Consider the following 55,960-nt stretch of genomic DNA (forward strand, 5'->3'; position numbering starts at 1 on the left):
ACCGGTCATTCAGATGTCAAGACCTGGTAAGGTTCTTCGCGTTGCTTCGAATTAAACCACATACTCCACTGCTTGTGCGGGTCCCCGTCAATTCCTTTGAGTTTCAGTCTTGCGACCGTACTCCCCAGGCGGAATGCTTAATGTGTTTACTTCGGCACCAAGGGTATCGAAACCCCTAACACCTAGCATTCATCGTTTACGGCGTGGACTACCAGGGTATCTAATCCTGTTTGCTCCCCACGCTTTCGCGCCTCAGCGTCAGTTACAGCCCAGAGAGTCGCCTTCGCCACTGGTGTTCCTCCACATCTCTACGCATTTCACCGCTACACGTGGAATTCCACTCTCCTCTTCTGCACTCAAGCTACCCAGTTTCCAATGCGACCCAAGGTTGAGCCTTGGAATTAAACACCAGACTTAAATAGCCGCCTGCGCGCGCTTTACGCCCAATAATTCCGGACAACGCTTGCCCCCTACGTATTACCGCGGCTGCTGGCACGTAGTTAGCCGGGGCTTTCTTCTCAGGTACCGTCACTCCGTTAGCAGTTACTCTAACGGACGTTCTTCCCTGGCAACAGAGCTTTACGATCCGAAAACCTTCATCACTCACGCGGCGTTGCTCCGTCAGACTTTCGTCCATTGCGGAAGATTCCCTACTGCTGCCTCCCGTAGGAGTCTGGGCCGTGTCTCAGTCCCAGTGTGGCCGTTCACCCTCTCAGGTCGGCTACGCATCGTCGCCTTGGTGAGCCGTTACCCCACCAACTAGCTAATGCGCCGCAGGCCCATCCGTAAGTGACAGATTGCTCCGTCTTTCATTATCTCCTCATGCGAGAATATAAATTATCCGGTATTAGCTAACGTTTCCGCTAGTTATCCCAGTCTTACAGGCAGGTTGCCTACGTGTTACTCACCCGTCCGCCGCTAACTCTCAAGAGAGCAAGCTCTCCATCAAGTCCGCTCGACTTGCATGTATTAGGCACGCCGCCAGCGTTCGTCCTGAGCCAGGATCAAACTCTCCAATAAAGTTGTTACTCATTGAAAAGAGCGATTAGCTCATTTTGAATCTGACTTATTTCTTAGATTTCACTTGACGTGAAACCCGCTCACTCGTTGTTCAGTTTTCAAAGATCAACTTCACTTTGGTGCATCGCTGCGTTTCAGCGGCGACTTTTATAATATAACATGTTGTCTCGAGTTTTGCAAGAGTTTTTTCAACTTTTTTTATCAAGTTTTGAACTCTACTGCATCCTGCGAGCTTATCCCGCAAAAATCGGAACGTTTCATAATTTATCATACTACAGATACTAAAGTCAAATCCAATTTTATCCTATTGTTTAACCCGTGGAAAACGTGAATTTCTAGCATACTTGGAGAGTTCTTTGGAAGGGGCAAATCTGGCGTACATCCGGAACACGGTTTTATATCTTTTGGCGATCGCATCACGTATATCCTGATCCAGACGCTGATCGCTCATATCAAGCAACATCTCATCCAATTCTTTGCGTAACACATAATCAAGCTCCTTGCATTCCTTATCATTAAACATCATACCTAACATAACTACAGCTCCTCTATCTACTCAGTTTATCTATGTAACCTGCCAATCCCGGACCATGCATAACGGGTCTTTGCTTACGGTCGCTTTCTGACCGCTTTACTGTTATGCACAGTTTTCGGGAAAATTATGACAGAGTCCACTAACGAACTAAGTAAAAAGTGAGCGTGCTCTCGATAACCGCTGCAACCAGAAGCAGGATTACCGTCCAGAACGCAGCTCTGACGAGCGATATGAGAAAATCACTCCAGACGATCGTCCTCTCGCCACGATCCCGCGCACCCAGTTCACCAATCCCCTTCAATACGAAATAACCGAATTGTATCCCGAAAGCGGCGGCAATAATGATTGCCGGAATCTCGATAATGCCGTGAGGCAGCAGCCCTTTCACAATAAGATCAAACATATCCGCTCCTTTCTGGGCCTGTACTGTTACTAGAAATCCAAGGACCAGACCATTCATTAACAGGAACACTGCCGGGAATACGCCGAACAGGGCGCCTAGAAAGATAACCCCCAAACTTTTTACCGAATTATTCAAAAAGATAAATTTAAAAAAACTCAGCTCCGGGGTAGCCGTCTGGGATAATTGTTCACTATAGCTGCGCAATACTTCAATATCGTCCATAACGAGATTAGCGATCCGGTCCGACTCGATAGCTCCCATCAAGATGCCAACCGCAAAGAAAGCAATCGCCACAATTAACGACCTCTTATATTTCAGTAAGTCACGGATAAATAAACGAAATGACAGCATGTATAACTCCTCCTACATTATTCTCTAATTTAATCTCTCTTCATAGAATCTCGGACAAGAAAGGGTCATAAACCCGAAAGGTACAGGCATATAGTTGTACAAATGAGCCAAAATTCAATTCTGATAACGAGAGGGGCTAAAAAAAGCATGAACAATTTCTTCTATGTCCTTAACGGGAAGAAAATCAAAAGGTTTTTCTTTGTTTTTGCCGCGGCCCTGTTTGCAGCAGGTATCGTCTATGTGGAGCAGAGCCATATCACTGTATTCTCCGAGGAGAGCAGCCCCGCCGCCATTTACAGCGTGCCTACGGAGAAGAAAGTGATCGCCCTGACCTTCGATATCAGTTGGGGAGACAAACGGGCCGAACCGATTCTGAAAGTTCTCCAAGATAAAAATGTTCAGAAGGCTACCTTCTTCGTCTCTTCCCTATGGGGAAAGAGCCATCCGGATATCCTGAAGACCATCCAGGAGCAAGGTTATGAAATTGGCAGCCATGGACATAAGCATGACAATTACAGCGAGCTTAGCGACGAAGAAATATCCAAGCAGATTTCTACAGCCCACTCTATTTTAACCGAAATGACCGGAAAAGCACCAAATCTGATCCGGCTTCCCAATGGCGATTTTGATAAGCGCGTGTTAGCTATCGCTGACGGACTTGGATATAAAGTCATCCAATGGGACACAGATTCACAGGATTGGCAAAATAAAGGCGTCGATAAAATTGTCAATCGCGTCGTCAACAAGGCTCACCCGGGAGATATCGTGCTCCTGCATGCCAGTGATTCAGCAAAACAGACGCATGAAGCCCTACCGATCATTATCGATCAACTCCGGCAAAAAGGATATGACTTTGTCACAGTAACCGATCTGCTGCAGGAAGCAAATCTCAAGGGTAATGAAGTCCGAGATCAAGCATGGCTTCGGAGACAAATCGATATCGCTGCCGGAATGTAACTCCCCATTAAAAAAAGGACCTCAACTTCGCCTCAGGCGGATTTGACGGTCCTTGATTTATTTTCAGAAAATTATGTATTTACATGGAGATTGGTTGTACTTGCTTTTGGTTTTACAAGGCGGTGCAGAATCAAAATCTGATAAGCATTACAAGCGATCAACGTCCCCGCAACCCAGACGGTCGCCTGATCCACCCCAATCTTCAGCACGCCGATCGTCTCCACAATCGTAATCGCTGTCATAAAGAATATAGTCGGAATCCAGGCTGAATCATTCGTCATCTTGGCCTTGAAATAAGCGACCCCGCACGCGATAACCAGGATAATGATCCCCAGAATCAGATCGGAGAAGGAATCCTTGTGACCGCCTACAAAAATACGCAGGAACATCAATTCAAACAGAGCCAATGCCGTTAATACAAGTTGGACATACAGCCAGGCTCTACGGGAGAAAACACCGGTGCCCATATAATTCACCATCATATACGCGAAAAATCCCATCTGGGAGTATACGCTCACCATAACCCCCGCCAAGAGCAGCATCCCGAGGTACAACAAATAATCAGCGGCACCATTCAGTTCCATCGTATTTGTCGTGTTCGTCAACTGCAGCACCAGGCCTATCACTAGCGATCCGGCGGCTCCAACCGCCAGGGTCGTCCAGAACAAATGCAGCCATCTTTTTAAATTCACAAAAGCCACCTCCCACTACCGAAATATTTTACCAATGATGTCAGAAAAACACCATCGTTTTTACTCGGATAATTCTTTTTTTAATCCACATACTACAAGTGCATGTTCAAAAAGTAATAAGGAGGCTGGAACCATGAGGTGGGTGGCTAGTTACCGCTCGTTATTATGCATAATACTTACTCTTACGCTGACCGCATGCGGCTCTGATCAAGGCTCATCGCAATCATCCCAAGGCGGATATAAAGATACAAAATCGATGGTGCTCGACATTCTTAAGACGGATGATGGAAAAAAGGCGATCTATGAAGCATTGAGCTCACCACCGAGTGATTCGGGAAGCTCCAGCTCATCCTCCGACTCGGGCTCTGGTTCCGATTCCGGGTCAGGTTCCGGCAGCTCTGAAGAACAAGGCGGCAGCGCAAGCGGATCCAGTGGGTCTAGCGGCAGCGGCGGCGGATCAGGCAGTGGAAACTACAAGATCAAAATGCTCCTTCCATCCCATACCTCCCAAGAGGTAAAAATGGCTGTAAAGGATACTATAACCTCGCCCGAGTATAAAAAGGAAATTGAAAAAATCATGACCGATCCTCAGTTTGCTGGTGATTTCGCCAAAGCGATTAGCGCTCAGAACAAGCAGCTTCATCTGGATCTGATCAAAGATCCGATGTATCAGAAGTCGATGACCGATATGTTGAAATCGCCGGAGATTATGCAGATGTTCCTGGATTTAACCAAAACCTCTGATTATCGCAAGCAAACGATGACGGTCATGCAGGAGGCCATGCAGAGCCCTATATTCAAAATGCAAGTCATGGAACTGCTGAAGACCGTCGTTCAGGAGCAGCTTATTCCTAAAGTCGAGAAATCCGGCCAATCAGGTCAAGAACAAGGTGGACAAAGCGGTAGTGGCGAAAAGAAACAGAGCGGTAGCGGCGGCGATAGCGGTTCAGACAGCGGCTCTGGTGAAGAAGGTTAAATGAAGTGTAGCAAGCCTCGAGCCTATTTACAGTAAGTAGATAAAAAAGACTGAACCGTAACGGTTCAGTCTTTGTGGACTTTCTGCTCAATCGCAGCTGCGATCTCATCATAGATACGGCCAATCGGCGAATCTGCCTTATAGACCGATGGGGAGAAATCCGGCTCAGACGGATGGTTGTCTGGAATTCCGAGCGGAATTTGGGCCAGCAGATCCGTATGGAGCGTCTCCGCTAACCTCGCACCGCCCCCGCGGCCGAAGATATAATCCTTCTTATCGCAGTCCGGGCATACATAATAAGCCATATTCTCGACCACACCCAGCACTTCATGCTCAGTCTTCAACGCCATAGCCCCTGCCCGAGCCGCGACAAAGGCAGCTGTGGCATGAGGCGTCGTAACGATAATTTCACGGCTCTGCGGAATCATCTGATGGACGTCTAGCGCTACATCTCCAGTGCCTGGCGGCAGATCAAGCAACATATAATCAAGCTCACCCCAATTGACATCGGCAAAAAACTGACGCAGCATCTTCCCCAGCATCGGGCCCCGCCAAATCACCGGCGTATTCTCCTGGATGAAGAAGCCCATCGACATCACTTTGACACCGAATCTTTCGACGGGCTGGATTGCGCCATCCTCAATAACGGGCGTTGTTTCAATTCCCATCATATCCGGGACACTGAATCCATATATATCAGCATCGATCAGTCCGACCTTCTTGCCGAGGCGCGCAAGAGCGCTCGCCAGGTTGACAGTAACTGTGGATTTCCCTACCCCGCCTTTACCGCTGGCAATAGCGATGAATTGAACACCCGATCTAGGATCGAGGATAGGCAGGCTCTCCAGCCCGGCCCCGTGTCCTCTTGGAGCCTGTTCGGCTTCTGCCTCACCTGTGGTGGCAGCTTGTCCAGCTTCTTGACGCTCCATCTCAGAAGGCTCGCGGAATCGTAAATGAACATTGTCGACTCCGGCTTCCTTCAGACGGAAACGGATCTCTTCACCCAGCTTATTGCGGGTATTTTCATCCTGCTTCAAGGAGATTACCGTCAGAGAGACCTTATCCTCTTTGATCATCATATTGCGTATCCAACGCAAATCGATCAAGCTTCGGCCCAGTACGGGCTCCGCTATGGGTCTTAGCACTGCTTCAAGCTGTTCCTTCGTTAACACAGACAACACCCCGGATCTATTAGTAATCAAATAATTTAGCAATATTATGATATTAATTATATCATTTCCTGGTGTTTTCTGCTTTGATTCCGCTTTCTTTTTTAGAAATATATTTCATGATTCCTTGATAGACTGAAGCTGCTACCTTCCGCTGGTATTTCTCATCCCCAAGCAGCCTCGCTTCCTCCGGATTCGATAAGAAACCGACCTCCACAAGTACCGCAGGAATTTTAAGCTCCTCCAATAGATACACGGATTTATCCGATTGTTTGGCCACTCTGTCCGTATTATTCAAATTTCTGCGCAGTTCATCCTGAATGAGCTCAGCCAGCGTAATGCTATCTCCATTGTTGGTCGAATAGAAGGTCTGTGCCCCACTCCATCTTGAAGAAGGTACGCTGTTCATATGAATACTGACGAACAGTTCAGCTTGTTTCTCCTCAATCAAGCGTACCCGTCGCGTCAAATCCTCGGTTTTACGCTTCTTATATCCTTTGGTGTCTGGACTGGCCAGATCGCGATCATCCTCTCTGGTCATATAGACCATCGCACCAGCCTGCTGCAAGTAGTCACGTAAATATAAGGTCACCGCTAGATTAATATCCTTCTCTATAATGCCTTGTTTACTTACAGCTCCACCATCAGGCCCCCCATGTCCGGCATCCAGGGCGATCGTTGTACCCGCCAGCGGCAGACTCCAATAGCTCGCCGTCTTAATAGCTGGAACTTCATATTTGGCGAATCCAAATAACAGGCCTAGCAGACCGATTCCCAGCAGCACTCTCTTGATATGGCTTAGCGATAACCAGACGCTTACTTTATCCTTGGAGTCCATAGAAAAGCCACCTCCATCCCTATAAGCGGTTATTCAAAAAGTTCCCCAGCTTCAGCCGAGCTTCTCGGTACAGAAACCCGAACTTTTTGAACTCACACTATAAATGACACTAATCATCTATATGGGACGAGGTGGACAAATATTACTGAATGATTAAATTACGACCTGATGACTCATCCCTTCAATGAGCACTCTTGCCACCTCGGGACGGGTAAACTCCGGCGGAGGACAGATTCCTTCACGCAGCAATCCTCTCACCTTCGTTCCAGATAAGGTCAGATGGTCCTCCTTGCTATGCGGACAAGTCTTGCTCGAGGCCATATTTCCGCATTTGGTACAGAAGAAGCTATGCTCAAAAAATAACGGCGTGATGCCCAGCTCCTCTGGCGTAAAATTGCTGAATATCTGCTGAGCTTCATAGGTTCCATAATAATCTCCTACACCCGCATGATCGCGGCCGACGATAAAGTGGGTACAGCCATAGTTTTTGCGTACAATCGCATGGAAAATCGCCTCCCGCGGTCCAGCATACCGCATCGCAGCCGGGAAGACGCCTAGAAATGTACGATCCTCAGGATAATAGTTCTCCAGCAGAACCAGATAGCTCTGCATTCTAACATCCGCGGGGACATCATCTGACTTCGTCTGGCCAACTAGCGGATTAAGGAATAGCCCATCCACAATCTCCATGGCGCTCTTCTGGATATATTCATGCGCCCGATGCACGGGATTCCGCGTCTGAAAGCCTACCACCGTGTTCCAGCCCTTATCTAAGAAGAACTGTCTCGTCTGCTGCGGATCAAAATAGAATTCCGGGAAGCGATCCGGCTGTGGACGATTCAGCACCTTGACTGCTCCACCGATATAGACCGGAGAGTGCTCCAGCAGCTTCTTTACGCCCGGATGCTCAGGATCCGTAGTCTTAAATACTTGTCTCGCTTCCTCCTTTAAATCAGCCTTATAGATGCTGCCAATTTCAATGATGGCATAGATAATGCCATCCTCTTCTCCAATCAAAGCAACCTGCTCATGCAAGGAGAAACCCGCCGCTTTCTCCTCTCTTACAGAGAGGGTGATCGGAATGCTCCATACGGTGCCGTCTGCTAGCCGCATATGCTTCACTACTGAGAGATAGTCTTCCTCGTTCATAAACCCGGTTAAAGGCGAAAATGCCCCTACAGCAATCAAATCCAGATCTGAGATTGTCCATGTATTAATGCGTAGCGATTTCATCTCCTGCGCTTCCTGGAGCAGGCTGTCCCGTTCTTCACCGGTGACGATGCGATGGATCAGCGTACCGCCATGCGGTAAAATTGAAGTCATCCTTCGTTCCTCCCTGATCATAGACATGATCATTTTTAGTTATTTATGCAGTCCGCACTCTGTCTTCTCTGATTCCGCCCACCGACCTGCCCGAGCATCTTCCCCAGGCATTACTGGCCGGGTACAGTGCTCACAACCGATGCTCGGATAATTCTGATCATGCAGCGGATTGTATACGAGGCCATTCGAATGAATATAGTTCCATACATCCTCACTGGTCCAATCAGCGATCGGGTTGAATTTTACAAGTCCGAATTTGACATCATACTCGATCTTCTTCGCATTCGCTCTCGTCGGCGCCTGATCGCGTCTGATTCCCGTAATCCAGGCCTCATACTTCGATAATACCCGGGTCAATGGCTCAACCTTGCGAATATTGCAGCAGGTATTAGGGTCCTTCTTCCACAGTTCTGCTCCATGCTGCCGTTCCTGGTCTGCCGGGCTAATTAACGGGGATACTCTAACGAATTGCAGATCATATCTGTTCATCAGCTTGTCTCGGGTTTCATAAGTCTCCTTGAAATGAAAATCGGTGTCCAGATAGAAGATATCTGTAGCCGGACTGACCTTCTGCAGAATGTCGACCAGCACTACATCCTCCGCGCCAAAGCTGCAGGCAAATGTAATGTTGGGAAACGTCTCGACGGCCCAGGCGATAATCTCCTGCGGTGTCGCCGATTCCAACTCTACGGCCTTCTCCTGAATCAACGCTTCTTTCTCCAGTAAATTCATGATTTGCCCCCCATGTCTTGGAATAAGTCCAACTAATCAGATTTGAATTATTATTTATAGTATAAATATTTCCAGCTAGAAGTCAATGCGTTCAACAAAAAAGGCACCCTAAGTCGGGTACCTCTTCTTCCTCTGCCTCTATGTTATGGTCTATGATGATTTAATATCTGAACGTGGAATCCGTTTGATTCGTAGTTTTATGCTGGGCTGCACTAATCATGAGCAGAATGGCCGTCACCAGATGCATAATCATGCCTACGAAGGGGATCCAGGCAACCAATGACGTGATAATTCCAACGATTGAGCCGTACTTGGATTCCTGATTATTAGCAGACAGGACTAAGGTTATAATATGTAGCACGAACATAATGAATAAAGGTATGTATGAAGTCCCAATGATGATAAGTCCACCGATAATAGGAATCCCCAGGATCAGTTCGAAAGAACCCGTCACCCATTTCATGGTCCTAGAATTAGACATTAGAAAATCTCCCTCTCTTCAAGATAATGAATACAACTTCAATATAACAGAATGGCAAACCAACATCCACCATTTTATCAATATTCAGGATTGTGAATATTATTCGAGATGTGCGTGAGTAGAAATTAAAAACAGCCTGCTTCACCGAAGTGAAACAGGCTGTAAATATACAGGTATTAACGTTTCGAGAATTGTGGCGCGCGACGAGCGGCTTTGAGACCGTATTTCTTACGTTCTTTCATCCGTGGGTCACGAGTCAGGAATCCTGCTTTTTTCAATGCAGGACGGAATTCAGGGTCAGCTTTGAGCAATGCACGGGAAATACCGTGGCGGATTGCGCCTGCTTGACCGGAGATACCACCGCCGTGAGCAATAACGATTACGTCATAGCTGCCAAGCGTTTCCGTCAAATTCAAAGGTTGTTTTACGATCAGTTTAAGAGTTTCCAAACCGAAGTACTCATTGATATCACGCTTATTAATGACAATGCGTCCTTCACCCGGTACAAGGCGAACACGAGCTACCGAATGTTTACGACGACCTGTCCCATAGTATTGTACTTGTGCCATGAAACTGTCCTCCCTTTTTATTATCCGCGAAGTTCGTAAACTTCAGGTTTTTGTGCTGCATGTGGATGCTCTGTTCCAGCGTAAGCTTTCAATCTCAGCTTCATCTTCTCGCCCATGCGAGTCTTAGGAAGCATTCCGTGTACAGCCGATTCAATGACGCGTTCAGGTTTCGTGTTCAAAAGGTCCTTAGCAACAGTCACTTTCAAACCACCTGGATGCAGGGAATGACGGTAATATTTCTTGTTATCCATCTTCTTACCAGTAAGAACAATCTTCTCAGCATTGATCACGATAACAAAGTCACCGCCGTCAACGTGAGGGGTAAAGCTTGGTTTATGTTTGCCGCGAATGAGTGCAGCAGCTTCGCTTGCCAGACGGCCCAGCGTTTTGCCTTCGGCATCAATGATGTGCCATTTGCGCTCAACTTCGGCTGGCTTCGCCATGTAGGTGGTACGCATGTAATGATCCTCCTTCATTCTCGTTCAAATGGTTCATTTATCTTCGTTCTTGTCATTTACTTATCAAGCAATTCGTAAATCACGAACTGTGTATTATCTTAATCGGGGCCGTGGGATAGCCATTAAGAAACACAACCTCTATTTTACAGGATAAAAAGGCAATGCGCAAGTATTTTTTATAATAGCCTGCTATTGCTCTGTCTCATTCCGTTCAAGCAAGTCCGTTCCCTCATCCCCGGCCTCATCGTAAAGAACTTCCCAGAGCATCAGCCCTTTACTCTCTGCGGTTGGCCCCGCTGCTGCACGGTCCTTCGCCTCCAGAATCCGCTTCATGTCCTCTGGCTTGCGCTTGCCTTCGCCAACCTGAAGCAGCGTTCCGACAATGATCCGCACCATATGCTGCAAGAAGCCGCTGCCGGTCATGAAGATATGAATGATTCCCTGCTCATGCGAACCGGAGCAACTACCCGATTGGTCCCATTCGATCCAGGCATCGTAGATCGTACGCACATGGCTGGCTTTGGTGGAATGACGGGAGGCAAAAGAGGTATAATCATGAGTCCCGATCAGGTGCTTCAGTCCCTCCCGCATGCTCTCGACATTCAGCCGACCGGGATGATGAACTTGATAACGGCGCGTGAATACATCCGGTATCCGATTCGCGTTGATCGTAAATCTGTACGTCTTCCGCTTAGCCAATCTGCGGGCATGAAAAGATAGCGGAACCTCTCGCACATCAGTAACCCGTATATCGGCGGGCAGACGCCCATTCAGCGCCATTCTCCAGCGATCCACAGGAATCTTGGAGTCCGTGTGCACATGGAAAGGCTGCTGTCTGGCATGTACTCCGGCATCTGTTCGCCCCGAACCGTGGATCTTCACGACCTCCCCTGTCAACTGCATGATCGCCGCTTCCAGATGGTCCTGAACGGTGTTACCGCCGGGCTGGGTCTGAAACCCAAAGTATTCAGTTCCATCGTAGCTGACGATCATTAACAAGTTACGCATCAAGATCCTCCCTCAGAGGTAGTTCAAAAATTCTGCTTTTAATCGCACTCCCCTTTGCACAGAAAAACTCTCCGCTAGCTAAGCCACATAAAGGCGAGCCGACAGAGAGTTTCACGTACAAATGGGTTATCCCCGGTAATTAAGCCCGGTCTACCAATTCCAAGTAAACCATAGGTGCAGAGTCACCGCGGCGTGGTCCCAATTTCAAGATACGAGTGTATCCGCCTGGACGCTCAGAGTAGCGTGGTGCCAGCTCCGCGAACAGTTTTTGGATTGCATCTTGTTCACCGTCGATCGACTCACGACGAACATAAGCTGCAACTTGACGACGAGCGTGCAGATCTCCTTGTTTTGCCTTAGTGATCAGCTTCTCAGCGATAGAACGAACTTCTTTCGCTTTCGCTTCAGTCGTTTGGATACGTTCATATAAGAACAGGTCGGTTACCAGGTCACGGAACAAAGCCTTACGAGCGCTGGAATTACGGCCCAACTTTTGGTATGCCATTTGAGTTTTCCCTCCTTCGCTAAAAACGATTCACAAGAGTCTATTCTTCCGTACGAAGCCCTAAACCGAGCTCCTCGAGCTTCTCTTGAACTTCTTCCAAAGATTTACGACCCAGGTTACGCACCTTCATCATATCTTCTTCCGTCTTCGTGGTCAGCTCTTGTACCGTATTGATACCGGCACGTTTGAGGCAGTTGTAAGAACGAACGGACAGATCAAGCTCTTCAATCGTCATTTCAAGAACTTTCTCTTTCTTGTCTTCTTCCTTCTCTACCATGATTTCAGCGTCCTTCGCTTCGTCAGTTAACCCAACGAACAGGAAGAGATGCTCGGTCAAAATTTTTGCCCCGAGACTAACCGCTTCTTCAGGTTTAATGCTGCCATCGGTCCATACTTCAAGCGTCAGCTTGTCATAGTTGGTCACTTGGCCAACACGGGTATTCTCTACAACGTAATTGACGCGAGTAATCGGGGTATAGATCGAATCGACGGGAATAACTCCGATCGGCTGATCGTCTCGTTTATTACGATCTGCTTGAACATAACCACGACCACGTCCCGCGAAAATGCGCATATGAAGTCTCGAACCCGGCTCCAGCGTTGCAATATGCAGCTCCGGATTCAGGATTTCCACATCGCTGTCCGCACGGATATCCCCTGCTGTAACTACTCCTTCACCTTCCGCATCGATCTCAAGGATTTTCTCCTCATCCGAATGGATTTTCAGTGAAAGAGCCTTCAGATTCAGTATGATTTCCGTAACGTCCTCCATTACCCCTGGGACAGTCGAGAATTCATGCAGAACACCATCGATTTGGACCGAGGTTACCGCAGCACCAGGCAGAGAAGATAGTAAAATCCGGCGAAGCGAGTTACCCAAAGTGGTGCCATAACCACGCTCGAGTGGTTCCACTACAAATTTACCATAGGTGCCTTCATCGTTAACTTCAACGGTCTCAATTTTCGGCTTTTCGATTTCTATCACGAAAGTACCCCTCCTTCAAACACTCGTTCCTACGCAAACTGTCATGTCTATTGAAGTCTTATCATGTAGTATGCCTAAACAACCATTCTTACCAAAATATGCTGTTGCTATACCACATTAGATGCAGCTTCATTATACACGACGGCGCTTTGGAGGACGGCATCCATTGTGAGGAATCGGAGTCACGTCTTTAATCATGTTAACTTCAAGGCCTGCCGCTTGCAAAGAGCGGATAGCGGCTTCACGGCCGGCTCCAGGACCTTTAACCATAACCTCGACAGTTTTCATGCCATGTTCCATAGCTGCTTTTGCAGCAGATTCAGCTGCCATTTGTGCAGCAAACGGAGTGGATTTACGGGAACCCTTAAATCCAAGACCGCCGGAGCTTGCCCATGAAATTGCGTTGCCATGTGGGTCTGTAATCGTAACAATCGTATTGTTGAAGGTGGAGCGGATATGTGCTACACCAGACTCAATATTTTTGCGATCACGACGTTTTGTACGTACGACTTTTTTTGGTTTAGCCATTGTCAGTTATCCTCCCTTCTTATTTCTTCTTGTTCGCTACAGTACGACGAGGACCCTTACGAGTACGGGCATTCGTTTTCGTACGTTGTCCGCGAACCGGCAGGCCACGACGATGACGTACACCGCGGTAGCATCCGATTTCGATCAAACGCTTAATATTTAAAGAAATTTCACGACGCAGGTCACCTTCAACTTTGACCGTCTTGTCGATCGTTTCGCGTAGTTTGCTAACCTCATCTTCCGTCAAATCACGAACACGAGTGTCCGGATTGATGCCTGTTGTGCTCAGGATTTTCTGGGAAGTCGTTTTACCGATTCCGAAAATGTAAGTTAAGGCGATCTCAACGCGTTTATCACGTGGCAAATCCACACCAGCTATACGTGCCATTTTACGCTACACCCCCTTCTTTAACCTTGTTTTTGTTTGTGTTTTGGATTTTCACAAATCACCATGACATGGCCTTTGCGACGAATGACTTTGCATTTTTCGCAAATAGGCTTTACAGAAGGTCTTACCTTCATGTTGACTACCTCCTCAAAGTTTTGCGAAGCAAAACTCTCTTCGTAAGGATTAGTTAGGTTTGCAAATATGCTCCTAACTTGAAAAACGTGAATCTGCTTTGCCCTGCAAAGCTCTCTTCACAAAGATTAACAAGTTTTACTGTCGTAAAACTTGCCTCGATAGCAGCCTGTATTCACAAGCAATTCCATCATACTAAATAAGCTAAACTTCACTCAACCTGAATATAGTACCACAAAATGAAAGTAAATGATATGGTATCTATTTACGATATGTGATACGTCCCTTGGTCAGGTCATAGGGTGATAATTGAACCACCACTTTATCTCCCGTCAGAATCCGAATAAAGTGCATCCGCAATTTACCGGACACGTGAGCGAGAATTTGATGACCATTCTCAAGCTCTACCTTAAAGGTAGCATTCGGCAACGGCTCTACCACCGTTCCTTCTACTTCAATAACATCTTCTTTGGACACATTCAGTCTCCTTTCTCTTCGGCATTAGCATTGGCGGATGCCATATATACGCTCACTGCATGACGCAGTTTACCGTTCGTCACCCTACCGCTTTCTTGCAAACTTTGAACAACCTCGCTGCTGATGATGGGCTGAAGCTCAAGATGCTGTATATTTTTACGTTTAGGCTGATCAAATTTACGTTTATCCCCATTCGCGATCCATACAAATCGGTCATCGACGATATCAATAATCACATAAATGTCGCCTGCATCTCTACCCTTCAACACTTTCACCAACTGGCCAACCTGTGGTACAGAGCGGTGCATTGCTATAACCACCTACTCATCCAGTTTAGTGAGAATCTCCATGCCATCCGCAGTGACTGCTACTGTATGCTCAAAATGAGCACAGAGTGAACCATCCACCGTGACGACCGTCCAATCATCTTCCAGCGTCCTTACGAAACGCTCACCGGCATTGACCATCGGTTCAATAGCAAGTACCATACCTGCTTTAAGCCGCGGCCCGTGGTCAGGCGTGCCGTAATTTGGAATTTGCGGCTCTTCATGCAGTTCAGTTCCTATGCCGTGACCGACATATTCACGAACGACCGAGAAACCCGCTTCTTCGATATGACGTTGGATTGCATGCGATATGGTATATAAGCGAACACCAGGCTTAACGAGGGCCAGACCAGCGTATAGAGAACCTTCTGTTACATCCAGAAGTCTCTGTGTCTCAGCGGATATTTCACCAACCGGATACGTCCAGGCTGAATCTCCATGATAGCCACGATATTCCGCACCTATATCAAGCGTAATGATGTCGCCTTCGTTCAATTTACGTTTGCCGGGAAAGCCGTGTACCAATTCATCGTTGACCGAAGCGCAAATGCTGTAAGGAAAACCGTTGTAGTCTTTAAAAGACGGCACAGCGCCTTGACTGCGTATGAACTTGTCGGCGATGTGATCGAGTTCACCCGTCGTAATTCCAGGCTCAATCGATTGCGCCATGAGCCTGTGCGTTTCCGCTACGATCCGCCCTGCTTCTCTCATAAAGCCTAGTTCCGTTTCGGATTTACAAATGATCATTACACCTGACCTCGCAGTATAGATACGATCTCCTTGGAGACCGAATCAATTTCCTGTTCTCCATCAACTTGACGAAGCAAATCTTTATCTTCATAAAACTTGAGGAGAGGTGCCGTTTTGTTGATATATTCGTCCAGCCGAGTGCCTACGCTCTCTTCGTTGTCGTCGGAGCGTTGGTACAGCTCACCGCCGCACTTATCACAAACACCTTCCTGAGCAGGAGGATTAAAGATCACATGATAAGTAGATCCGCAAGACTTACAGATACGACGTCCAGTAAGGCGCGCCATCAGCTTATCACGATCTACCTTCAGGTTAATGACATGCTCCAGTTTTCTGCCAAGACCACTCAGCAGATCTTCCAGCGCTTCCGCTTGCGAAAGGGTTCTTGGAAAACCGTCCAATAAAAAACCATTTTCGCAATCGGACTGCTGAAGGCGCTCACGAACGATGCCCACTGTAACATCATCAGGCACCAAGAGGCCTTTATCAATATACTCCTTCGCTTTCATCCCTACAGGAGTTCCCTGTTTAATCGCCAGACGAAATGCATCGCCTGTCGAAATATGAGGAATGCCGAATTCGTTAACGATAACCTCAGCTTGTGTCCCTTTACCTGCTCCAGGAGGCCCCATGAATAAAACGTTCATGTTTTTTCACTCCCTCCTAGAATCTCCTTACAAGAAACAGCATAATAGGCGCCAGGTGAGCTGAAGTACAAACTCGGCCTGGAACCTATCACCTATTTATTAATGAAGCCTTTATAATGCCGCTTAATCAATTGTCCTTCGATCGTCTTCATCGTATCCAGTGCAACACCGATTACGATCAGAATCGAAGTTCCGCCGATTTGTACGGTACGTGGCAAGCTAGCAAGCGCCCCTAAACCAACCGGTAGGATTGAAATCGCAGCGAGGAAAATAGCACCTGTCATTGTCAGACGGCTCAATACCTTGGTCAAATAAGTCTGTGTCGCCTTCCCAGGACGAATGCCTGGAATGAATCCGCCATTCTTCTTCATATTGTCCGCAAGCTGCTGCGGGTTCATCTGCACGAAAGTGTAGAAGAACGTGAATCCGATGATCATCACAACATAAAGTACCATACCTAATGCATGGTCAATAGCCAGGTTCTCGTGGATCCATTTTGCCCAAACACGAGTTGACCAGAAGCTAGAGATAATGACTGGGAATTGCAGAAGCGATACAGCGAAGATGACTGGAATAACGCCCGCTGAATTGATCTTCAACGGAATATGTGTATTCTGGCCACCGTACATCTTGTTGCCTACAACACGTTTTGCATATTGTACTGGAATCTTGCGAATCGCCTGTTGGATGTAGATAACACCAACGACGATAAGCACGCAGACCAATATAATCGCGATCGATTTCACCACATTCATGAAGGTTTGTCCTTCAACGATGAATTCGGATTGAGCAATACTCTGGATATGTGATGGAATAGCAGCGACGATCCCGGCGAAGATAATCAGCGAGATACCGTTACCGATCCCCTTATCCGTAATTTGCTCACCAAGCCACATCAAGAACGAAGTACCAGCTGTCAACACGATTGCGATGACGAGATAATCCGCAAATGTCGCATTGGGTACCATCTCAGTTCCATACAAACGGTTGAAACCAATCGAAGTTGCAAACGCCTGTATCAACGCCAGAACTACCGTGCCGTAGCGGGTAATTTGGGCCATTTTCTTCTTACCGTACTCCCCTTGCTTCGCCCATTCCGCAAACTTCGGAATGACGTCCATAGAGAGCAGTTGAACAATAATGGACGCCGTAATATACGGCATGATCCCGAGCGCAAAGATGGAGAAGTTCTTGAGAGCACCGCCCGAGAAAGTGTTCAGGAACCCGAACAACTCACTCCCCGCATTGTTTACCGTCTCAAATACTCGGGTGTCAACACCCGGAACCGGAACGAAAGATCCGATCCGATAGATGATGAAGATAAACAGTGTAAAGAGAATACGTGTGCGCAGGTCCTTTACATGCCAAATGTTCTTAATGGTTTTAAACATTAGATCACCTCGGTTTTACCGCCGGCAGCCTCAATTTTCTCTACCGCAGATTGAGAGAACTTATTAGCTTTAACCGTCAATTTGACAGTAACTTCACCGTTGCCAAGAACCTTGATGCCGCTTTTTGCGTTTTTCACGATACCTTGTTCCATCAACAGTTCAGGAGTAACCTCTGTACCCGCCGCAAAGCTGTTAAGTTCTTCGATGTTCACAATCGCATACTCTTTCCGCGTCGGATTGATAAATCCGCGTTTTGGCAAGCGACGATACAACGGGTTTTGACCGCCTTCGAAGCCCGGACGAACACCACCGCCGGAACGAGCGTTTTGACCTTTGTGACCACGCGTAGATGTTTTACCCATACCACTACCAGTACCGCGACCAACGCGTTTGCGTTCGTGACGGGAACCAGTAGCTGAGGAAAGCTCATGTAACTTCATCGTTCGTTGCACCTCCTTATTTATTGTTGGCATTAGCCCATAACGTTAACCCGCTTGATGCGGGTTAGTCAGTACTGAATGCAGTTATCGCTTCAGATTACTCCGCAATCTCTTGAACCTTAACCAGATGGCTTACTTGATTAACCATGCCGCGAATAGCAGGATTATCGTTGTGAACCACAGTTTGGTTAATTTTGCGAAGTCCCAATGTTTTCACGGTAGTACGTTGGTTCTCCGGACGTCCGATCAAACTACGCACGAGGGTAATTTGCAATTTAGCCATGAGAATTCCCTCCTTAACCGAGTAGTTCTTCGACGGATTTACCGCGTAATTTCGCAACATCTTCAGCGCGTTTCAGACGGGACAGACCCTCCAAAGTTGCGTTGACCATGTTGATGGAATTCGAAGAACCTAAAGATTTTGTAAGAATGTCGCCTACGCCTGCAAGTTCGAGAACCGCACGAACAGGACCACCAGCGATAACCCCTGTACCTTCTGAAGCTGGTTTCAATAACACGCTACCAGCGCCAAAACGTCCAGTTACCAGGTGAGGGATTGTAGTCCCTACGATCGGTACATGGATAAGATTTTTCTTCGCATCGTCGATACCTTTGCGAATCGCATCTGGAACTTCGCCAGCCTTACCGATACCAGCACCAACCCAGCCTTTGCCGTCACCGACAACAACCAGTGCACTGAAGCTAAAGCGACGTCCGCCTTTAACTACTTTAGCAACACGGTTAATGTGTACTACTCTTTCAGTCAGTTCTAAAGTGTTCGGATCTACACGCAAGTGATTAACCTCCTTTTATAAATATTTTTAGAATTCAAGACCTGTTTCACGAGCTGCTTCTGCCAATGCTTGAATCCGTCCATGATACAAGTAACCGCCGCGGTCGAATACCACAACTTTCTTGCCTTGTTCTTGGGCACGTTTAGCGATCAATTCGCCAACCTTACGTGCAGATTCAACGTTACCGCCGTTCTTGATGTCTCCGCTCAGTTCTTTATCAGCTGTCGAAGCGGATACGATCGTTACACCAGCCACATCGTCGATCAATTGAGCGTAGATATGTTTGGAAGAACGGAATACGTTCAGTCTTGGACGTTCAGCAGTACCGGTCACTTTTTTACGCACGCGCAAATGTCTTTTCAGACGCGCTTTATTCTTATCGCCTTTAGTGATCATGACTTCCATTTCACTCCCTTCGGTTTGCCTTCAAGCCATTTCACGATTATGCCGCCTGCAGGCAAGCATAATAAGAAGAAACATTATTTCTTCTTACCAGCTTTACCTTCTTTGCGAATAATACGTTCGCCTTCATACTTGATACCTTTACCTTTGTATGGTTCAGGTGCACGTACAGCACGAACTTTTGCAGCATATTCGCCTACACGTTCTTTATTGATCCCTTTAACGATGATCTTCGTGTTAGAAGGGACTTCGAATTCGATTCCTGCTTCCGGAGTAATTTCTACCGGATGGGAGTAACCCACGTTGAGTACCAGTTTCTCGCCGGATTTGCTTGCGCGGTATCCGACACCAACCAGTTCAAGGGTCTTGGTATAACCTTCAGTTACCCCGCTCACCATGTTGTTCAATACACTACGAGTTGTACCGTGCAGAGAACGATGCAATTTATTGTCAGAAGGACGTTCTACATGGATTTGGTTGTCTTCAACCGTTACCTTCATGTCCTTATGAATATCGCGAGTCAAAGTGCCTTTAGGGCCCTTTACTGTAATGACGCTATTATTAAGTGTGACATCCACACCACTAGGTACTGTAATTGGTTTGCGACCAATACGAGACATTTGCTGCACCTCCTTGTTTTGTGACGTTAATTACCAAACGTAGCAGAGTACTTCTCCGCCGGCTTTCGCTTGACGAGCTTCCTTATCGGTCATAACTCCCTTGGAAGTAGAGATAATCGCGATACCCAAGCCGCCGAGGACGCGTGGAACTTCGTTGCTCTTCGTATATACGCGAAGACCTGGTTTACTGATTCTTTTCAGGCCAGTAATTACGCGCTCGTTATTGGATCCGTATTTCAAGAAAATACGAATGATCCCTTGTTTATTATCATCGATATACTCCGCATCACGGATGAAACCTTCGCGTTTCAGGATCTCTGCGATTTGTTTCTTGATCGTGGATGCAGGCATTTCCACCGTTTCGTGACGAACTGTGTTCGCATTACGAATACGTGTAAGCATATCTGCAATTGGATCTGAAATGTTCATTCATGAAACCTCCTTCCCGTTGTTGATGGTTTACCAGCTTGCTTTCTTAACGCCAGGGATCTGGCCTTTATATGCTAATTCGCGGAAGCAAATTCTGCAAATCTTAAACTTTTGCAATACCGAGTGTGGACGACCACAACGTTCGCAGCGAGTGTAAGCCCGCACTTTGAATTTTGGCGCACGTTGTTGTTTAACTTTCATCGAAGTTTTTGCCACTGAACCTGACACCTCCTAAATATTTTCGGAGAATTTATGCCATTTATTATTTAACAAATGGCATTCCGAGTTGAGTCAACAGCTCACGGGATTCTTCATCCGTCTTAGCTGTCGTAACGATAACGATATCCATACCCCGTACTTTATCAACTTTGTCATACTCGATTTCAGGGAAGATCAGTTGTTCCTTAAGACCGAGTGTGTAGTTGCCACGTCCGTCGAACGCTTTGTTCGATACGCCATGGAAGTCACGAACGCGAGGAAGCGTTACATTGAACAATTTGTCAAGGAAATAATACATGCGTTCGCCGCGAAGAGTAACCTTCACCCCGATCGGCATGTTCTCGCGAAGTTTGAAACCAGCGATGGATTTCTTAGCGCGAGTGATAACTGGTTTTTGACCAGCGATAAGTTGCATATCATTAACTGCAGAGTCAAGCACCTTCGAGTTAGCAACTGCGTCACCAACACCCATGTTGATAACTACTTTCTCGATTTTCGGTACTTGCATCACTGTAGAATAGTTGAATTTTTGAATCAAAGCAGGTGTCACTTCGTTCAAATAGCGTTCTTTCAATCTAGCTGCCATGAATCATGGACCTCCTTTCTCAAGTTCCTGGATTAGTCGATTACTTCACCGGATTTTTTAGCTACACGAACTTTTTTGCCGTTGTCCAATACTTTGTAACCGATACGAGTTACTTTTCCGCTCTTAGGATCAACGTGCATTACGTTCGATACATGAATCGGAGCTTCCTTCTCGATAATGCCGCCTTGTGGATTCAATTGGTTCGGCTTTTGGTGCTTCTTCACCATGTTCACGCCTTCCACAAGAACGCGGTTCTCACGAGGATAAGCGGCGATGACGCGGCCTTTTTTGCCTTTGTCCTTACCGGAGATCACGATAACCGTGTCATCCTTCTTCACATGAAGCTTATTGTTGTGGGATTCCAGAATCTTTTTCAATCTAGGCATCTGTTTACACCTCCTGTTTCGCACAGCTTAACGTACCACTCGGATACGCCTTCTTTATTAGATAACTTCCGGAGCCAAGGAAACGATTTTCATGAAGTCCTTATCGCGAAGTTCGCGGGCAACTGGTCCGAAAATACGAGTACCACGTGGGCTCTTGTCTTCTTTAACAACTACCGCTGCGTTCTCGTCAAATGCGATGTAAGAACCGTCTTTACGACGAACGGAACGTTTTGTACGAACAACAACCGCTCTGACTACATCACCTTTTTTGACAACGCCGCCTGGTGTTGCTTGTTTCACAGAACAAACGATCAAATCGCCAATTTGTGCTGTGCGACGACCAGTACCACCCAGAACGCGAATGCACATCAGTTCCTTCGCGCCAGAGTTATCGGCCACATTCAAACGTGTAAATGGTTGAATCATCGTTATATCCTCCCTTCGATCGAAACTACGGTGCTATTAAATAACAATCGCCTTTTCAACAACTTCAACGAGTCTCCAGCGTTTGTCTTTAGACAACGGGCGTGTCTCAGCAATTTTAACAGTATCACCGATTTTTGCTGTGTTGTTCTCATCATGCGCTTTAAATTTCTTCGTATATTTCATACGTTTATGATAAAGGTCATGCTTCTTGTAGGTTTCTACAGCTACAACAATGGTCTTATCCATTTTGTCGCTTACGACTTTACCAATTTGCACTTTACGGGCATTACGTTCCTCGCTCATGGTTAGCCTCCTTCCTAAACTTTCGCGCTTGGTTCAGGCATGCGCAATATTAACTAATCCCAAGTTCTCTTTGACGTAATACGGTTTTAGCACGAGCTATTTCCTTACGCACATCACGGATTCGAGTCGGGTTATCAAGCTGGCCAGTAGCCAATTGAAAACGGAGGTTAAAGAGTTCTTCTTTAAATCCTGCAACTTTTTGTTCAATCTCAGCAGTGGTTAAGTTGCGAAGTTCATTAGCTTTCATTTGCTTCACCACCCAATTCTTCACGTTTCACAAACTTAGTCTTGATTGGCAGTTTGTGAGCGGCAAGACGCATAGCTTCACGAGCAACTTCCTCCGATACACCGGCAAGTTCAAACATGATCTTACCAGGCTTCACAACTGCAACCCATTTCTCTACGTTACCTTTACCGCTACCCATCCGAACTTCAAGAGGCTTTTGAGTAATCGGCTTGTCAGGGAAAATTTTAATCCATACTTTACCGCCCCGTTTGATATAACGCGTCATAGCAATACGCGCTGCTTCAATTTGACGGTTCGTAATCCAAGTTGGCTCCAGAGCTTGCAGACCGTATTCACCGAAGTTCAATTCAGTGCCGCCTTTTGCTTGACCTCTCAGACTACCGCGTTGTTGCTTGCGGTGTTTCACACGTTTTGGTACCAACATGATTAGTTGCCTCCTTCCTTAGCAGCTGGTTGTTTCTTAGCCGTAGGAAGAACCTCTCCACGATAGATCCATACTTTCACGCCAATACGTCCATAAGTCGTATGTGCTTCTGCCGTACCGTAATCGATGTCGGCGCGGAGCGTATGAAGTGGAACAGTTCCTTCACTGTAGCCCTCTGTACGAGCAATTTCAGCACCGCCGAGACGACCGCTGACTGCTGTCTTAATCCCTTTCGCTCCTGAACGCATAGTTCTTTGGATCGCTTGCTTCAAAGCACGACGGAAAGAAACACGACGTTCCAATTGTTGTGCGATGCTCTCAGCAACGAGAATTGCGTCAAGATCAGGGTGTTTGATTTCAGAAATATTGATGTGAACCTTCTTGCCACCTGCGATTTTCGTAATTTCATTACGCAGAATTTCTACTTCCGAACCACCTTTACCGATAACCATACCTGGTTTCGCAGTGTGGATCGTCACGTTCACACGATTAGCCGCTCTCTCAATTTCGATGCGAGATACTGCGGAATCTTTCAATTTATTTTTCAGGTGCTCACGAATTTTAACGTCTTCAAGCAAGAGATCACCGAAATCTTTGCCTGCATACCATTTGGATTCCCAATCACGGATAATCCCTACTCGTAATCCGACCGGATTTACCTTTTGGCCCACACGTTTTCCCTCCTTATTTTTCGGATACCACCAAAGTAATGTGGCTTGTGCGTTTGTTGATCCGGCTAGCACGTCCCATTGCACGAGGGCGGAAACGTTTCATTGTCGGACCTTGGTTTACGTAAGCTTGCGTAATAACCAATTTATTTACATCCATAGAATAGTTGTGTTCAGCATTAGCAATCGCCGAATTCAGAAGCTTCTCCACGATCGGGGATGCACCCTTTGGAGTATGGCGTAGAATTGCGATCGCATCGCCAACTTGCTTACCGCGGATCAAGTCAACTACGAGTTGAGCTTTGCGGGGAGCAATGCGAACAGATTTTACATGCGCTTTTGCTTCCATGTGTTGTTACCTCCTCTCAAACGAAGAACTTATCGATTAACGTCTCGTTTTCTTGTCGTCATCCGTATGACCTTTGTAGGTACGGGTTGGTGCAAATTCACCAAGTTTATGTCCAACCATATCCTCTGTTACGTATACAGGTACGTGTTTACGTCCGTCGTATACTCCGAAAGTATGGCCGATGAATTGTGGGAAAATCGTCGAGCGGCGTGACCAGGTCTTAATGACCACTTTCTTGCTCGATGCGTTCGCTTCTTCCACCTTTTTCAACATATATCCGTCAATGAAAGGTCCTTTTTTAAGACTACGGCTCCTTTAATATCCTCCCTTCACACTGCTTGGTTCGATCTATAGCTCACTGCCGTGAAGTGATCCGCGAGGCGCGGATTACTTCGTGCGGCCACGAACGATATACTTATCAGACGCTTTGCCTTTTTTGCGTGTTTTGTAACCAAGGGTTGGTTTGCCCCAAGGAGACAATGGCGATTTACGGCCGATCGGAGCACGACCTTCACCACCACCATGAGGGTGATCGTTAGGGTTCATAACAACACCGCGCACTTCAGGACGTTGGCCCTTCCAGCGATTGCGGCCTGCTTTACCGACCTTGATCAATTCATGGTCTGCATTACCTACAGAACCGATGGTTGCACGGCAAACTTTGAGGATTTTACGCATTTCGCCAGAAGAAAGACGAACGGTAACGTATTTATCTTCTTTACCGAGCAATTGAGCTTCTGTACCAGCAGCACGAACGAGTTGTCCGCCTTTGCCTGGTTGCAGCTCGATGTTGTGGATAACTGTACCCACTGGGATGTTCTCGAGTGGAAGAGCGTTACCGACTTTGATGTCGGAACCTACACCGGACTCGATTACGTCGCCTACTTTAAGCCCTTGTGGAGCGATAATGTAGCGTTTTTCACCGTCAGCATAGTGGATCAAAGCGATGTTAGAAGTCCGGTTCGGGTCGTACTCGATTGTAGCAACGCGGCCTGGAATTCCATCTTTGTTCCGTTTGAAGTCGATGATACGATATTTACGTTTGTGTCCACCGCCATGGTGACGCACAGTGATTTTACCTTGGTTGTTGCGGCCAGCTGTTTTGCTCAGTGGCGCAAGCAAAGATTTCTCCGGAGTATCTGTGGTGATTTCTTCGAATGTCGATACGGACATTCCACGTCTTGCCGGAGATGTCGGTTTATACTTTTTGATAGGCACTAGATTTCCCTCCTTACTTTAGACAATTTTATACCGATTCAAAAAATTCAAGCGGTTTGCTGTCCGGAGTCAAAGTCACGAACGCTTTCTTCCATTCCGGAGTATAGCCGAAATGACGTCCATAACGTTTTGGCTTGCCAGGAACACGCAGAGTATTCACATTGCTCACTTTAACTTTAAAGATCTCTTCAACCGCTTTTTTAATTTCGGTTTTGTTAGCACGAATATCAACTTCGAACACATATTTAAGTTCGTTCATGTAATCAGCAGTACGTTCTGTGATTACCGGACGCTTAATAATATCACGAGGATCCTTCATTACGCGAGCACCTCCTCTACCTTCTGAGCTGCTTCCTTCGTAATGATCAGTTTGTCGTGCGCGAGCACGTCAAGAACATTAATGCCGTCAGCTGCTACGAATTTAACACCAGGAATATTACGAGCGGAAAGTGCTACATTGTCATCATAGCTAGGAGCTACAACAAGTGCCTTGCGATCAACCTTCAGGTTGTTCAAGATCGCAGCAAATTCCTTCGTCTTAGGCGCGCTCATGCTGAGTGCATCCAATACGATGATATCCTGATCGATCACTTTAGCAGACAAAGCCGATTTGATCGCCAGACGACGAACTTTCTTCGGCAATTTGTAAGCATAGCTGCGTGGGGTCGGTCCAAATACTGTACCGCCGCCAACCCATTGTGGAGCACGGATCGAACCTTGACGGGCACGTCCTGTTCCTTTTTGTTTCCAAGGTTTACGGCCACCGCCGCGAACTTCGGAGCGTCCTTTTACTTTGTGGGTACCAAAGCGAAGGGAAGCGCGCTGCATAACAACAGCTTCATGAAGCACATGCGTGTTCGGCTCGATACCGAATACTGCATCGTTCAATTCTACTTCACCAACTTGGCTACCGCTAACATTAAAAAGTGCTACTTTTGGCATCCTTTGTTCCTCCTTTCTTCAGTCGATTATTTTTTGATCGTTTCTTTAACTTTAACGAAGCTATTTTTAGGACCTGGGATCGAACCTTTCACGAGCAGTACGTTACGTTCTGCATCAACCTTCACGACTTCAAGGTTTTGAATCGTTACAGTTTCGCTACCCATATGTCCTGGAAGGCGTTTGCCTTTAGGAACACGGTTCGCTTGGATGGAACCCATGGAACCAGGTCTACGATGGTAACGGGAGCCGTGAGCCATAGGGCCGCGACTTTGTCCCCAGCGTTTGATTACGCCTTGGAAACCTTTACCCTTCGAAATACCTGTTACGTCAACAAATTCGCCCTCAGCAAAAATATCAACCTTGACCTCCTGGCCAACTTCATATCCTGCCAAGTCAACACCGCGAATTTCGCGAACGTAGCGCTTAGGCGTTGTATTTGCCTTTTTCGCATGACCAGCTTCAGGCTTGTTTACTCTGCTTTCTTTCTTATCAGAGTAGCCGAGTTGGATCGCTTCATAGCCATCGTTCTCTACGTCTTTCTTTTGCAGAACTACGTTAGAGCTCGCTTCAATAACTGTTACAGGAATGACATTACCTTCTGGGGTAAATACTTGAGTCATCCCGAGCTTTTTCCCTAAGATACCTTTCATGTTGACACCTCTTTTCCTCTTTCGTTTCCATATAATAATGGATATTACAATTTAATCTCGATATCTACACCGGACGGCAGGTCCAAGCGCATCAAGGCATCCACAGTTTGTGGAGTCGGGTTCACAATATCGATCAAGCGTTTATGAGTACGCATTTCGAATTGTTCCCGGGAATCCTTGTACTTGTGTACCGCACGGAGAATTGTAATTACTTGCTTCTCAGTTGGAAGCGGAATCGGTCCAGATACGCCAGCACCCGAACGTTTTGCCGTTTCAACGATTTTCTCTGCGGATTGATCAAGAATTCTGTGGTCGTAAGCTTTCAAACGAATACGAATTTTTTGCTTTGCCATTTTATTCCCTCCTTCTATCGCCCAATTTGAGATCGGACATACTCCACGGAAATTTTCTAACCGCCAACCCATGGCAAAGGGGCCGGGTGTGTCAGTAACCTCCCGCTTCATCGCAACGTCACAGAACAACATTTATTATTATATAGAAAAGCCGTGCCCATTGCAAGCAAAATTTATAGGTTATTCAAAAAAGTCTGTTTTAAGCGCGAAGCGAGTCAGAAAGCTATTAAAAAGACCCGTCCCACAAGGGAACGAGTCTTTAAAAGCATAAGCTTTAATTATTTGTTGATGGATACAACAGCGCCGGATCCAACAGTACGTCCACCTTCGCGGATGGAGAAGCGAGTTCCTTCTTCAATAGCGATTGGAGCGATCAGTTGAACGGAAACTTCGATGTTGTCGCCAGGCATAACCATTTCAGTACCTTCTGGCAAGGTGATAACACCTGTTACGTCAGTTGTACGGAAATAGAATTGTGGACGGTAACCAGAGAAGAATGGTTTATGACGTCCGCCTTCATCTTTAGTCAATACGTATACTTGAGCGGAGAACTCAGTATGCGGATTAACGGAAGCTGGTTTAGCCAATACTTGACCGCGTTCGATTTCTTTACGGTCAACACCACGGAGCAATGCACCGATGTTGTCGCCTGCTTCAGCGGAATCAAGCAATTTACGGAACATTTCTACGCCAGTTACGACGGATTTCTTAGTTTCTTCTTTGATACCAACGATTTCAACTTCGTCGCCGACTTTAACAGTACCACGTTCTACACGGCCTGTAGCAACAGTACCGCGGCCAGTGATGGAGAATACGTCCTCGACTGGCATAAGGAATGGCTTGTCAACTGGACGTTCTGGAAGCGGAATGTACTCGTCGATGATTTCGAACATTTCAACGATTTTCTTAGCCCATTCGCCGTCTGGGTTCATGAGAGCTTCACGAGCGGAACCATGGATGATTGGAGTGTCATCACCAGGGAATTCATATTCGTTCAGCAAGTCACGAACTTCCATTTCAACCAATTCAAGAAGCTCTTCGTCTTCCACCATGTCGCATTTGTTCAAGAATACAACGATGTAAGGAACGCCTACGTTACGGGACAACAGGATGTGCTCGCGAGTTTGCGGCATTGGGCCGTCAGCTGCGGATACAACCAGGATTGCGCCGTCCATTTGAGCAGCACCAGTGATCATGTTTTTAACATAGTCGGCGTGCCCTGGGCAGTCAACGTGAGCATAGTGACGATTAGGAGTTTCATATTCAACGTGAGACGTGGAGATTGTGATACCGCGTTCGCGTTCTTCCGGAGCTTTGTCGATTTGGTCAAACGACATAGCAGCACCGCCATAAGTTTTGGACAATACAGTTGTGATCGCTGCAGTCAGCGTAGTTTTACCATGGTCAACGTGACCAATTGTACCGATGTTAACATGCGGTTTTGTACGTTCGTATTTAGCCTTTGCCATTTTAAACATTTCCTCCTTAAAAATAAGATTAATATGTTGGACTAACCTGGGAGCAAATCCTTGATTCAGGTCATCTACTCCCGGCTAGAAGATACAGAATTTATTCTGCACCCTTATTCTTCGATACGATCTCTTCGGAGATGTTACGAGGAACTTCTTCATAGTGAGACAATTCCATCGAGAACACGCCGCGCCCTTGCGTACCGGAACGAAGGGTTGTGGAGTATCCGAACATTTCGGAAAGAGGTACTTTAGCGCGGATGATTTGAGCGCCTGCACGTGAGTCCATACCTTCGATACGGCCACGACGTGAGTTCAGCATACCCATTACATCACCCATGTACTCTTCCGGAACGGTAACTTCAACCTTCATGATCGGCTCAAGCAGAACCGGTTGAGCTTTTTCCTTGGCAGCCTTAAGCGCCATGGAACCAGCGATCTTAAACGCCATTTCACTGGAGTCAACGTCATGGTACGAACCGTCAACGATCGTAGCCTTCACGTCCACAACAGGGAAGCCGGCAAGAACACCGTTCTTCATCGCTTCTTCAATACCTTGTTGAGCAGGAGCGATGTATTCTCTAGGTACTGAACCACCGACGATCTTGCTGTCGAATTGGTTACCTGTACCTGGTTCAAGCGGTTCGAACTCAACCCATACGTGACCGTATTGACCACGACCACCGGATTGGCGAACGAATTTACCTTCAACGCGCGCAGGAATCTTGAATGTTTCACGGTAAGCAACCTGTGGTTTACCCACATTGGTCTCTACCTTGAACTCACGGCGCATACGCTCGATGATGATATCGAGGTGAAGCTCACCCATACCAGCCAAGATCGTTTGACCTGTTTCTTCATCTGTATGAGCACGAAGAGTAGGGTCTTCCTCAGTCAATTTACCGAGGGCAACAGCCATCTTGTCTTGGTCCGCTTTTGTCTTAGGTTCTACTGCAATTTCGATAACTGGATCAGGGAAGTTCATCGATTCCAGAATTACTGGAGCCTTCTCATCACACAGTGTATCACCAGTTCCTGTGTCTTTCAAACCAACAGCTGCTGCAATGTCACCAGCGTATACTACGCTGATTTCTTTACGGCTGTTAGCATGCATTTGCAGGATCCGTCCGATACGTTCGCGTTTGTTCTTCGTTGCATTCAGTACATACGAACCGGATTGCAAAATACCGGAGTATACGCGGAAGAACGTAAGTTTACCAACGTAAGGGTCTGTCATAATCTTAAATGCAAGCGCGGAGAACGGTTCTTCATCAGAAGAGTGACGTTCAACCTCAGAACCGTCTTCCAAGTGACCTTGGATGCTCGGTACGTCGATTGGCGCAGGCAAGTAATCTACGACTGCATCAAGCATAAGCTGGATACCTTTGTTACGATAAGAGGAACCGCACACAACTGGGAAGATCTTAACTTCTACTACGCCTTTGCGAAGAGCTGCTTTCAGTTCTTCAATGGTGATTTCTTCACCTTCAAGGTATTTCATAGTCAATTCTTCATCAAGTTCTGCAACCTTCTCGACCAACTCTGCACGAAGCTCTTCAACTTGCGCAGCATATTCGGCTGGAATTTCAGTTTCCTCGATATTTTGACCTAAGTCATCTTTGTACATGTAAGCTTTTTGAGCGATCAAGTCGATAATTCCGACGAAATCATTCTCAGCACCGATAGGCAATTGGATAGCTACTGCGTTTGCTTGCAAACGCTCGCGCATATCTTTAACTACGTTAAGATAATCTGCGCCGATAATATCCATTTTATTGACATAAGCGATGCGAGGTACGCTATACTTGTCAGCCTGTCTCCATACAGTTTCAGACTGAGGCTCTACGCCTTCCTTCGCACTGAACACGCCTACTGCCCCGTCCAATACACGCAGGGAACGTTCAACTTCTACTGTGAAGTCAACGTGTCCCGGGGTATCGATGATATTTACGCGGTGACCCTTCCAAGCAGCGGTCGTAGCAGCGGACGTAATTGTGATTCCGCGCTCCTGCTCTTGGTCCATCCAGTCCATCGTTGCGGAGCCTTCATGAGTCTCCCCAATTTTATGGTTAATACCGGTATAGAACAAGATACGTTCCGTCGTGGTAGTTTTACCGGCGTCAATATGCGCCATGATCCCGATGTTACGTGTATTTTTCAAGGAGAACTCTCTTGCCATGCAATTTTTCTCCCTTCAAAATAGAAGTTTATTATTAGTTGCTGAATCCTACCAACGATAGTGTGCGAACGCTTTGTTCGCTTCAGCCATTTTATGCGTGTCTTCGCGTTTCTTAACGGAAGCACCCGTGTTGTTGGAAGCATCGATAATCTCTGCTGCCAGACGTTCTTCCATCGTCTTCTCACCGCGGTTGCGGGAGTAGTTCACGAGCCAACGTAATCCTAAGGAAGTACGTCTTTCCGGTTTAACTTCGATCGGCACTTGATAGTTTGCACCACCTACACGGCGAGCTTTAACTTCCAAGACCGGCATAATATTCTTAAGCGCTGCTTCAAACACTTCCATCGGGTCATTACCCGTACGTTCTTGAATGATGTTGAACGCATTATAAAGAATGCTTTGTGCAACGCCGCGCTTACCGTCGATCATAATGCGGTTGATCAGGCGAGTAACGAGCTTGCTGTTATACACCGGATCCGGCAATACGTCTCTTTTTGCAACTGGACCTTTGCGTGGCATAGTTATCCCCCTTTCATGATTAGTCCAAAACTCACTGTTCGAAAATATTATTTCTTAGCTTTTGGACGTTTAGCACCATACTTGGAACGAGCTTGCATCCGGTTGTTAACACCAGCGGTATCAAGCGCACCGCGCACGATGTGGTAACGTACCCCCGGAAGGTCTTTTACCCGTCCACCACGAATCAAAACAACGCTGTGTTCTTGCAGGTTGTGACCGATCCCTGGAATGTAAGCCGTCACCTCAACACGGTTCGTCAAGCGAACACGAGCATATTTACGAAGTGCGGAGTTCGGTTTCTTAGGAGTCATCGTACCTACACGAGTACAAACACCACGTTTTTGTGGGGAACTAAGATCGGTAGCTTCACGTTTAAGAGCGTTATACCCTCTTTGCAATGCTGGCGATTTAGATTTGTACACCTTGTCTTGACGTCCTTTACGGACTAATTGGTTAATTGTTGGCATGTTGTTGCCACCCCCTTCCTCGATTCTTCACATTCTTTACAAACCATTTGTTTAAGCCCACAGACCCAGGCGGTTCATAAAAGAACAAATGAAAAGTTTTTGCCATTAAGGATGCTTCCTTCAGCAAAAACATTCCTATCAAACTATGGTTTTACAACCGCAGCCATCGCCGCTCCAACCTCAATCCCGCAAGCCTTGCCGAGATTATGCATCGTGTCTACCAAAGTGACCTTGACCGCATGTTGATTGCATAATGCGATGATCTTCGATTTCAAACGTGGATCTGCATCTTCAGCTACATATACTTCCTCGGCTCGTCCAAGCTCCACGATACGCATCGTTTGCTTGGTGCCGATCTTAACATGAGCATCCTGTAGTCCTTTATCATAAGACATCTCATCGTCCTCCAAAGTACAGGGAATTCCGTACTCACGCACTACGATATATTAGCATTCTCATAACGCGATGTCAAGCAATTTCTATCAGACATAAATGGTGATCCGGACGGGAGAATCCTGCCCGGATCACAGATTTATTAAGCTTACTCTACAGATACAGTCTCCAGATTTTCTTCCGCCGTCTCACTGCCTTCCGGCTCTTCGAATTGAATATTGCGGTACTGGTTCATCCCCGTACCTGCCGGAATCAGCTTACCGATAATAACATTCTCTTTCAGGCCGAGCAGTTTATCCACTTTGCCCTTGATTGCCGCATCGGTAAGGACGCGAGTTGTCTCTTGGAAGGACGCCGCTGACAAGAAGGAGTCTGTCTCCAGCGATGCCTTGGTGATCCCGAGCAATACCGGTTTCGCCACGGCAGGCTCTTTACCGGACAGAATCGCTTCCTTGTTAGCTTTCTCATATTCATGCAGGTCGACGAAGGAGCCTGGCAAGAGGGTAGTATCACCGGAATCGACAATACGGATCTTGCGCAGCATCTGTCTAACCATAACTTCGATATGCTTATCGTTGATTTCTACGCCCTGGTTACGATATACGCGCTGTACTTCCTGCAGAATGTAGTTCTGTACGCCACGAATACCCTTGATGCGCAGAATTTCTTTCGGGTCGATCGAACCGTCGGTAAGCTCATCCCCAGCTTCAATATGCTGTCCTTCACTTACACGCAGACGAGATCCATAAGTAACCGAGTAGGTCTTAGTTTCTGCTTCACCATCAACCTCGATCTCACGACGATCCTTAGCCTCGCGAATTTCCTTCACGACGCCATCGATTTCACTGATCGTAGCTTGCCCTTTCGGATTCCGTGCTTCGAACAACTCCTGAATCCGCGGCAGACCTTGCGTAATATCGTCGCCGGCAACACCGCCGGTATGGAATGTACGCATGGTAAGCTGGGTCCCTGGTTCACCGATGGATTGAGCAGCGATAATACCGACCGCTTCCCCGATCTCAACGTGTTTACCAGTAGCCAGGTTACGACCATAGCACTTCTTACATACGCCATGACGAGCGCGGCAGCTAAGCACAGAACGAATCTGCAGCTTCGTAATACCTGCGTTCACGATCGCATTCGCCTTGTCGCTATCGATCAGCTCATTGCGATGAACGATAACTTCACCGGTCTCCGGATGCTTGATCGTCTCGAAGGAATAACGTCCTTCAATACGGTCGAACAGGTTCTCGATGATTTCCTTACCGTCCTCAATCCGGCTAACCATGATACCTTTATCAGTTCCGCAATCATCTTCACGGACGATTACGTCCTGCGCAACGTCGACCAGACGGCGTGTCAGGTAACCTGAGTCAGCGGTACGAAGTGCGGTATCGGCCAGACCTTTACGCGCACCGTGTGTGGAGATAAAGTACTCCAAGACTGTCAGACCTTCACGGAAGTTCGCTTTGATCGGCAGCTCGTAAATACGACCGGATGGTGTAGCCATCAGACCCCGCATACCACCGAGCTGGGTGATCTGCGATTTATTACCCCGTGCCTTGGAGTCCACCATGAGCATGATCGAGTTGAAGCGATCCATGGATTTCATCAAGACATCGGTAATTTGATCCTTCGCCTTCGACCAGATATCGATGACACGGTCATACCGTTCTTCATCGGTAATCAAGCCACGGCGATATTGATTGGTAATCACTTGTACTTTATCTTCAGACTCACGCATGATGTCTTGCTTCGCATCAGGCACGACAACGTCGGCAACCGCGATACTAACACCTGCACGCGTCGAATACGTAAAGCCAGTCTGCTTGATTCTATCAAGAATAACGGAGGTTTCCGTCGTCTGGTAGATCTCAAAGCAACGTCCGATAATTTCACCCAGATATTCCTTACCTACCCCGCTCATCAGCTTCTCGCCCATGATGCGTTCTTGCACATTCGCGCCTTTATCATGGATGAAGTAATGATCCGGAGTTCCTTCAAGCAGGTTGGTACGAGTCGCTTCATTAATGTACGGGAAGCTCGGTGGGAAGATTTCATTGAAGATAATCTTACCTACCGTCGTAACCAGCAATGCATTCTGCTGCTGCTCAGTGAAGGAAGTCTTGTTCAGCGCTCTGGCCGGAATCGCTACACGAGCGTGCAGGGAAGCCATGCCACGTTGATACAACGAAACTGCTTCATTCACAGAAGCCAGGAGCATACCAGTACCTTTGGCTTCCTTGTTATCCATCGTCAGATAATAGGAGCCGAGGACCATATCCTGAGAAGGTGTAACAACTGGCTTACCGTCTTTCGGGTTCAGGATGTTGCCCGAGGCAAGCATCAGAATCCGAGCTTCCGCTTGAGCCTCTGCGGACAGCGGAACGTGCACGGCCATTTGGTCACCGTCGAAGTCGGCGTTGTAAGCCGTACATACGAGCGGGTGAAGACGAATGGCGCGTCCTTCAACGAGGATCGGTTCAAAAGCCTGGATACCGAGACGGTGAAGCGTAGGAGCACGGTTCAGCAGTACCGGATGTTCCTTGATCACCTCTTCAAGCACATCCCATACTTCAGGGCTGACGCGCTCTACCTTGCGTTTTGCACTCTTTATGTTATGAGCCAGGCCCTTGTTGACCAGCTCTTTCATCACGAACGGTTTGAACAGCTCAAGCGCCATTTCCTTCGGCAAACCGCATTGATACATCTTCAGATAAGGACCTACGACGATAACGGAACGACCGGAATAGTCAACCCGTTTACCGAGCAGGTTCTGACGGAAACGACCCTGTTTACCTTTGAGCATATGGCTCAAGGATTTCAGCGGACGGTTACCCGGTCCGGTTACAGGACGGCCGCGGCGGCCATTGTCGATCAGGGCGTCGACTGCTTCCTGCAGCATGCGTTTCTCGTTCTGAACGATGATATCGGGAGCGCCGAGATCAAGCAGCCGTTTCAGACGGTTGTTACGGTTAATTACACGGCGATACAGATCGTTCAAGTCGGAAGTGGCAAAGCGGCCTCCATCGAGCTGAACCATCGGGCGAAGCTCCGGCGGAATGACCGGAAGCACATCGAGAATCATCCATTCCGGCTTGTTGCCGGAGTTGCGGAATGCTTCGATAACCTCAAGGCGTTTGATCGCCCGGTTACGACGTTGCCCTTGAGCTGTACGCAGTTCTTCCTTTAGGAAGTCCATTTCCTTATCGATATCGAGATCCTGCAGCAACTCCTTAACTGCTTCTGCACCCATGCCGGCTTGGAAACCGTAGCCGTATTTCTCACGGTAGCTGCGGTATTCCTTCTCGGACAATAGTTGCTTTTTCTCCAGCGGAGTTTCCCCTGGATCAGTAACAACATAGGATGCAAAATAAATGATCTCTTCGAGAGAGCGTGGCGACATATCGAGCGCAAGACCCATACGGCTTGGAATCCCTTTGAAATACCAAATATGGGACACCGGAGCGGCCAGTTCAATATGACCCATCCGCTCACGGCGAACCTTCGCCCTCGTTACTTCAACGCCGCAACGATCGCAGACGACGCCTTTATAACGAACTCTTTTATATTTACCGCAATGACATTCCCAGTCCTTGGTTGGGCCGAAGATCTTCTCGCAGAAGAGCCCTTCCTTCTCCGGTTTCAATGTCCGATAGTTAATCGTTTCAGGTTTTTTAACTTCTCCGCGGGACCAAGAACGAATTTTCTCTGGGGAAGCAAGCCCGATTTTCATATACTCGAAGTTGTTGACATCCAACAAGGAGCATCCCTCCTTAACAAGGTTTATCACCATTTGACGGCAAACCGTCAGAAACTCTTTATTCTACTCCGACTTCCGCGCCTTCTAGATTGAGGCTCAATTTATCCCCAGCAGCGTCATCTTCATCGTCAAGTTCCTTCATCTCGATCTCTTGCTCATCCTCGGACAGGATCTTCACATCCATACCCAAGCTTTGGAGCTCCTTGATCAAGACTTTAAACGATTCAGGTACGCCAGGTTCCGGCACGTTCTCGCCTTTGACGATGGATTCGTAGGTTTTCACCCGGCCGACCACGTCATCGGATTTGACAGTCAGGATTTCCTGCAAGGTGTAGGCAGCACCGTAAGCTTCCAGTGCCCACACTTCCATCTCCCCGAAGCGTTGTCCACCGAACTGAGCTTTACCACCGAGCGGCTGCTGCGTAACGAGCGAGTAAGGACCAGTAGAACGGGCATGGATCTTATCGTCAACCATGTGCGCCAGCTTGATCATATGCATGACACCAACGGTAACTTCACGTTCGAATTTCTCACCCGTACGTCCGTCGTACAAGATCGTCTTACCATTACGTTGCATTCCCGCTTCTTCCATCGTATCGAAGACGTCATATTCATTGGCGCCGTCAAATACAGGAGTAGCTACGTGAATACCGAGATGAAGAGCAGCCATACCGAGATGCACTTCCAGCACCTGACCGATGTTCATCCGTGAAGGAACACCAAGCGGGTTCAGTACAACCTGTACAGGCGTGCCATCCGGCATGAACGGCATATCTTCCTCAGGCAAAATACGGGCAACGACACCCTTATTACCGTGACGTCCTGCCATCTTGTCGCCTTCGGAGATCTTACGTTTCTGAGCAATATATACACGGACCAGTTGATTCACGCCTGGAGGCAGCTCATCGCCATTCTCACGAGTGAACACCTTCACGTCTACGACGATACCATCGGTACCGTGCGGAACACGAAGTGAAGTATCGCGAACTTCGCGGGCCTTCTCACCGAAGATAGCATGCAGCAAACGCTCTTCCGCCGTCAGCTCTGTTACACCCTTCGGAGTAACCTTACCGACGAGGATATCGCCTGCGCCAATCTCGGCACCGACACGGATAATACCGCGCTCATCCAAATTGCGGAGCGCTTCTTCACCGACGTTCGGAATGTCGCGTGTAATTTCTTCAGGTCCGAGCTTCGTATCACGAGCTTCAGATTCATATTCTTCAATATGGATCGAAGTGTAAACATCCTCTTTGACGAGCTTCTCGCTAAGGAGGATCGCATCCTCATAGTTGTAACCTTCCCAAGTCATGAAGGCAACGACTACGTTACGTCCCAGTGCCAATTCACCCATCTCTGTCGATGGACCATCAGCCAGGATATCGCCCTTCTTGATCACATCGCCGCGCTTAACAATCGGACGCTGATTGATGCATGTTCCTTGGTTCGAACGCATAAATTTGTGTAATTTATGTTTAACAAGGTCGCCTTTGACTTCCTTGCCATCCACCATCTCAACGCGGCGCAGCCAAATTTCATTCGCTGCAGAGCGTTCAATAATACCGTCGTATTTGGATACAATACATACACCGGAGTCCTTAGCCGACTTATGTTCCATACCAGTACCGACGAGCGGTGCCTTCGGAATCAGAAGCGGTACAGCCTGCCGCTGCATGTTGGATCCCATGAGCGCACGGTTGGAGTCATCGTTCTCCAGGAACGGAATCAGTGCCGTAGCGACAGATACAACCTGTTTAGGAGAGATGTCCATATAGTCAACCCGGTCACTTGGCATCGTCAAGATATTATCGGATTGCTTATTGTAACGAACGATAACATTATCGTCTTTGAATCTGTTATCTTCCGTAAGCTCAGCGTTTGCCTGAGCAATGATATAGTTATCTTCTTCATCCGCTGTCAGATAAGAGATCTGTTCCGTAACTTCTCCTGTCTTCGGATCTACCCAACGGTACGGAGCTTCGATGAAGCCGTACTCGTTGATACGAGCAAAGGTAGACAAGGAGTTGATCAGACCGATATTTGGACCTTCCGGGGTCTCGATCGGGCACATCCGGCCATAGTGAGAGTGGTGAACGTCACGCACTTCCATGCCGGCGCGTTCCCGTGTCAGACCGCCTGGACCGAGTGCTGACAGACGACGCTTATGCGTCAGCTCTGCGAGCGGGTTCGTCTGGTCCATAAATTGTGACAGCTGGGAGCTTCCGAAGAACTCTTTGATCGAAGCGATGACTGGACGAATGTTAATCAACGCTTGTGGCGTGATCAGATTGGCGTCCTGAATCGACATTCTCTCACGCACAACCCGTTCCATCCGGGACAACCCGATGCGGAACTGGTTCTGCAGCAATTCGCCTACTGAGCGAAGTCTGCGGTTGCCGAGGTGGTCGATATCATCGGTGCTGCCGATACCATGAAGCAGGTTCAGGAAATAGCTGATCGACGAGATAATATCCGCCGGTGTAATATGCTTCACTGATTTATCGATGTTGCGGTTAGCGATGACCTTAACCACTTTGCCATCCTCAATTGGAGAGAACACGTCGATAACTTGCAGGGGAACATCATCGGCATCAAGAACACCGTTAGCTACATGGTAATCCTTGAAGCCTACACCGTTCTCCAAATAACCGAGAATCTCGTCAAGCAAGCGACGGTCTACCATTTGACCGGCTTCAGCGATAATTTCACCTGTCGTCGTATCAATCAAGGTCTCAGCAAGACGCTGATTGAACAGACGGTTCTTGATATGCAGCTTTTTATTAATTTTGTAACGGCCTACATTGGCCAGATCATAACGTTTTGGATCGAAGAAGCGCGCCACTAACAAGCTCTTCGCATTGTCAAGCGTAGGCGGCTCGCCCGGACGAAGACGTTCGTAAATCTCGATCAAGGCCTTCTCCGTAGAGTCGGTGTTATCCTTATCGAGTGTGTTGCGAATATATTCATCGTTACCGAGCAAATCTAGAATTTCGGCGTCCGTACCAAATCCAAGCGCACGCAGCAGCACGGTCACTGGAATTTTACGAGTGCGGTCAATCCGGACATAGATAATATCCTTCGCGTCCGTCTCCAGTTCCAGCCATGCACCGCGGTTTGGAATTACCGTAGCGGTATAGGCCTTCTTACCGTTCTTATCTACTTTTGTACTGAAATAGACGCTAGGAGAGCGGACCAACTGGCTGACAATAACCCGTTCCGCACCATTAATAATGAACGTGCCAGTTTCCGTCATCAGCGGGAAATCTCCCATGAATACTTCCTGCTCTTTGACTTCGCCCGTTTCCTTATTAATGAGCCGGACTTTGACCCGAAGCGGCGCTGCATACGTAACATCGCGTTCCTTTGCATCATCTACCGTATACTTCGGTTCGCCGAGACTATAATCGATAAATTCCAGCACCAAATTACCCGTGAAATCCTGAATTGGAGAGATGTCCTGGAACATTTCCCGCAGTCCCTCTTCGAGGAACCACTCATAGGATTTCTGTTGGATTTCAATCAGGTTCGGAACTTCGAGTACCTCGTTAATTCGTGCATAACTTCGCCGAGTGCGTCGACCATATTGAACAAGATGTCCTGCCAACTTATACTCACCCCTTATGTCTACTCACTTTAAAAATCATTGCGAACCCGTGTTTGTACCCTTATAATAGGTTCATAACGGATTCATCCACAAATAAAGAAAAGCCCTTATCGAACACTTTCGAAAAAAGAGCGTCATTATCTGTGTCATCACTGTCCTAATGGCTCCGTATCAGTAGACTTGCCCAAAATGTACATAATATACGTAGAACTATGCGGTTTTATGCACGGTCTCGTAAAAAGTCCTTGACATTTCAGCAAACTAAAGACATAAAGAGCATTCTAATACTGACATTTTATAATAATAACATAATGAAAATACCAAGTCAAACTTTTTTTTGACTTTTTTATGTTTTCTATTTGATCGCCCGATATATCCGATAGCCCTTATCCTTCGTAACCTCTACGACCTCGGCGAATAAGGATTCCAGCTTCTGCTTGGCCGAAGGCGCCCCTTGCTTCTTCTGGATCACAATCCACAAAGACCCTCCTGAACGAAGGCGTTCATAAGCTCCCGCAAAAATAGCATGCACTACTTCTTTCCCAGCACGAATCGGCGGATTGGTCAGCACGACATCGAACTGTGAGCCCTCATCCAAAGCCGCGAATAAATCACTCTCTAGAATCGTGGCATTATCAATTTGGTTATTTCGAGCATTCTCCCGCGCCAGCTCTACCGCCCGACCGTTAACATCAATCATCGTAATATGGCCTTGAGCTGCCAGCTTCGCTGCCGTCAGTCCGATCGGGCCGTAGCCACAACCCACATCCAGCACTTCGGCTGCCTCTGGAATTTCCATCGCTTCAATCAAAGTACGGCTGCCGTAATCGACGCCCCCTTTGGCGAATACACCGGCATCACTAACGAAACGCAGCGTATACCCTCTCAGTTTCGCTTCCCAATTTCTACGATCATGAGCAGCGGTAGGCCGGTTGGTATAGTAATGATCAGACATATCTTAATCGTTCCTCCATAGTCTTCTTTTGGCCCGGCTCCCGACTTTTGAGTCTGGGGATCCCTTGCGATCCGGGCTTAGCGTATTCAATAGACCCACTGATTCTATAGTCTTTGAAAAAAACTACTGTAAAAATAGCCACAGAGAGCAAAGAGAGCACCAGGGTCAAAAATCCGGAGCATTCAAAAACAAACCCCCTGAATCATATTCAAGGGGTTTGCCATAGAAGAAACAATTATTTTACTTCTACAGTTGCGCCTGCTTCTTCCAATTTAGCCTTAACAGCTTCTGCGTCTTCTTTGCTTACTTTTTCTTTCAATGGTTTTGGTGCGTTGTCAACGAGTTCCTTAGCTTCTTTCAAGCCAAGACCAGTGATTTCGCGAACCACTTTGATAACGTTGATCTTGGATCCACCAGCGTTAGTCAGGATTACGTCGAATTCGCTTTGCTCAGCAGCTTCAGCGCCGCCAGCAGCGCCACCTACAACAGCTACTGGAGCTGCAGCAGTTACGCCGAATTCTTCTTCAATTGCTTTTACAAGATCGTTCAGTTCAAGAACAGTCATGCCTTTAATGGCTTCCAAGATTGCTTCTTTACTCATGATAGAACCTCCGTTTATTATATTTGAATTTTCGTTAAATGACTTTCTTCAGAAGATTAAGCGCTTGCTGCGCCTTCTTCTTTCTCTGCAACGGCTTTGACTGCCAAAGCAAAGTTGCGAACAGGTGCTTGAAGCACGCTGAGGAGCATCGAAAGGAGACCTTCGCGGGACGGAAGTTCCGCGAGCGCTTTGATTTGGTCTGCGCCAACAACACGGCCTTCAACCACGCCACCCTTCACTTTAAGCGCATCATTCTTCTTAGCGAAATCGTTAAGAATTTTTGCCGGAGCTACTGCGTCTTCTACACTGAAAGCGATGGCTGTAGGACCAGTCAACACTTCGTCCAGTTCAGTAAGCTCGGCAGCTGCTGTCGCACGGCGAACAAGCGTATTCTTAAGCACTTGGAATTCAACGCCAGCTTCGCGAAGCTGTTTGCGAAGTTCCGTAACTTGAGCAACGTTAAGTCCGCGGTAGTCAGCAACTACGGTAGTTGCGCTCTCACGCAGCTTCGAAGTAACCACATCAACGGCTGCTTGTTTTGCTTGAATCACTTTTGCGTTTGCCACACTGCACACCTCCTATAAGTTTGTAAGCATGTAGAGGCTTTTCTCTCATGAAAAAAGCCTCCGTAGAATTACGAAGGCTTTGATAAGTCATCATTGCAGCAAGCTGCATAAGTCGACGCTCTATCAGAACACCTCGGTAGGAAATTAAGCCTTGCGGCACCTACTGTCTACGGTAAACATATTCAAATTCAGATCTCATCTTAAAACAACTCTGTCAGTGTACCAAGAGATTCACCTAAAGTCAATCCCGTTCTCGCTAGATGCGAATGGTATTACTTGTAAGTAGCTGTGTTAACATGAGCACTTGGGCCCATCGTCGAGGAAATCGCGATGTTCTTCAAGTATACGCCCTTGGCTGCAGCCGGTTTAGCACGGTTCAATGCATCGATAAGAGCCTTGAGGTTGTCGTTCAATTGCTCTGCAGTAAAGGAAACTTTACCGATCGGCGCATGGATTTGACCTTGCTTATCCAGACGATACTCGATTTTACCCGCTTTAATTTCTTGAACCGCTTTGGCAACGTCAAAAGTAACGGTACCTGCTTTAGGGTTAGGCATAAGACCTTTACCACCGAGCAGACGGCCCAATTTACCAACTTCGCTCATCATATCCGGTGTCGCTACGCAGACATCGAATTCGAACCAGCCTTGTTGGATTTTGTTGATCATATCTTGATCGCCAACGTAATCTGCTCCAGCAGCTTCCGCTTCCTTCGCTTTCTCACCTTTGGCGAATACCAATACGCGTTGTGTTTTACCTGTGCCATGCGGCAAGACTACAACACCACGAACGGCTTGGTCTTGTTTACGAGGGTCAACGCCCAAACGAACTGCAATTTCAACGGTTTCGTCGAATTTCGCAGACGCAGCCTTTTTTACCAATTCAACAGCTTCCAAAGGCTCATAAAATGCTTCGCTGTCGATCAGCTTAGCAGCTTCCAGGTATTTCTTACCGTGTTTAGCCATGAATTCGTCCTCCTTTTGTGGTATTAGCGGAAAATCCTCCCACTAGGGATGGAATTATAAAATGCGCATCGCATATTTTAGAAATCCATCCTTGGATGAATTGTCAAGCAATCCATCCGTCCTCCAAGAATTAGTCTTGGATCGTGATGCCCATACTACGAGCAGTACCTTCAACCATGCGCATAGCCGATTCTACGGATGCTGCGTTAAGGTCAGGCATTTTTTGCTCCGCGATTTGACGAACAACGTCACGTTTAACGGTAGCAACTTTCTTCTTGTTCGGTTCACCGGAACCTTTTTCAACCTTCGCAGCAATACGAAGCAGAACAGCTGCCGGTGGAGTTTTGGTGATGAATGTAAAGGAACGGTCTTCAAACACCGAGATTTCAACTGGAATAATCAAACCAGCTTGATCAGCGGTACGAGCGTTGAATTCCTTACAGAATGCCATGATGTTGACACCTGCTTGACCAAGCGCCGGACCTACTGGAGGCGCAGGATTCGCTTTCCCTGCAGGAATTTGCAGTTTCACCACTTTAATTACTTTCTTCGCCATGTGAGACACCTCCTTGCCCTAATAGTGGTAGACGGAGCGTAACGCCCCTCCCACGTGAAACCCTAAGAAACCTTTATATCTTTTCCACCTGATTGTAATCAAGCTCAAGCGGGGTTTCTCGACCAAACATGTTGACATGAACCTTCAGCTTACTCTTGTCGACGAGAATTTCTTCAATGCTGCCGACAAAGTTAGCAAACGGACCAACTTTGATGCGTACGGATTCTTTGAGATCGAATTCTACAACTGGCTTTGGCTCTTCCATGCCCATATGTTGCAAAATCTGTTCCGCTTCTTCAGGGAGCAGAGGCGTAGGCTTAGAGCCTGAACCTGTAGATCCGACAAATCCGGTTACACCCGGCGTGTTGCGGACAACATACCAGGAATCGTCGGTCTGGATCATTTCCACCAAGACGTATCCCGGGTAAACTTTGCGCATGACAGTTTTCTTCTTGCCATCCTTGTTTACCACTTCTTCTTCCATCGGAACAAGAACGCGGAATATCTTGTCTTCCATGCCCATGGACTCGACGCGCTTTTCCAAATTGGCTTTGACTTTGTTCTCATACCCAGAATAGGTATGAACGACGTACCATCTTTTTTCCATATCAAGCCACCTAAGGACCCTTCTTAAATTATCGCTTCGATCACAGCAGAAATGCCGATATCAAGTACCCAAAAATAAACAGCGACAACTACTATTGTACCTAGCACAACAAGCGTATAATTCGTCAGCTCTTTACGATTAGGCCAGCGAACCTTTTTAAGCTCAGCCCAGCTTTCAGAGAAAAAAGAAATCAACGACTTGAAACTGCGTTTCATGCGCGACTGCACCTCCAAAGACTATCTGGTTTCGCGATGAGGAACTTGCTCGTTACAAAACTTGCAATACTTCTTCATCTCCATGCGGTCCGGGTGGTTACGCTTGTTTTTGGTTGTCGTGTAGTTTCTTTGTTTGCAGTTCGTACAAGCCAACGTAATAATTACCCGCATGATGTGCACCTCCCGAAGACTTTCTTCTACATGAGAAGTCTCATAAATTAGCCTAAACCAACAAAAGTGAATTTAGGCCTACCTAAAACACTTTATCATATGGCTTTTTCTGTGTCAACGAGTGGTTCGACCCTGTGTAGCGATTAAAATCAGTATCGGTCACTGATCTGGAAGATAAACCCCCCAAAGGCTATTAAAAAAGGGTGGCTACAAGCTCAGCCTCCCTCTATCTTCCAACTACTAAGATCCATCGCAACAAAGCTCGACTAGGCAAAATCCTAAATCCCTACATCGCGAATTTCCAAATAGCGTTCTAATTTTCGTTTTACTCTCTGCAAAGCATTATCGATCGATTTGACATGACGGTCCAAATCCACCGCGATCTCCTGATACGAGCGACCGTCAAGATACAGCATCAGAACCTTACGTTCCAGATCACTAAGTATTTCCGACATCTTGTCTTCCAGACCGACGAACTCTTCCTGGTTGATAATCAACTCCTCAGGATCGCATACCTGTGAGCCGCAAATGATATCCAGCAAGGTCCTGTCCGAATCCTCATCGTATATCGGCTTGTCCAAAGATACATATGAGTTAAGCGGAATATGCTTCTGCCTTGTAGCCGTCTTGATCGCAGTAATGATCTGGCGGGTAATGCACAGCTCAGCGAAAGCCTTGAACGAAGCTAGCTTATCCCCCCGAAAGTCCCGGATCGACTTATAAAGACCTATCATCCCTTCTTGAATGATATCTTCTCTGTCGGCACCGATCAAAAAATAGGATCTGGCTTTAGCTCGCACAAAACTTCGGTACTTGTTGATCAAGAACTCCAACGCTTCACTGTCGCCATTCTGAACGGCTTCGACAATGTCCTCATCACTTTGGATTTCATAGTCAAACCTAACCCATTTCTCGAGGTTGACACTCACTATAAATCCCTCCGGCTGCAACGCACGGTGCCCCGTCACTCATTCAAGTAATACGAACAGTATATACGATGGTGTATGACAGCGTCAACAACAAAAGTGCCAAAAGATGTAAAGTTAAGAAATGTCAAGGGTATTAAGGCGAAATTATGATAATTTTTTACCCTCTTCGCCAACGTTCGAACATTTTCCGCATTTCCGGACTCAGTTTGGAATCGATCGTATTACGGCTAGCGCTCTCGCTCCGTTCTACAATCTTACTCTTCACTTCCTTCTCACTCTGCTCGATCTGAACGAGCAACTCCCGAGCGGATATCCGAAGTGCTCCCTGGCCGAAGATCACGTGCTGCTCCACCATATCGCTCGTTGCCACATATATCTGCCGACGGGAGCTAGCGAACTCATAGCTAAGCCTTTCGATGCATTCATCCGCCGTCTCTTTCTCCTTGGTAAAGTGGATTTCCACCTGATTCTGGGTGAAGGACTTCCCAAGTCCCGGTACCCGGTAGGCATCAAAAATAACGACAACCTTCCTGCCCGAAAAGGCCTGGTAATCAGCCAAACGTTCCAGTAGTGAATCACGCGCTGCCTGCAAATCGTTCTTGGATAGAGCAGCCAGCCCAGGCCATCCTCCGATCATATTATATCCGTCCACCAGGAGAACATCGCGCTTGTCGCGCATAAGCCCTATCCTTCGGCGCGGCGAATGCGCATGACTTCATACATCATAACCCCGGCAGCGACCGAAGCGTTCAAGGAGTTGAGGCGTCCGCTCATCGGAAGCTTAAGCAGCACATCGCAGGTTTCGCGAACCAGGCGACCCATTCCTTTATTTTCATTCCCGATCACGATCGCCACGGGTCCATCTAATATTTTGCCGCCACGATATATGTCTTCCTTCGCCGCTACATCGGTGCCGACGATCCATACTCCAGCTTCCTTCAACTGCTCCATCGTCTGTACAAGATTAGTCACTCTGGCAACAGGAACATACTCCACCGCACCCGCTGAGGTTCTAGATACAGTTGCTGTGACAGCGACTGAACGGCGCTTCGGGATAATTACGCCATGCACGCCGGTACATTCCGCAGTCCGGAGAATCGAGCCCAGATTATGTGGGTCCTCTAGCTCATCGAGAATGAGCAGGAACGGCGCTTCCCCCCGTTCAGCCGCCTTCCCGAGAAGATCCTCTACTTCGGCATAAGCATATGGAGCCGCCTGGGCCACTACACCTTGGTGCTGCACACCTGGCACCATCGTATCTAGCTTGCGCTTATCGACAAACTGCACCACGATCCCTTGTGCCTTGGCCTCGGCGATAATCGGTTGGGTCAGGTGTTTCTGCGCTCCCTCCGCGATCCATATTTTATTAATCGTCCTTCCGGCTCTCAGTGCCTCCATCAAGGAGTGCTTGCCGGCAATCCATTCTTGATCTTCCATATCAGGTCCTCCCAATCGTTGCTATCAATTTGTAACGAAACGGGGTGTCGCTATTCGCACAAAAGGGGCCTTTTAAAAATCTAACGAAACTAGGTATCGCTATTAGGGGCAATATACACCTCAACCCCCGAGTTTCACCAAAATAGCGATATGGTGTTTCGTTAGATTTCAATACTCCGGTTTGTTGCGGAAATAACGATATGGTGTTTCGTTAGAGTAATTCGGTTTTCAGACTTATCGCTCTTCCTCAAGCAGTTCGAAGCCTTCGGCGATCAGCCCGCGCAGGCGGTCATGCGCCCCAGTGTAATATAAATATCCGACCAGGCTCTCCAAGGCGGTCGCTTGACGGTAATCGAGAACATTCGCGTTCTTCGGAACCGTTCCCGACTTGGCGTTGCGGCCTTGGCGAACCACATCCCGCTCATCATCGGTGAGCTGGGGCTCAAGCAGAGCGAGTAGCCGGGCCTGCGCCTTGGCGGATACATACTTCGTCGACTGCCCATGCAGATGATGTGGGCGCAGATTAGGCTTGGCCATGACATGCTGGCGCACGGCCACCTCGAACACCGCATCGCCGATATAGGCGAGCGCCAGCGGCGGAAGCAGCCGGGCCGGTTTGGCCGGCTGCTCCGGGAACCAGAGCGGCGCAGGTGCAGCCGGGGCTGCCGCTGCCGCTGGATGATCGAGCTTCGCGCTGTTAATCTCGCTGTTCGGCTCTGTCATTTGCGGCGCCACCTCATGCCTTGCGGCGTGTCCTCCAGAATGATTCCCTGCGCATCCAGCAGATCGCGGATCTCGTCCGCCCGCGCCCAATTCTTGGCCTTGCGCGCTTCCGCGCGCTCTGCGATCAATGCTTCGACCTCATCATCCAGAAGCTCCGCCTCTGCTTCAACGGCGATACGCAGAACTCCATTCATTTCCTTAAACAGTTGATAAGCTGCTTCCAGATCGGCACGGCTTGCATCGCTCTGCTGCAGTAAGCCGTTTACTTCACTAACCCAATCGAACATGGCCGTGATCGCATCCGGGGTATTGAAGTCATCCTGCATCTTCGCATGGAATGCCGCCGAGATTCTCGTCAGCTTCTGCTCCCACGCTTCGGTAATTTTGCTCTCCGCATTCTCTACTTCTGCACTATTCAGGCGATACTGCAAATTGCTCAGCGCATTGGAAATCCGCTCCACACTGCGCTCCGCCTGAGCCATCGTCTCTGCGGAGAAATTCACTTGATTACGATATTGGGTCGCGAGAATCGCATAGCGAATCGCCTCTGGCTTGTGCTGAGCCAGCAAATCCTTGACCAGAACTCCATTGCCAAGCGATTTAGACATTTTCTCGCCGTCGATATTCACATAGCCATTATGCATCCAATAGTTAGCCAGCGGCTTGCCTGTCATCGCTTCGGATTGCGCCACTTCACACTCATGATGCGGGAACTCCAGATCCTGACCCCCGCCATGGATATCCAGCGTATCTCCCAGCAATAACCGCGACATCGCCGAGCATTCGATATGCCAGCCCGGACGGCCTTGCCCCCATGGGCTATCCCAGAAGATTTCCCCCGGCTTGGCCGCTTTCCACAATACGAAATCGACGGGACTCTCCTTGCGAGCGTCGACATCGATGCGGATGCCGAACTGCAGCTCCTCGATGTTCTGTCCGGACAATTTACCGTAATCGGCAAACTTGCTCGTGCGGAAGAAAACATCGCCGCCCTTCTCGTAAGCGAAGCCTTTGTGCTCCAACTCCCGGATAAAATCGATGATCGCATCCATATTTTCCGTGACACGAGGATTTGCTGTCGCGCGCGGAATCAGCAGCCCTTCCAGATCGGAATAGAAGGCGGCGATGAACTTATCTGCTACCTCCGGCACAGGAAGCTGCATTTCCTCCGCTTTGCGGATCAGCTTATCATCCACATCCGTAAAGTTCACGACATAATTCACGTCGTAATTCTGGTTCTCCAGATAGCTGCGGACAACGTCAAAGAAAATAACCGGTCTGGCATTACCGATATGGATGTATCCGTACACGGTCGGTCCGCATACATACATTGTAACTTTTCCCGGTTCCTGAGGAACGAACTTCTCCTTCGTCCGGGTTAATGTGTTGTAGATTTGCAGTGCCATGCTCTCTTTCCTTTCGTATCGTTATATGCAACAGTTAATTCAGTATATTATTGTCCGGGTGATGAAGCCTCCGGTATTCTCTGCCTAAGCTCCTTAAGCTCGGTCTGTAGCTGTTCAATCTCTCGTTGCATCGCGCGCATGGAGTCAACCACGGGATCGGGCAATTGATGGTTCAGGCGATCCAGCGGCTTGCCATCCTGACGAACCACCCGGCCGGGAATCCCTACGACGGTGCTGCCTGAAGGGACTTCCTTCAGCACGACCGAATTGGCTCCGATATTCGCCTGATCCCCAACCTTGAAGGAGCCCAGAACCTTCGCTCCCGAGCCAATGACGACATTGCTGCCAATCGTCGGATGTCGCTTCCCCTTCTCCTTGCCGCTGCCACCTAACGTGACTCCTTGATAGATAACCACATCATCCCCGATTTCACAAGTCTCGCCGATGACGACACCCATGCCATGGTCAATAAACAAACGATTGCCGATTGTAGCTCCGGGATGAATTTCAATTCCGGTAAAAAAACGGCTGATCTGCGAAATTGTTCTGGCCAAGGTAAACCAACGATGACGATAGAAGAAGTGGGCAATCCGGTGACTCCATATCGCATGCAGACCGGAATACGTAAAGACCACTTCAAACCAGCTGCGTGCGGCCGGGTCATTCTCAAACACCGCTCGAATGTCAGATTTGATTGTTTTAAACATAGCTCCCCCTCTTTTCAATTCCAGAGTTCATTCGCCCCTGCCCTAAGATGACAAGCGACCCGAGCAGGAAACGAACAAATTCCGGCCTATGTCTACGGTCTCTACAATGATGAGCCCTTCCCGGATGTAAAAAAGCGCCCCTGCAGCCTAGAGCTGCAGAGACGCTTCATGCGTGGTTCCACTCTGCTTCGGGTAAGGCGGTCTCCCATTACAGTATATCCATCATATCGATGGATGAATGAGATCCTGATCCTTTCCCCTTCCGGAGATCCTTAACGCGGATAAGACGGCAGCATCTACCTGCCCTACGGGCGTTCGATTCTGCAGCTCCCGGGTGCATTTCCACTGTGTATATTGAGATAACTTCCAGCCTGAAGCGATGAGTATCACTTCCGGTTATCTTCTCTGTTCAATATACGGCCTAGTGTACTTCTCCCGATCTAAGCCTTATAGCTTGTTCATATTGGTTCTATCTTACCTGAAAGGCACCAAAACTGACAATACCGACAAAATAATATTGCCAGAACCGCAGATTAGATCCGCGATTTAAGCAGTTCCTTCGTACGTTCCTGCCCCAACAAGTAGATCGTCTGGTTCAAGTCACGTCCATGCATCTGTCCGGTCAGCGCAACACGGATTGGCATGAATAGTCCCTTCCCTTTGATGCCTGTTTCCTTCTGAACCGCCTTGATAGAAGCTCCGATATGATCGACACTGAACTCCTCCAGCGCTTCGATCTTGGCTAGGAATGCGCTCAGCACAGTCGGCACCTGCGGGTCAGCCAGCACAGTGGCAGCTTCTTCATCGATCGTCACTTCGGTACGGAAGAACATTTCCGACAGCTCGACGATATCCGATGCGGCTACCATCTGCTCCTGATACAGTGCGACTAACTTCTTGGCCCAATCATGCTGTTCAGCCGTCAGCTCTGCCGGCAAGCGCGATACTTCCTGCAGATGCGGAATCGCCATCTCGGCAATCCGATCAGGATCTGCATTCTTAATATAATAGTTATTCAGATGCGCCAGCTTTTGCTTATCGAATACCGCCGGACTGCGTGACAGACGGTTCTCGTCAAAGATCGAAATCAGTTCTTCCTTGGAGAAAATCTCCTGCTCTCCTTCCGGAGACCAGCCGAGCAAGGCGATGAAGTTGAACATCGCTTCCGGCAGATAGCCGAGCTTGTCATATTGCTCCATGAACTGAATCACCGATTCATCACGCTTGCTCAGCTTCTTATGATTATCGCCGACGATCAAGGTCATATGGCCAAAGCGCGGCGGCTCCCAGCCAAGAGCTTCATAGATCATAAGCTGACGCGGCGTATTGGAGACATGATCCTCCCCACGTAGCACATGGCTAATTTCCATCAGATGGTCATCCAGCGCCACCGCGAAGTTATAGGTTGGAATGCCGTCTTTCTTCACGATAACGAAATCCCCGCTGACATCAGATTCGAAGGTAATCGGACCTTTTACAAGATCGTCAAAGGTATAGGTTCTTCCCTCAGGCACGCGGAAGCGGATGCTGCAAGGGCGACCTTCGGCCTCATAAGCAGCGATTTGCTCCGCACTCAGATGGCGGCATTTCCCGGAATAGCGCGGAGTCTCTCCGCGAGACATTTGCGCTTCGCGTTCTTGCTCCAGTTCTTCTTCCGTACAATAGCAACGATAGGCCAAGCCACGATCGAGCAGGTCCTGCCAATAAGTCTTGTAAATATCAAGTCTTTCCGTTTGCCGGTACGGGCCAAATTTGCCGCCTACATCTACGCTCTCATCCCAGTCCATACCGAGCCATTTCAGATATTTGAACTGGTCTTCTTCGCCGCCGGCAATATTCCGCTTCACATCCGTATCTTCAATGCGGACGATGAATTTCCCGCCATGATGTCTTGCAAACAAGTAATTGAACAAAGCCGTTCTAGCATTGCCAATATGTAAATGTCCTGTCGGACTCGGCGCATAACGCACGCGAACTTCCGTCATAACAATCCCCTCCTGATTCATGTAAATCCAATAATACACCTAATAACTTCAAGATGATAGCATATCCTTCATCAGACATACAATACATTGTGCCGCAATTCCTTCGCTACGGCCTGTGAAACCGAGTTTCTCTGTCGTCGTAGCCTTAACGTTAATCTGTTCAGGCTTCGCACCCAGCGCTTCCGCAATAATCTCCACCATCTGCGGCACATATGGCGCCATCTTAGGACGCTCGGCGATAATGGTCGCATCGAGATTACCAAGGCGGTATCCGCGCTCCTGTACCATCTTCCAGATCTGCCGCAGCAGCTCCAGGCTGTCCGCATCTTTATAAGCCGGATCGTTATCCGGGAAATGCCGCCCGATATCTCCAAGCGCAAGCGCGCCCAGAATAGCATCGCTGATCGCATGCAGCAGCACATCGGCATCAGAGTGCCCGAGCAATCCTTTCTCATAAGGAATCGTCACCCCGCCGATAATACAGGGCCGTCCCTCCACCAATTGGTGTACGTCGAATCCTTGTCCTACAGCTATCATACCATCTCTCTCCCTTATTAGAGGTTATTCAAAAAGCCTCCTCACTCCCTAGCTTCATCCAACCTTCTCGGTGCTGAAAAGCGGCCTTTTTGAACTCTCACTTTTTGTTAAGTTGCAATATAAATTCGGCGTAATCCAGATCCTCCGGTGTCGTAATCTTGATGTTGCGATAGCCCCCTTCGACAACCTTGACGGGAAGATCGAGCCGCTCCAGCAGCATGGCATCATCCGTTCCGGTGAATCCATCCTGCGCCGCCCGTTCATGGGCATCCAGCAGCTCTGAACAGCGAAAAGCCTGCGGGGTCTGAATCGCCCACAAGCTCCGGCGCTCGAGTGTCGCTGTCACCAGTCCTTGCTCGTCGACCTGCTTGATCGTATCCTTCACAGGCGCAGCGAGAACAGAGGCGCCATGAATCACAGCCGTGTTGATACAGGCTGTAATCTGCTCCTCCGTAACAAAAGGGCGTACGCCGTCATGTACCAGTACCCAAGGACTTCCGATTTGCTGTAGCCCCCGGTATACCGATTCCTGACGCTCCGCGCCGCCCGGAATTACTTTTACCGCTTGTTGAATACCGTACTCGCTGATCCACGCCTTACAGCGCTCGACATCCTGCTCGCCGGTCACGAGCACAATCTCTCGAATCATAGGATGGCGGTCGAACTTCTCCAATGTATGAACGATAATCGGCTTATTCCGAAGCTGCAGATATTGCTTGCTCTCCTTCGTTCCCATACGGGTCCCCCGACCAGCCGCCACTATGATAACCCCGACATGAGGGCTTGTCTCCATTGCCATATGTCTTTGCCTCACCCTGACCAGAATTATGCCCCTTAGCTCTCCAAGAGCTTACAGGGTATTCTCGCATTTATTCCCATCATACCGAATTTACTGGGCTTTTTCCAACAGTTTTGGCTTGGCAAAGATCATTCTTCCTGCTGATGTCTGCAGTACGCTGGTTACAAGCACCTCTGTAATGCTGCCGATAAAGTCCCGACCGCCCTCTACCACGATCATCGTCCCGTCATCCAGATAGGCCACACCCTGGCCGTGCTCCTTGCCGTCCTTGATGACCTGCACCATAATTTCCTCACCTGGCAGAACGACTGGTTTAACTGCATTGGCCAGATCATTAATGTTCAGCACCGATACGCCCTGCAGCTCACACACCTTATTCAGATTAAAATCATTGGTAACGACTTTCCCCTGCAAGACCTTCGCCAGCTTGACCAGCTTGCTGTCGACTTCCGAGATCTCTTCGAAATCTCCTTCATAGATCATCACCTTCACGTCAAGCTCCTTCTGAATCTTGTTCAGAATGTCGAGGCCCCGCCGACCGCGATTGCGCTTGAGCAAGTCCGAAGAATCCGCGATATGCTGGAGCTCTTCCAGCACGAATCTGGGAATGACGATCGTCCCTTCAATGAACCCGGTCTTGCAGATATCGGCGATACGCCCATCGATAATAACGCTGGTATCCAGTACTTTATGATGCTCAAATTTCTCTTCCTCCTGCACAGCGCCGCCCCATTGTCCGGATTTCCATAAGGAGGATAGTTCATCCTTCTTCTCCAGAGCAACATACAGTCCTATGTAGCCAAGCAGAATTGAGGTTGCCAATTGAGCGATAACCTCCAGCGAACCTAGCCAGGACAATACGGGATAGAGCAGTAAGGAAAGAAGAAGTCCTGCAGTTAATCCGAGTGCTCCGGCCGCCATCTTGTTCATCGGTATTTCCGTCAACTGGGAAATGAGTCGTTGAATTTGTGCAGATACTGTATTAGCGACAAGCGAATACATAAATAAAAAAAGACAAGCGCCAGCTGCGGCCAGAATAAACTGTCCGAGCATGTACGGCATTCCGGCAAACCAGGAACGAAGCGGTTCCGGGAATACTCCGGTTAGCCCTGTGGCTGTATATCCGAACCATGCTCCTGCAAGACCAGATAGAATCAATAAACTTTTCTTTAACATGTCCTTTCTTCACCTCCAGAAATTGTATGCCTACTTTATCCAGTATGATCCAATTTTTCACAGTGTAATCCTGAGAGGGAAGAACTTTTTTGCTATATATTCACCAGTTTCCTGGAGCTGTGTATGAAATCCATCGCCCCTCCATCCCGCCATTATGGGATTTCTGGTTGATAAGTGGGGAAAATGTGGCATATAATGGACTCAATTCATAATATTGAGGTGGATGGAAAATGAGCGCACCAAGCCTTCATTCTTTTCAAGACCAAGTTTCTGAGCTGTTGCTCCGTCACCGCAGTTTGCTGGATGTTATGTCCAAAATGGGACAAACTAATGCCGCAGCAATCCGCTCCGTGACCAAGGCGATTACGGAATGCGGCTGTATCGAGCTGCACGCCACCAAGCAGGATTTCGAACCAGGTATGGATTTAGAACAGGCCAAAGAGACCATTAGCAAGCATGTTCAAGGCGAACTCTGCGAGAATTGCCGGGATGTGATTACGAATGAGCTTGGCAGAAGTCTGTTCTACATGTCGGCATTGTGTAACTCACTTGGCATCGAAATGGATGAAATTGTGGAACGTGAATCGCAAAAATGCGCCACGCTGGGATTGTTCAACATGTCTTGAGCTGCTTCCGGCTGGGCGTATATCAGCATATGGGCATACCAAGAACAGCAAATGGCAACAAAAAAGGCATCATCTCCGCTTAATACGGAAGGATGAATGCCTTTTTGAATTCATACTATGACGCTATTTGGAACGATACACTTTATCGACTTCATCATCCTGTGATTTGCGACGAAGCAGTTTATCGATATTTTGCTTGAGCCCATAGCCTGCGTATAGAACGAGAGGAATAAAGACCAGCTTAGAAATTTGCTCCGGGAATAATACAGCAACTAAAATCGCAATAATAATGACAAATGGAGCATAGACGATTGCTTTCTTCGGAATACCTACCTTCTTGAAATTCGGATATTTGACCGAGCTGACCATCAGGTAAGATAACAGAAGCATAGTTACGATAAAATACGGGGCTTTGATATTGTTATGGAAAAGGGCCAATGTTGCTACAACGCCGCCTGCTGCCGGGATTGGCAATCCGATAAAATACCCCGGGATTCCAGCTTGTACATTAAACCGTGCAAGTCTGAGCGCACCGCACATCGGGAATATCGCCGTAACCGCCCAAGCCAGGCCAGGCTGAATATCCTGGAAGGAAATAATGTACATAATGAGTGCGGGAGCTACCCCAAAGGATATAACGTCGGATAAAGAGTCGAGTTCTTTGCCAAAATCACTCTGAGCATTCAGGGCTCTGGCAACACGCCCATCCAAACCATCCATCAGCATGGCAACGATAATCATGATGGAAGCCAGGCTATATCTACCCGACATCGCTAGCATAATAGCGATCATCCCCATGAACAGATTGCTCAGCGTAAAAAGGTTTGGAATTGATTTTGTAATCATCTCTTCACCTCAAATTAGTAATCCAATCGCTTTATCATAGATTAATTAGATTTGCCTGTCAATGAACACCTGTTCCTGGATCCGCTTAAGCCCTTCCTTAATGGCACGCGCTCTCGCTTCCCCAATGCCGTCGACCTCATCAAGCTCTTCAATGGTCGCCATTAGTATCTCCGGCAGTTCACGGAACCGTTCAACCAAATTATGAATAATGACATTAGGTAGACGAGGAATTTTATTCAATACGCGATATCCGCGAGGGGATACGATCTCTTCTGAGGTTGCCGCTGCCGAAGGATATCCTAGCAGGCGGGTAATATGAACATCGTCCAGCAATTCGTCATCACTGGATCGCTTGAGGCCGAGAATAATTTCCCGAAGCGCTTCGTCACTGTCATCCTTGGCATAATCCTTATAGAGCAGCCAAGCTTCTTCCTCCATATTGCTGACCAGTTCTTCCATCTGCATGCTGATGAGGCGGCCCTCAATCCCCAGCTCATTGATGAAACGCTTGATCTCCAGCTTGATGCGGATGACCATCTCTACTCGCTGCATAACGTTCACAACTTCAGGAATCGTGACTAATTCCTCAAATTCCGAAGCGGATAAGTTCGTCAGCGCCTGGTTAAGCACCGCTCTGTATTTCTCAAGTGTCTGGATCGCCT

General features: G+C 47.9%; 71 protein-coding genes, 1 pseudogene and 2 other annotated features (1 of these 74 only partly in view). Of the genes and pseudogenes, 3 read left to right on the top strand and 69 right to left on the bottom strand.

Annotation, left to right across the window (positions count from 1 at the left end; genetic code table 11):
• Positions 1-127: 127 nt before the first annotated feature.
• Positions 128-1,012 (bottom strand) — a sequence feature (16S ribosomal RNA rRNA prediction is too short).
• Between the two features lie 312 nt (positions 1,013-1,324).
• Both BFJ94_RS16215 and BFJ94_RS16220 read right to left on the bottom strand, forming a co-directional pair.
• The gene (locus tag BFJ94_RS16215) at positions 1,325-1,555 is read right to left on the bottom strand and encodes a hypothetical protein (protein ID WP_068779141.1); all 231 of its coding nucleotides are present in this window, start codon (positions 1,553-1,555) and stop codon (positions 1,325-1,327) included.
• Positions 1,556-1,694: 139 nt separating this feature from the next.
• Complete coding sequence (locus tag BFJ94_RS16220; RefSeq protein ID WP_120463592.1) at positions 1,695-2,309, bottom strand: stage II sporulation protein M; 615 nt, start codon at positions 2,307-2,309, stop codon at positions 1,695-1,697.
• 147 nt (positions 2,310-2,456) lie between these two features.
• On the opposite strand from BFJ94_RS16220, the gene pdaB reads away from it, so the two are divergent.
• Positions 2,457-3,266, top strand: a complete 810-nt coding sequence (gene pdaB, locus BFJ94_RS16225) for a polysaccharide deacetylase family sporulation protein PdaB (RefSeq protein ID WP_120463593.1) — start codon at positions 2,457-2,459, stop codon at positions 3,264-3,266.
• 71 nt (positions 3,267-3,337) lie between these two features.
• Here the strand turns inward: pdaB and BFJ94_RS16230 are convergent, their stop codons facing one another.
• Positions 3,338-3,958, bottom strand: coding sequence for a KinB-signaling pathway activation protein (locus tag BFJ94_RS16230; protein WP_120463594.1), 621 nt, complete (start codon positions 3,956-3,958; stop codon positions 3,338-3,340).
• A gap of 133 nt (positions 3,959-4,091) precedes the next feature.
• Here BFJ94_RS16230 and gerD point away from each other — a divergent pair, with 133 nt between their 5' ends.
• Positions 4,092-4,934 carry a spore germination lipoprotein GerD gene (gerD, locus tag BFJ94_RS16235; RefSeq protein WP_120463595.1) on the top strand — a complete coding sequence of 281 codons (843 nt, stop codon included), beginning with the start codon at positions 4,092-4,094 and terminating at the stop codon, positions 4,932-4,934.
• A gap of 65 nt (positions 4,935-4,999) precedes the next feature.
• On the opposite strand, the gene salA is transcribed toward gerD, so the two are convergent.
• The 64 genes and pseudogenes from salA to BFJ94_RS16555 form a co-directional block, all read right to left on the bottom strand.
• Positions 5,000-6,106 carry an iron-sulfur carrier protein/transcriptional regulator SalA gene (salA, locus tag BFJ94_RS16240; RefSeq protein WP_120463596.1) on the bottom strand — a complete coding sequence of 369 codons (1,107 nt, stop codon included), beginning with the start codon at positions 6,104-6,106 and terminating at the stop codon, positions 5,000-5,002.
• Positions 6,107-6,167: 61 nt separating this feature from the next.
• Positions 6,168-6,941, bottom strand: coding sequence for an N-acetylmuramoyl-L-alanine amidase CwlD (gene cwlD, locus BFJ94_RS16245; RefSeq protein ID WP_120463597.1), 774 nt, complete (start codon positions 6,939-6,941; stop codon positions 6,168-6,170).
• Positions 6,942-7,094: 153 nt separating this feature from the next.
• Positions 7,095-8,264, bottom strand: coding sequence for a sulfate adenylyltransferase (gene sat / locus BFJ94_RS16250; protein WP_120463598.1), 1,170 nt, complete (start codon positions 8,262-8,264; stop codon positions 7,095-7,097).
• Positions 8,265-8,303: 39 nt separating this feature from the next.
• Positions 8,304-8,996 (bottom strand): phosphoadenylyl-sulfate reductase, encoded by a 693-nt coding sequence (locus BFJ94_RS16255; RefSeq protein WP_120463599.1) that lies wholly within the window; start codon positions 8,994-8,996, stop codon positions 8,304-8,306.
• Positions 8,997-9,156: 160 nt separating this feature from the next.
• Positions 9,157-9,477, bottom strand: coding sequence for a hypothetical protein (locus BFJ94_RS16260; RefSeq protein WP_120463600.1), 321 nt, complete (start codon positions 9,475-9,477; stop codon positions 9,157-9,159).
• Positions 9,478-9,653: 176 nt separating this feature from the next.
• A complete protein-coding gene (gene rpsI, locus BFJ94_RS16265; protein WP_120463601.1) occupies positions 9,654-10,046 on the bottom strand; it encodes a 30S ribosomal protein S9 in 393 nt (130 codons plus the stop codon).
• 20 nt (positions 10,047-10,066) lie between these two features.
• On the bottom strand, positions 10,067-10,504 hold the full coding sequence (gene rplM / locus BFJ94_RS16270) for a 50S ribosomal protein L13 (RefSeq protein WP_120463602.1): 438 nt from the start codon (positions 10,502-10,504) through the stop codon (positions 10,067-10,069).
• Between the two features lie 189 nt (positions 10,505-10,693).
• Positions 10,694-11,512 (bottom strand): tRNA pseudouridine(38-40) synthase TruA, encoded by an 819-nt coding sequence (truA, locus tag BFJ94_RS16275; RefSeq protein ID WP_120463603.1) that lies wholly within the window; start codon positions 11,510-11,512, stop codon positions 10,694-10,696.
• Between the two features lie 139 nt (positions 11,513-11,651).
• The gene (gene rplQ, locus BFJ94_RS16280; RefSeq protein WP_120463604.1) at positions 11,652-12,017 is read right to left on the bottom strand and encodes a 50S ribosomal protein L17; all 366 of its coding nucleotides are present in this window, start codon (positions 12,015-12,017) and stop codon (positions 11,652-11,654) included.
• A gap of 40 nt (positions 12,018-12,057) precedes the next feature.
• A complete protein-coding gene (locus BFJ94_RS16285) occupies positions 12,058-13,002 on the bottom strand; it encodes a DNA-directed RNA polymerase subunit alpha (RefSeq protein WP_120463605.1) in 945 nt (314 codons plus the stop codon).
• A gap of 132 nt (positions 13,003-13,134) precedes the next feature.
• Complete coding sequence (gene rpsK / locus BFJ94_RS16290; protein ID WP_009226663.1) at positions 13,135-13,530, bottom strand: 30S ribosomal protein S11; 396 nt, start codon at positions 13,528-13,530, stop codon at positions 13,135-13,137.
• Between the two features lie 19 nt (positions 13,531-13,549).
• On the bottom strand, positions 13,550-13,918 hold the full coding sequence (rpsM, locus tag BFJ94_RS16295) for a 30S ribosomal protein S13 (RefSeq protein ID WP_036712625.1): 369 nt from the start codon (positions 13,916-13,918) through the stop codon (positions 13,550-13,552).
• Between the two features lie 20 nt (positions 13,919-13,938).
• A complete protein-coding gene (gene rpmJ / locus BFJ94_RS16300; protein WP_068779123.1) occupies positions 13,939-14,052 on the bottom strand; it encodes a 50S ribosomal protein L36 in 114 nt (37 codons plus the stop codon).
• 259 nt (positions 14,053-14,311) lie between these two features.
• Positions 14,312-14,527 (bottom strand): translation initiation factor IF-1, encoded by a 216-nt coding sequence (gene infA / locus BFJ94_RS16305; protein WP_068779122.1) that lies wholly within the window; start codon positions 14,525-14,527, stop codon positions 14,312-14,314.
• A 2-nt stretch (positions 14,528-14,529) separates the two neighbouring features.
• A complete protein-coding gene (locus BFJ94_RS16310) occupies positions 14,530-14,835 on the bottom strand; it encodes a KOW domain-containing RNA-binding protein (protein WP_120463606.1) in 306 nt (101 codons plus the stop codon).
• A 12-nt stretch (positions 14,836-14,847) separates the two neighbouring features.
• A complete protein-coding gene (map, locus tag BFJ94_RS16315; RefSeq protein ID WP_120463607.1) occupies positions 14,848-15,600 on the bottom strand; it encodes a type I methionyl aminopeptidase in 753 nt (250 codons plus the stop codon).
• On the bottom strand, positions 15,600-16,250 hold the full coding sequence (locus BFJ94_RS16320) for an adenylate kinase (protein ID WP_120463608.1): 651 nt from the start codon (positions 16,248-16,250) through the stop codon (positions 15,600-15,602). The genes map and BFJ94_RS16320 overlap by 1 nt, the downstream gene beginning before the upstream one ends.
• 92 nt (positions 16,251-16,342) lie before the next feature.
• On the bottom strand, positions 16,343-17,641 hold the full coding sequence (gene secY, locus BFJ94_RS16325) for a preprotein translocase subunit SecY (protein ID WP_120463609.1): 1,299 nt from the start codon (positions 17,639-17,641) through the stop codon (positions 16,343-16,345).
• Positions 17,641-18,081 carry a 50S ribosomal protein L15 gene (gene rplO, locus BFJ94_RS16330; protein WP_120463610.1) on the bottom strand — a complete coding sequence of 147 codons (441 nt, stop codon included), beginning with the start codon at positions 18,079-18,081 and terminating at the stop codon, positions 17,641-17,643. The genes secY and rplO overlap by 1 nt, the downstream gene beginning before the upstream one ends.
• 97 nt (positions 18,082-18,178) lie before the next feature.
• Entirely contained in the window at positions 18,179-18,364 is a 186-nt protein-coding gene (gene rpmD / locus BFJ94_RS16335; protein WP_120463611.1) for a 50S ribosomal protein L30, read from the bottom strand.
• Between the two features lie 13 nt (positions 18,365-18,377).
• Complete coding sequence (gene rpsE, locus BFJ94_RS16340) at positions 18,378-18,875, bottom strand: 30S ribosomal protein S5 (protein ID WP_120463612.1); 498 nt, start codon at positions 18,873-18,875, stop codon at positions 18,378-18,380.
• 27 nt (positions 18,876-18,902) lie between these two features.
• Positions 18,903-19,271 carry a 50S ribosomal protein L18 gene (gene rplR / locus BFJ94_RS16345; protein WP_120465268.1) on the bottom strand — a complete coding sequence of 123 codons (369 nt, stop codon included), beginning with the start codon at positions 19,269-19,271 and terminating at the stop codon, positions 18,903-18,905.
• An 83-nt stretch (positions 19,272-19,354) separates the two neighbouring features.
• The gene (rplF, locus tag BFJ94_RS16350; RefSeq protein ID WP_120463613.1) at positions 19,355-19,897 is read right to left on the bottom strand and encodes a 50S ribosomal protein L6; all 543 of its coding nucleotides are present in this window, start codon (positions 19,895-19,897) and stop codon (positions 19,355-19,357) included.
• A gap of 30 nt (positions 19,898-19,927) precedes the next feature.
• Positions 19,928-20,326, bottom strand: coding sequence for a 30S ribosomal protein S8 (gene rpsH / locus BFJ94_RS16355; protein WP_120463614.1), 399 nt, complete (start codon positions 20,324-20,326; stop codon positions 19,928-19,930).
• Positions 20,327-20,356: 30 nt separating this feature from the next.
• Positions 20,357-20,542, bottom strand: a complete 186-nt coding sequence (locus tag BFJ94_RS16360; RefSeq protein WP_010348808.1) for a type Z 30S ribosomal protein S14 — start codon at positions 20,540-20,542, stop codon at positions 20,357-20,359.
• Between the two features lie 46 nt (positions 20,543-20,588).
• The gene (gene rplE, locus BFJ94_RS16365; RefSeq protein ID WP_120463615.1) at positions 20,589-21,131 is read right to left on the bottom strand and encodes a 50S ribosomal protein L5; all 543 of its coding nucleotides are present in this window, start codon (positions 21,129-21,131) and stop codon (positions 20,589-20,591) included.
• Positions 21,132-21,163: 32 nt separating this feature from the next.
• Positions 21,164-21,517: a 50S ribosomal protein L24 gene (gene rplX, locus BFJ94_RS16370; RefSeq protein WP_018753983.1), complete on the bottom strand. Its 354-nt coding sequence runs from the start codon at positions 21,515-21,517 to the stop codon at positions 21,164-21,166.
• 57 nt (positions 21,518-21,574) lie between these two features.
• A complete protein-coding gene (gene rplN, locus BFJ94_RS16375) occupies positions 21,575-21,943 on the bottom strand; it encodes a 50S ribosomal protein L14 (RefSeq protein WP_068779110.1) in 369 nt (122 codons plus the stop codon).
• A gap of 36 nt (positions 21,944-21,979) precedes the next feature.
• Positions 21,980-22,246 (bottom strand): 30S ribosomal protein S17, encoded by a 267-nt coding sequence (gene rpsQ, locus BFJ94_RS16380; RefSeq protein WP_120463616.1) that lies wholly within the window; start codon positions 22,244-22,246, stop codon positions 21,980-21,982.
• 49 nt (positions 22,247-22,295) lie between these two features.
• Positions 22,296-22,493, bottom strand: coding sequence for a 50S ribosomal protein L29 (gene rpmC, locus BFJ94_RS16385; protein WP_068779108.1), 198 nt, complete (start codon positions 22,491-22,493; stop codon positions 22,296-22,298).
• On the bottom strand, positions 22,483-22,917 hold the full coding sequence (gene rplP / locus BFJ94_RS16390) for a 50S ribosomal protein L16 (protein WP_120463617.1): 435 nt from the start codon (positions 22,915-22,917) through the stop codon (positions 22,483-22,485). Before rplP ends, rpmC begins: the two co-directional genes overlap by 11 nt.
• A 2-nt stretch (positions 22,918-22,919) precedes the next feature.
• A complete protein-coding gene (rpsC, locus tag BFJ94_RS16395; protein ID WP_120463618.1) occupies positions 22,920-23,588 on the bottom strand; it encodes a 30S ribosomal protein S3 in 669 nt (222 codons plus the stop codon).
• Positions 23,589-23,601: 13 nt separating this feature from the next.
• Positions 23,602-23,934 (bottom strand): 50S ribosomal protein L22, encoded by a 333-nt coding sequence (gene rplV / locus BFJ94_RS16400; protein ID WP_120463619.1) that lies wholly within the window; start codon positions 23,932-23,934, stop codon positions 23,602-23,604.
• A 36-nt stretch (positions 23,935-23,970) separates the two neighbouring features.
• Positions 23,971-24,243: pseudogene (gene rpsS / locus BFJ94_RS16405) on the bottom strand (30S ribosomal protein S19); the annotation flags it as partial.
• Between the two features lie 78 nt (positions 24,244-24,321).
• A complete protein-coding gene (gene rplB / locus BFJ94_RS16410) occupies positions 24,322-25,152 on the bottom strand; it encodes a 50S ribosomal protein L2 (RefSeq protein WP_120463621.1) in 831 nt (276 codons plus the stop codon).
• Positions 25,153-25,180: 28 nt separating this feature from the next.
• Complete coding sequence (gene rplW, locus BFJ94_RS16415) at positions 25,181-25,471, bottom strand: 50S ribosomal protein L23 (RefSeq protein WP_068779103.1); 291 nt, start codon at positions 25,469-25,471, stop codon at positions 25,181-25,183.
• Positions 25,471-26,094 carry a 50S ribosomal protein L4 gene (gene rplD, locus BFJ94_RS16420; RefSeq protein ID WP_120463622.1) on the bottom strand — a complete coding sequence of 208 codons (624 nt, stop codon included), beginning with the start codon at positions 26,092-26,094 and terminating at the stop codon, positions 25,471-25,473. The genes rplW and rplD overlap by 1 nt, the downstream gene beginning before the upstream one ends.
• A 26-nt stretch (positions 26,095-26,120) precedes the next feature.
• Complete coding sequence (gene rplC / locus BFJ94_RS16425) at positions 26,121-26,744, bottom strand: 50S ribosomal protein L3 (protein WP_120463623.1); 624 nt, start codon at positions 26,742-26,744, stop codon at positions 26,121-26,123.
• Positions 26,745-26,788: 44 nt separating this feature from the next.
• A complete protein-coding gene (gene rpsJ, locus BFJ94_RS16430) occupies positions 26,789-27,097 on the bottom strand; it encodes a 30S ribosomal protein S10 (RefSeq protein WP_006676490.1) in 309 nt (102 codons plus the stop codon).
• A gap of 278 nt (positions 27,098-27,375) precedes the next feature.
• Positions 27,376-28,566, bottom strand: coding sequence for an elongation factor Tu (tuf, locus tag BFJ94_RS16435; protein WP_120463624.1), 1,191 nt, complete (start codon positions 28,564-28,566; stop codon positions 27,376-27,378).
• 100 nt (positions 28,567-28,666) lie between these two features.
• Positions 28,667-30,745: an elongation factor G gene (gene fusA / locus BFJ94_RS16440; RefSeq protein ID WP_120463625.1), complete on the bottom strand. Its 2,079-nt coding sequence runs from the start codon at positions 30,743-30,745 to the stop codon at positions 28,667-28,669.
• A 48-nt stretch (positions 30,746-30,793) separates the two neighbouring features.
• Positions 30,794-31,264: a 30S ribosomal protein S7 gene (gene rpsG / locus BFJ94_RS16445; RefSeq protein ID WP_120463626.1), complete on the bottom strand. Its 471-nt coding sequence runs from the start codon at positions 31,262-31,264 to the stop codon at positions 30,794-30,796.
• Positions 31,265-31,311: 47 nt separating this feature from the next.
• Positions 31,312-31,731 (bottom strand): 30S ribosomal protein S12, encoded by a 420-nt coding sequence (rpsL, locus tag BFJ94_RS16450; RefSeq protein ID WP_068779097.1) that lies wholly within the window; start codon positions 31,729-31,731, stop codon positions 31,312-31,314.
• A gap of 143 nt (positions 31,732-31,874) precedes the next feature.
• Entirely contained in the window at positions 31,875-32,126 is a 252-nt protein-coding gene (locus tag BFJ94_RS16455; protein ID WP_120463627.1) for a ribosomal L7Ae/L30e/S12e/Gadd45 family protein, read from the bottom strand.
• Positions 32,127-32,272: 146 nt separating this feature from the next.
• Positions 32,273-35,887 carry a DNA-directed RNA polymerase subunit beta' gene (gene rpoC, locus BFJ94_RS16460; protein WP_120463628.1) on the bottom strand — a complete coding sequence of 1,205 codons (3,615 nt, stop codon included), beginning with the start codon at positions 35,885-35,887 and terminating at the stop codon, positions 32,273-32,275.
• A gap of 58 nt (positions 35,888-35,945) precedes the next feature.
• Positions 35,946-39,491 carry a DNA-directed RNA polymerase subunit beta gene (gene rpoB / locus BFJ94_RS16465; protein ID WP_120463629.1) on the bottom strand — a complete coding sequence of 1,182 codons (3,546 nt, stop codon included), beginning with the start codon at positions 39,489-39,491 and terminating at the stop codon, positions 35,946-35,948.
• Positions 39,492-39,846: 355 nt separating this feature from the next.
• A complete protein-coding gene (locus BFJ94_RS16470; RefSeq protein ID WP_120463630.1) occupies positions 39,847-40,446 on the bottom strand; it encodes a class I SAM-dependent methyltransferase in 600 nt (199 codons plus the stop codon).
• 235 nt (positions 40,447-40,681) lie between these two features.
• Entirely contained in the window at positions 40,682-41,047 is a 366-nt protein-coding gene (gene rplL, locus BFJ94_RS16475) for a 50S ribosomal protein L7/L12 (RefSeq protein ID WP_120463631.1), read from the bottom strand.
• Between the two features lie 56 nt (positions 41,048-41,103).
• Positions 41,104-41,613: a 50S ribosomal protein L10 gene (gene rplJ, locus BFJ94_RS16480; protein WP_120463632.1), complete on the bottom strand. Its 510-nt coding sequence runs from the start codon at positions 41,611-41,613 to the stop codon at positions 41,104-41,106.
• 41 nt (positions 41,614-41,654) lie between these two features.
• Positions 41,655-41,804 (bottom strand) — a sequence feature (ribosomal protein L10 leader region).
• 81 nt (positions 41,805-41,885) lie between these two features.
• Complete coding sequence (rplA, locus tag BFJ94_RS16485; protein ID WP_120463633.1) at positions 41,886-42,578, bottom strand: 50S ribosomal protein L1; 693 nt, start codon at positions 42,576-42,578, stop codon at positions 41,886-41,888.
• A gap of 130 nt (positions 42,579-42,708) precedes the next feature.
• Positions 42,709-43,134, bottom strand: coding sequence for a 50S ribosomal protein L11 (gene rplK, locus BFJ94_RS16490; protein ID WP_120463634.1), 426 nt, complete (start codon positions 43,132-43,134; stop codon positions 42,709-42,711).
• Positions 43,135-43,207: 73 nt separating this feature from the next.
• Positions 43,208-43,741 (bottom strand): transcription termination/antitermination protein NusG, encoded by a 534-nt coding sequence (gene nusG, locus BFJ94_RS16495; RefSeq protein WP_120463635.1) that lies wholly within the window; start codon positions 43,739-43,741, stop codon positions 43,208-43,210.
• 23 nt (positions 43,742-43,764) lie between these two features.
• Positions 43,765-43,956, bottom strand: coding sequence for a preprotein translocase subunit SecE (gene secE / locus BFJ94_RS16500; protein WP_068779088.1), 192 nt, complete (start codon positions 43,954-43,956; stop codon positions 43,765-43,767).
• A gap of 21 nt (positions 43,957-43,977) precedes the next feature.
• A complete protein-coding gene (gene rpmG, locus BFJ94_RS16505; RefSeq protein ID WP_009226622.1) occupies positions 43,978-44,127 on the bottom strand; it encodes a 50S ribosomal protein L33 in 150 nt (49 codons plus the stop codon).
• A 278-nt stretch (positions 44,128-44,405) separates the two neighbouring features.
• Positions 44,406-45,056 carry an RNA polymerase sporulation sigma factor SigH gene (gene sigH / locus BFJ94_RS16510; protein ID WP_120463636.1) on the bottom strand — a complete coding sequence of 217 codons (651 nt, stop codon included), beginning with the start codon at positions 45,054-45,056 and terminating at the stop codon, positions 44,406-44,408.
• A 157-nt stretch (positions 45,057-45,213) separates the two neighbouring features.
• The gene (locus BFJ94_RS16515; RefSeq protein WP_120463637.1) at positions 45,214-45,735 is read right to left on the bottom strand and encodes an NYN domain-containing protein; all 522 of its coding nucleotides are present in this window, start codon (positions 45,733-45,735) and stop codon (positions 45,214-45,216) included.
• A 5-nt stretch (positions 45,736-45,740) separates the two neighbouring features.
• Entirely contained in the window at positions 45,741-46,493 is a 753-nt protein-coding gene (gene rlmB / locus BFJ94_RS16520; RefSeq protein ID WP_120463638.1) for a 23S rRNA (guanosine(2251)-2'-O)-methyltransferase RlmB, read from the bottom strand.
• Between the two features lie 234 nt (positions 46,494-46,727).
• Positions 46,728-47,216 (bottom strand): Mini-ribonuclease 3, encoded by a 489-nt coding sequence (locus BFJ94_RS16525; RefSeq protein ID WP_120463639.1) that lies wholly within the window; start codon positions 47,214-47,216, stop codon positions 46,728-46,730.
• Entirely contained in the window at positions 47,213-48,622 is a 1,410-nt protein-coding gene (gene cysS / locus BFJ94_RS16530) for a cysteine--tRNA ligase (protein ID WP_120463640.1), read from the bottom strand. The genes BFJ94_RS16525 and cysS overlap by 4 nt, the downstream gene beginning before the upstream one ends.
• A gap of 47 nt (positions 48,623-48,669) precedes the next feature.
• Positions 48,670-49,329: a serine O-acetyltransferase gene (gene cysE / locus BFJ94_RS16535; protein ID WP_188831486.1), complete on the bottom strand. Its 660-nt coding sequence runs from the start codon at positions 49,327-49,329 to the stop codon at positions 48,670-48,672.
• 533 nt (positions 49,330-49,862) lie between these two features.
• Entirely contained in the window at positions 49,863-51,314 is a 1,452-nt protein-coding gene (gltX, locus tag BFJ94_RS16540) for a glutamate--tRNA ligase (protein ID WP_120463642.1), read from the bottom strand.
• A 48-nt stretch (positions 51,315-51,362) separates the two neighbouring features.
• On the bottom strand, positions 51,363-51,851 hold the full coding sequence (gene ispF / locus BFJ94_RS16545; protein ID WP_120463643.1) for a 2-C-methyl-D-erythritol 2,4-cyclodiphosphate synthase: 489 nt from the start codon (positions 51,849-51,851) through the stop codon (positions 51,363-51,365).
• Between the two features lie 97 nt (positions 51,852-51,948).
• Complete coding sequence (gene ispD / locus BFJ94_RS16550; RefSeq protein ID WP_120463644.1) at positions 51,949-52,650, bottom strand: 2-C-methyl-D-erythritol 4-phosphate cytidylyltransferase; 702 nt, start codon at positions 52,648-52,650, stop codon at positions 51,949-51,951.
• 90 nt (positions 52,651-52,740) lie between these two features.
• Entirely contained in the window at positions 52,741-53,826 is a 1,086-nt protein-coding gene (locus BFJ94_RS16555) for a PIN/TRAM domain-containing protein (RefSeq protein ID WP_120463645.1), read from the bottom strand.
• A 230-nt stretch (positions 53,827-54,056) separates the two neighbouring features.
• Between BFJ94_RS16555 and BFJ94_RS16560 the strand changes: the two genes are divergently transcribed.
• The gene (locus BFJ94_RS16560; protein ID WP_120463646.1) at positions 54,057-54,452 is read left to right on the top strand and encodes a nucleoside triphosphate pyrophosphohydrolase family protein; all 396 of its coding nucleotides are present in this window, start codon (positions 54,057-54,059) and stop codon (positions 54,450-54,452) included.
• A 123-nt stretch (positions 54,453-54,575) separates the two neighbouring features.
• Here the strand turns inward: BFJ94_RS16560 and pssA are convergent, their stop codons facing one another.
• Positions 54,576-55,298, bottom strand: coding sequence for a CDP-diacylglycerol--serine O-phosphatidyltransferase (gene pssA / locus BFJ94_RS16565; RefSeq protein ID WP_120463647.1), 723 nt, complete (start codon positions 55,296-55,298; stop codon positions 54,576-54,578).
• Between the two features lie 45 nt (positions 55,299-55,343).
• A protein-coding gene (gene disA, locus BFJ94_RS16570) for a DNA integrity scanning diadenylate cyclase DisA (protein ID WP_120463648.1) crosses the window boundary here: on the bottom strand, positions 55,344-55,960 show its 3' portion. Its footprint extends 460 nt past the window's final position; the window shows 617 of its 1,077 coding nt (coding positions 461-1,077); the start codon falls outside the window, past its right edge; the stop codon is at positions 55,344-55,346.

Origin of the sequence: Paenibacillus aceti, from assembly GCF_003614185.1 — a bacterium.
In the GTDB taxonomy this organism is placed as follows: domain Bacteria; phylum Bacillota; class Bacilli; order Paenibacillales; family Paenibacillaceae; genus Fontibacillus; species Fontibacillus aceti.

Coding starts and splice junctions, on each gene's coding strand:
- secY (WP_120463609.1), bottom strand. CDS start 17,641: ATGTTTAAAACCATTAAGAACATTTGGCATGTAAAGGACCTGCGCACA.
- rplO (WP_120463610.1), bottom strand. CDS start 18,081: ATGAAGTTACATGAGCTTTCCTCAGCTACTGGTTCCCGTCACGAACGC.
- rpmG (WP_009226622.1), bottom strand. CDS start 44,127: ATGCGGGTAATTATTACGTTGGCTTGTACGAACTGCAAACAAAGAAAC.
- rpsI (WP_120463601.1), bottom strand. CDS start 10,046: ATGGCACAAGTACAATACTATGGGACAGGTCGTCGTAAACATTCGGTA.
- rplR (WP_120465268.1), bottom strand. CDS start 19,271: ATGATCACTAAAGGCGATAAGAATAAAGCGCGTCTGAAAAGACATTTG.
- gltX (WP_120463642.1), bottom strand. CDS start 51,314: ATGACGGAAGTTCGCGTGCGTTATGCGCCGAGTCCGACAGGACATTTA.
- BFJ94_RS16455 (WP_120463627.1), bottom strand. CDS start 32,126: ATGTCTTATGATAAAGGACTACAGGATGCTCATGTTAAGATCGGCACC.
- tuf (WP_120463624.1), bottom strand. CDS start 28,566: ATGGCAAAGGCTAAATACGAACGTACAAAACCGCATGTTAACATCGGT.
- ispF (WP_120463643.1), bottom strand. CDS start 51,851: ATGATAGCTGTAGGACAAGGATTCGACGTACACCAATTGGTGGAGGGA.
- cwlD (WP_120463597.1), bottom strand. CDS start 6,941: ATGGACTCCAAGGATAAAGTAAGCGTCTGGTTATCGCTAAGCCATATC.
- rpsH (WP_120463614.1), bottom strand. CDS start 20,326: ATGAACATTTCAGATCCAATTGCAGATATGCTTACACGTATTCGTAAT.
- rpsL (WP_068779097.1), bottom strand. CDS start 31,731: ATGCCAACAATTAACCAATTAGTCCGTAAAGGACGTCAAGACAAGGTG.
- secE (WP_068779088.1), bottom strand. CDS start 43,956: ATGAAACGCAGTTTCAAGTCGTTGATTTCTTTTTTCTCTGAAAGCTGG.
- rplV (WP_120463619.1), bottom strand. CDS start 23,934: ATGGAAGCAAAAGCGCATGTAAAATCTGTTCGCATTGCTCCCCGCAAA.
- BFJ94_RS16260 (WP_120463600.1), bottom strand. CDS start 9,477: ATGTCTAATTCTAGGACCATGAAATGGGTGACGGGTTCTTTCGAACTG.
- rplQ (WP_120463604.1), bottom strand. CDS start 12,017: ATGGCATACCAAAAGTTGGGCCGTAATTCCAGCGCTCGTAAGGCTTTG.
- map (WP_120463607.1), bottom strand. CDS start 15,600: ATGATCATTTGTAAATCCGAAACGGAACTAGGCTTTATGAGAGAAGCA.
- rplE (WP_120463615.1), bottom strand. CDS start 21,131: ATGGCAGCTAGATTGAAAGAACGCTATTTGAACGAAGTGACACCTGCT.
- fusA (WP_120463625.1), bottom strand. CDS start 30,745: ATGGCAAGAGAGTTCTCCTTGAAAAATACACGTAACATCGGGATCATG.
- gerD (WP_120463595.1), top strand. CDS start 4,092: ATGAGGTGGGTGGCTAGTTACCGCTCGTTATTATGCATAATACTTACT.
- rlmB (WP_120463638.1), bottom strand. CDS start 46,493: ATGGAAGATCAAGAATGGATTGCCGGCAAGCACTCCTTGATGGAGGCA.
- rpsM (WP_036712625.1), bottom strand. CDS start 13,918: ATGGCACGTATAGCTGGTGTGGATTTGCCACGTGATAAACGCGTTGAG.
- cysS (WP_120463640.1), bottom strand. CDS start 48,622: ATGGCACTGCAAATCTACAACACATTAACCCGGACGAAGGAGAAGTTC.
- BFJ94_RS16310 (WP_120463606.1), bottom strand. CDS start 14,835: ATGCACCGCTCTGTACCACAGGTTGGCCAGTTGGTGAAAGTGTTGAAG.
- rpsQ (WP_120463616.1), bottom strand. CDS start 22,246: ATGAGCGAGGAACGTAATGCCCGTAAAGTGCAAATTGGTAAAGTCGTA.
- rplW (WP_068779103.1), bottom strand. CDS start 25,471: ATGAAGGATCCTCGTGATATTATTAAGCGTCCGGTAATCACAGAACGT.
- rplK (WP_120463634.1), bottom strand. CDS start 43,134: ATGGCGAAGAAAGTAATTAAAGTGGTGAAACTGCAAATTCCTGCAGGG.
- BFJ94_RS16515 (WP_120463637.1), bottom strand. CDS start 45,735: ATGCGCGACAAGCGCGATGTTCTCCTGGTGGACGGATATAATATGATC.
- rpmD (WP_120463611.1), bottom strand. CDS start 18,364: ATGGCTAAATTGCAAATTACCCTCGTGCGTAGTTTGATCGGACGTCCG.
- BFJ94_RS16320 (WP_120463608.1), bottom strand. CDS start 16,250: ATGAACGTTTTATTCATGGGGCCTCCTGGAGCAGGTAAAGGGACACAA.
- pssA (WP_120463647.1), bottom strand. CDS start 55,298: ATGATTACAAAATCAATTCCAAACCTTTTTACGCTGAGCAATCTGTTC.
- BFJ94_RS16555 (WP_120463645.1), bottom strand. CDS start 53,826: ATGTTAAAGAAAAGTTTATTGATTCTATCTGGTCTTGCAGGAGCATGG.
- sat (WP_120463598.1), bottom strand. CDS start 8,264: ATGACTTCAATTTTACCGCATGGCGGTACGCTGATCCATCGCATCGTC.
- BFJ94_RS16220 (WP_120463592.1), bottom strand. CDS start 2,309: ATGCTGTCATTTCGTTTATTTATCCGTGACTTACTGAAATATAAGAGG.
- rplD (WP_120463622.1), bottom strand. CDS start 26,094: ATGCCAAAAGTAGCACTTTTTAATGTTAGCGGTAGCCAAGTTGGTGAA.
- rplM (WP_120463602.1), bottom strand. CDS start 10,504: ATGCGTACCACCTACATGGCGAAGCCAGCCGAAGTTGAGCGCAAATGG.
- rpsK (WP_009226663.1), bottom strand. CDS start 13,530: ATGGCTAAACCAAAAAAAGTCGTACGTACAAAACGTCGTGATCGCAAA.
- nusG (WP_120463635.1), bottom strand. CDS start 43,741: ATGGAAAAAAGATGGTACGTCGTTCATACCTATTCTGGGTATGAGAAC.
- ispD (WP_120463644.1), bottom strand. CDS start 52,650: ATGGCAATGGAGACAAGCCCTCATGTCGGGGTTATCATAGTGGCGGCT.
- rpmC (WP_068779108.1), bottom strand. CDS start 22,493: ATGAAAGCTAATGAACTTCGCAACTTAACCACTGCTGAGATTGAACAA.
- rpsJ (WP_006676490.1), bottom strand. CDS start 27,097: ATGGCAAAGCAAAAAATTCGTATTCGTTTGAAAGCTTACGACCACAGA.
- rplC (WP_120463623.1), bottom strand. CDS start 26,744: ATGAAAGGTATCTTAGGGAAAAAGCTCGGGATGACTCAAGTATTTACC.
- rplL (WP_120463631.1), bottom strand. CDS start 41,047: ATGAGTAAAGAAGCAATCTTGGAAGCCATTAAAGGCATGACTGTTCTT.
- BFJ94_RS16470 (WP_120463630.1), bottom strand. CDS start 40,446: ATGTCTGATCATTACTATACCAACCGGCCTACCGCTGCTCATGATCGT.
- rplA (WP_120463633.1), bottom strand. CDS start 42,578: ATGGCTAAACACGGTAAGAAATACCTGGAAGCTGCTAAGCTGATCGAC.
- rplX (WP_018753983.1), bottom strand. CDS start 21,517: ATGCCTAGATTGAAAAAGATTCTGGAATCCCACAACAATAAGCTTCAT.
- pdaB (WP_120463593.1), top strand. CDS start 2,457: ATGAACAATTTCTTCTATGTCCTTAACGGGAAGAAAATCAAAAGGTTT.
- BFJ94_RS16525 (WP_120463639.1), bottom strand. CDS start 47,216: ATGACAGAGCCGAACAGCGAGATTAACAGCGCGAAGCTCGATCATCCA.
- rpmJ (WP_068779123.1), bottom strand. CDS start 14,052: ATGAAGGTAAGACCTTCTGTAAAGCCTATTTGCGAAAAATGCAAAGTC.
- BFJ94_RS16560 (WP_120463646.1), top strand. CDS start 54,057: ATGAGCGCACCAAGCCTTCATTCTTTTCAAGACCAAGTTTCTGAGCTG.
- cysE (WP_188831486.1), bottom strand. CDS start 49,329: ATGTTTAAAACAATCAAATCTGACATTCGAGCGGTGTTTGAGAATGAC.
- BFJ94_RS16215 (WP_068779141.1), bottom strand. CDS start 1,555: ATGTTAGGTATGATGTTTAATGATAAGGAATGCAAGGAGCTTGATTAT.
- BFJ94_RS16255 (WP_120463599.1), bottom strand. CDS start 8,996: ATGAATTTACTGGAGAAAGAAGCGTTGATTCAGGAGAAGGCCGTAGAG.
- rplF (WP_120463613.1), bottom strand. CDS start 19,897: ATGTCTCGTATTGGTCGCAAACCAATTACAGTACCTAGTGGTGTGGAT.
- rplP (WP_120463617.1), bottom strand. CDS start 22,917: ATGTTGGTACCAAAACGTGTGAAACACCGCAAGCAACAACGCGGTAGT.
- truA (WP_120463603.1), bottom strand. CDS start 11,512: ATGCGTAACTTGTTAATGATCGTCAGCTACGATGGAACTGAATACTTT.
- rplN (WP_068779110.1), bottom strand. CDS start 21,943: ATGATTCAACCATTTACACGTTTGAATGTGGCCGATAACTCTGGCGCG.
- rpsG (WP_120463626.1), bottom strand. CDS start 31,264: ATGCCACGCAAAGGTCCAGTTGCAAAAAGAGACGTATTGCCGGATCCG.